This window comes from Rhodococcus sp. T2V (assembly GCF_029269925.1).
Classification (GTDB): domain Bacteria; phylum Actinomycetota; class Actinomycetes; order Mycobacteriales; family Mycobacteriaceae; genus Rhodococcus_F; species Rhodococcus_F koreensis.
Window position 1 is genome coordinate 1 of record NZ_JARJBD010000011.1, and the last position, 57,671, is coordinate 57,671.

51 protein-coding genes and 3 pseudogenes are annotated in these 57,671 nt (G+C 67.8%); 26 read left to right on the forward strand and 28 right to left on the reverse strand.

What is annotated here, in order from left to right:
• Nucleotides 1-300: 300 nt before the first annotated feature.
• Nucleotides 301-960 carry a TetR/AcrR family transcriptional regulator gene (locus P3H15_RS11975; RefSeq protein WP_276137426.1) on the forward strand — a complete coding sequence of 220 codons (660 nt, stop codon included), beginning with the start codon at nt 301-303 and terminating at the stop codon, nt 958-960.
• Nucleotides 953-1,921 carry a helix-turn-helix domain-containing protein gene (locus tag P3H15_RS11980; RefSeq protein WP_276137427.1) on the forward strand — a complete coding sequence of 323 codons (969 nt, stop codon included), beginning with the start codon at nt 953-955 and terminating at the stop codon, nt 1,919-1,921. Before P3H15_RS11975 ends, P3H15_RS11980 begins: the two co-directional genes overlap by 8 nt.
• A 33-nt stretch (nt 1,922-1,954) precedes the next feature.
• Here P3H15_RS11980 and P3H15_RS11985 read toward each other — a convergent pair whose 3' ends face one another.
• Genes P3H15_RS11985 through P3H15_RS12000 form a run of 4 tightly spaced genes read right to left on the reverse strand, consistent with a single transcriptional unit; the run spans nt 1,955 to nt 6,195 of the window.
• Complete coding sequence (locus P3H15_RS11985; protein WP_276137428.1) at nt 1,955-3,175, reverse strand: MFS transporter; 1,221 nt, start codon at nt 3,173-3,175, stop codon at nt 1,955-1,957.
• Between the two features lie 34 nt (nt 3,176-3,209).
• The gene (locus P3H15_RS11990; protein WP_276137429.1) at nt 3,210-3,632 is read right to left on the reverse strand and encodes an ester cyclase; all 423 of its coding nucleotides are present in this window, start codon (nt 3,630-3,632) and stop codon (nt 3,210-3,212) included.
• A 46-nt stretch (nt 3,633-3,678) separates the two neighbouring features.
• Nucleotides 3,679-5,277, reverse strand: coding sequence for an amidohydrolase (locus P3H15_RS11995; protein WP_276137430.1), 1,599 nt, complete (start codon nt 5,275-5,277; stop codon nt 3,679-3,681).
• A gap of 60 nt (nt 5,278-5,337) precedes the next feature.
• Nucleotides 5,338-6,195, reverse strand: coding sequence for an SDR family NAD(P)-dependent oxidoreductase (locus tag P3H15_RS12000; protein WP_276137431.1), 858 nt, complete (start codon nt 6,193-6,195; stop codon nt 5,338-5,340).
• A gap of 164 nt (nt 6,196-6,359) precedes the next feature.
• Between P3H15_RS12000 and P3H15_RS12005 the strand changes: the two genes are divergently transcribed.
• From P3H15_RS12005 to P3H15_RS12025, 5 genes are all read left to right on the forward strand, one after another.
• A complete protein-coding gene (locus P3H15_RS12005; RefSeq protein ID WP_276137432.1) occupies nt 6,360-6,941 on the forward strand; it encodes a TetR/AcrR family transcriptional regulator in 582 nt (193 codons plus the stop codon).
• Nucleotides 6,942-7,125: 184 nt separating this feature from the next.
• On the forward strand, nt 7,126-8,574 hold the full coding sequence (locus tag P3H15_RS12010) for an aldehyde dehydrogenase (RefSeq protein ID WP_276137433.1): 1,449 nt from the start codon (nt 7,126-7,128) through the stop codon (nt 8,572-8,574).
• Between the two features lie 56 nt (nt 8,575-8,630).
• The gene (locus tag P3H15_RS12015; RefSeq protein WP_276137434.1) at nt 8,631-9,458 is read left to right on the forward strand and encodes a MoaF C-terminal domain-containing protein; all 828 of its coding nucleotides are present in this window, start codon (nt 8,631-8,633) and stop codon (nt 9,456-9,458) included.
• 88 nt (nt 9,459-9,546) lie between these two features.
• Nucleotides 9,547-11,007, forward strand: coding sequence for an APC family permease (locus P3H15_RS12020; protein ID WP_276137435.1), 1,461 nt, complete (start codon nt 9,547-9,549; stop codon nt 11,005-11,007).
• Between the two features lie 78 nt (nt 11,008-11,085).
• Complete coding sequence (locus P3H15_RS12025; protein WP_276137436.1) at nt 11,086-11,775, forward strand: response regulator transcription factor; 690 nt, start codon at nt 11,086-11,088, stop codon at nt 11,773-11,775.
• Between the two features lie 85 nt (nt 11,776-11,860).
• On the opposite strand, the gene P3H15_RS12030 is transcribed toward P3H15_RS12025, so the two are convergent.
• Complete coding sequence (locus tag P3H15_RS12030; protein ID WP_276137437.1) at nt 11,861-12,622, reverse strand: alpha/beta hydrolase; 762 nt, start codon at nt 12,620-12,622, stop codon at nt 11,861-11,863.
• Nucleotides 12,623-12,994: 372 nt separating this feature from the next.
• On the opposite strand from P3H15_RS12030, the gene P3H15_RS12035 reads away from it, so the two are divergent.
• The 8 genes from P3H15_RS12035 to P3H15_RS12070 all read left to right on the forward strand — a co-directional run bounded on the left by P3H15_RS12035 (nt 12,995) and on the right by P3H15_RS12070 (nt 20,877).
• On the forward strand, nt 12,995-14,356 hold the full coding sequence (locus P3H15_RS12035) for an NAD(P)-binding domain-containing protein (RefSeq protein WP_276137438.1): 1,362 nt from the start codon (nt 12,995-12,997) through the stop codon (nt 14,354-14,356).
• Nucleotides 14,353-15,690 (forward strand): TRAP transporter large permease subunit, encoded by a 1,338-nt coding sequence (locus P3H15_RS12040; RefSeq protein ID WP_276137439.1) that lies wholly within the window; start codon nt 14,353-14,355, stop codon nt 15,688-15,690. Before P3H15_RS12035 ends, P3H15_RS12040 begins: the two co-directional genes overlap by 4 nt.
• Nucleotides 15,691-15,709: 19 nt before the next feature.
• Entirely contained in the window at nt 15,710-15,985 is a 276-nt protein-coding gene (locus P3H15_RS12045; protein WP_276137440.1) for a hypothetical protein, read from the forward strand.
• Nucleotides 15,986-15,993: 8 nt separating this feature from the next.
• Complete coding sequence (locus P3H15_RS12050) at nt 15,994-16,977, forward strand: cyclase family protein (protein ID WP_276137441.1); 984 nt, start codon at nt 15,994-15,996, stop codon at nt 16,975-16,977.
• A 121-nt stretch (nt 16,978-17,098) separates the two neighbouring features.
• On the forward strand, nt 17,099-17,863 hold the full coding sequence (locus tag P3H15_RS12055) for an IclR family transcriptional regulator (protein ID WP_276137442.1): 765 nt from the start codon (nt 17,099-17,101) through the stop codon (nt 17,861-17,863).
• An 84-nt stretch (nt 17,864-17,947) separates the two neighbouring features.
• Complete coding sequence (locus tag P3H15_RS12060; RefSeq protein ID WP_276137443.1) at nt 17,948-18,733, forward strand: alpha/beta fold hydrolase; 786 nt, start codon at nt 17,948-17,950, stop codon at nt 18,731-18,733.
• A 90-nt stretch (nt 18,734-18,823) separates the two neighbouring features.
• The gene (locus tag P3H15_RS12065; RefSeq protein ID WP_206016180.1) at nt 18,824-19,258 is read left to right on the forward strand and encodes a YciI family protein; all 435 of its coding nucleotides are present in this window, start codon (nt 18,824-18,826) and stop codon (nt 19,256-19,258) included.
• Nucleotides 19,259-19,356: 98 nt separating this feature from the next.
• Nucleotides 19,357-20,877, forward strand: a complete 1,521-nt coding sequence (locus tag P3H15_RS12070) for a carboxylesterase/lipase family protein (protein WP_276137444.1) — start codon at nt 19,357-19,359, stop codon at nt 20,875-20,877.
• Here the strand turns inward: P3H15_RS12070 and P3H15_RS12075 are convergent.
• The 6 genes and pseudogenes from P3H15_RS12075 to pruA all read right to left on the reverse strand — a co-directional run bounded on the left by P3H15_RS12075 (nt 20,810) and on the right by pruA (nt 27,493).
• Nucleotides 20,810-22,084 carry an MFS transporter gene (locus P3H15_RS12075; RefSeq protein WP_276137445.1) on the reverse strand — a complete coding sequence of 425 codons (1,275 nt, stop codon included), beginning with the start codon at nt 22,082-22,084 and terminating at the stop codon, nt 20,810-20,812. The genes P3H15_RS12070 and P3H15_RS12075 overlap by 68 nt on opposite strands.
• Before the next feature lie 13 nt (nt 22,085-22,097).
• Nucleotides 22,098-22,883, reverse strand: a complete 786-nt coding sequence (locus P3H15_RS12080) for an ABC transporter ATP-binding protein (protein WP_276137446.1) — start codon at nt 22,881-22,883, stop codon at nt 22,098-22,100.
• Nucleotides 22,880-23,887 (reverse strand): iron ABC transporter permease, encoded by a 1,008-nt coding sequence (locus P3H15_RS12085; RefSeq protein ID WP_276137447.1) that lies wholly within the window; start codon nt 23,885-23,887, stop codon nt 22,880-22,882. The genes P3H15_RS12080 and P3H15_RS12085 overlap by 4 nt, the downstream gene beginning before the upstream one ends.
• A gap of 56 nt (nt 23,888-23,943) precedes the next feature.
• Complete coding sequence (locus P3H15_RS12090; protein WP_276137448.1) at nt 23,944-24,993, reverse strand: ABC transporter substrate-binding protein; 1,050 nt, start codon at nt 24,991-24,993, stop codon at nt 23,944-23,946.
• A gap of 154 nt (nt 24,994-25,147) precedes the next feature.
• Nucleotides 25,148-25,838, reverse strand: a pseudogene (locus P3H15_RS12095) (proline dehydrogenase family protein).
• Nucleotides 25,838-27,493, reverse strand: coding sequence for an L-glutamate gamma-semialdehyde dehydrogenase (gene pruA / locus P3H15_RS12100; protein ID WP_276137449.1), 1,656 nt, complete (start codon nt 27,491-27,493; stop codon nt 25,838-25,840). The pseudogene P3H15_RS12095 and the gene pruA overlap by 1 nt, the downstream one beginning before the upstream one ends.
• A gap of 16 nt (nt 27,494-27,509) precedes the next feature.
• On the opposite strand from pruA, the pseudogene P3H15_RS12105 reads away from it, so the two are divergent.
• A pseudogene (locus P3H15_RS12105) lies at nt 27,510-29,125 on the forward strand (PucR family transcriptional regulator).
• 93 nt (nt 29,126-29,218) lie between these two features.
• On the opposite strand, the gene P3H15_RS12110 reads toward P3H15_RS12105, so the two are convergent.
• The 8 genes from P3H15_RS12110 to P3H15_RS12145 all read right to left on the reverse strand — a co-directional run bounded on the left by P3H15_RS12110 (nt 29,219) and on the right by P3H15_RS12145 (nt 37,669).
• The gene (locus P3H15_RS12110; RefSeq protein ID WP_072939043.1) at nt 29,219-29,710 is read right to left on the reverse strand and encodes a helicase associated domain-containing protein; all 492 of its coding nucleotides are present in this window, start codon (nt 29,708-29,710) and stop codon (nt 29,219-29,221) included.
• Nucleotides 29,711-29,850: 140 nt separating this feature from the next.
• Nucleotides 29,851-30,669 (reverse strand): amino acid-binding protein, encoded by an 819-nt coding sequence (locus P3H15_RS12115; RefSeq protein WP_276137450.1) that lies wholly within the window; start codon nt 30,667-30,669, stop codon nt 29,851-29,853.
• 213 nt (nt 30,670-30,882) lie between these two features.
• A complete protein-coding gene (locus tag P3H15_RS12120; protein WP_276137451.1) occupies nt 30,883-32,223 on the reverse strand; it encodes an MFS transporter in 1,341 nt (446 codons plus the stop codon).
• A gap of 125 nt (nt 32,224-32,348) precedes the next feature.
• On the reverse strand, nt 32,349-32,738 hold the full coding sequence (locus P3H15_RS12125; RefSeq protein WP_276137452.1) for a RidA family protein: 390 nt from the start codon (nt 32,736-32,738) through the stop codon (nt 32,349-32,351).
• Nucleotides 32,735-33,472 carry a hypothetical protein gene (locus P3H15_RS12130; protein ID WP_276137453.1) on the reverse strand — a complete coding sequence of 246 codons (738 nt, stop codon included), beginning with the start codon at nt 33,470-33,472 and terminating at the stop codon, nt 32,735-32,737. The genes P3H15_RS12125 and P3H15_RS12130 overlap by 4 nt, the downstream gene beginning before the upstream one ends.
• Nucleotides 33,469-34,473 carry a membrane dipeptidase gene (locus P3H15_RS12135; RefSeq protein ID WP_276137454.1) on the reverse strand — a complete coding sequence of 335 codons (1,005 nt, stop codon included), beginning with the start codon at nt 34,471-34,473 and terminating at the stop codon, nt 33,469-33,471. Before P3H15_RS12135 ends, P3H15_RS12130 begins: the two co-directional genes overlap by 4 nt.
• Nucleotides 34,473-36,191, reverse strand: coding sequence for a hypothetical protein (locus P3H15_RS12140; protein WP_276137455.1), 1,719 nt, complete (start codon nt 36,189-36,191; stop codon nt 34,473-34,475). Before P3H15_RS12140 ends, P3H15_RS12135 begins: the two co-directional genes overlap by 1 nt.
• Entirely contained in the window at nt 36,188-37,669 is a 1,482-nt protein-coding gene (locus P3H15_RS12145) for an aldehyde dehydrogenase family protein (protein WP_276137456.1), read from the reverse strand. The genes P3H15_RS12140 and P3H15_RS12145 overlap by 4 nt, the downstream gene beginning before the upstream one ends.
• 110 nt (nt 37,670-37,779) lie before the next feature.
• Between P3H15_RS12145 and P3H15_RS12150 the strand changes: the two genes are divergently transcribed.
• Complete coding sequence (locus tag P3H15_RS12150; RefSeq protein WP_276137457.1) at nt 37,780-38,667, forward strand: LysR family transcriptional regulator; 888 nt, start codon at nt 37,780-37,782, stop codon at nt 38,665-38,667.
• A gap of 27 nt (nt 38,668-38,694) precedes the next feature.
• On the opposite strand, the pseudogene P3H15_RS12155 reads toward P3H15_RS12150, so the two are convergent.
• The 3 genes and pseudogenes from P3H15_RS12155 to P3H15_RS12165 form a co-directional block, all read right to left on the reverse strand.
• Nucleotides 38,695-40,724: pseudogene (locus P3H15_RS12155) on the reverse strand (neutral/alkaline ceramidase).
• 115 nt (nt 40,725-40,839) lie between these two features.
• Nucleotides 40,840-41,568 (reverse strand): acetoacetate decarboxylase family protein, encoded by a 729-nt coding sequence (locus tag P3H15_RS12160; protein ID WP_276137458.1) that lies wholly within the window; start codon nt 41,566-41,568, stop codon nt 40,840-40,842.
• On the reverse strand, nt 41,565-42,416 hold the full coding sequence (locus tag P3H15_RS12165; protein ID WP_276137459.1) for an SDR family oxidoreductase: 852 nt from the start codon (nt 42,414-42,416) through the stop codon (nt 41,565-41,567). Before P3H15_RS12165 ends, P3H15_RS12160 begins: the two co-directional genes overlap by 4 nt.
• Nucleotides 42,417-42,557: 141 nt before the next feature.
• On the opposite strand from P3H15_RS12165, the gene P3H15_RS12170 reads away from it, so the two are divergent.
• Nucleotides 42,558-43,733: a cytochrome P450 gene (locus P3H15_RS12170; RefSeq protein ID WP_276137460.1), complete on the forward strand. Its 1,176-nt coding sequence runs from the start codon at nt 42,558-42,560 to the stop codon at nt 43,731-43,733.
• A gap of 68 nt (nt 43,734-43,801) precedes the next feature.
• Here P3H15_RS12170 and P3H15_RS12175 read toward each other — a convergent pair whose 3' ends face one another.
• The gene (locus tag P3H15_RS12175; RefSeq protein WP_276137461.1) at nt 43,802-44,683 is read right to left on the reverse strand and encodes an aldo/keto reductase; all 882 of its coding nucleotides are present in this window, start codon (nt 44,681-44,683) and stop codon (nt 43,802-43,804) included.
• Between the two features lie 66 nt (nt 44,684-44,749).
• On the opposite strand from P3H15_RS12175, the gene P3H15_RS12180 reads away from it, so the two are divergent.
• Nucleotides 44,750-45,562 (forward strand): HAD family hydrolase, encoded by an 813-nt coding sequence (locus P3H15_RS12180; RefSeq protein ID WP_276137462.1) that lies wholly within the window; start codon nt 44,750-44,752, stop codon nt 45,560-45,562.
• A gap of 51 nt (nt 45,563-45,613) precedes the next feature.
• Here the strand turns inward: P3H15_RS12180 and P3H15_RS12185 are convergent, their stop codons facing one another.
• The 5 genes from P3H15_RS12185 to fadD3 are packed head-to-tail and all read right to left on the reverse strand — an operon-like array spanning nt 45,614 to nt 51,202.
• The gene (locus P3H15_RS12185) at nt 45,614-46,663 is read right to left on the reverse strand and encodes an acyl-CoA dehydrogenase family protein (protein WP_276137463.1); all 1,050 of its coding nucleotides are present in this window, start codon (nt 46,661-46,663) and stop codon (nt 45,614-45,616) included.
• Nucleotides 46,660-47,628, reverse strand: a complete 969-nt coding sequence (locus P3H15_RS12190; protein WP_276137464.1) for an acyl-CoA dehydrogenase family protein — start codon at nt 47,626-47,628, stop codon at nt 46,660-46,662. Before P3H15_RS12190 ends, P3H15_RS12185 begins: the two co-directional genes overlap by 4 nt.
• Nucleotides 47,625-48,785, reverse strand: coding sequence for an acyl-CoA dehydrogenase family protein (locus P3H15_RS12195; protein WP_276137465.1), 1,161 nt, complete (start codon nt 48,783-48,785; stop codon nt 47,625-47,627). Before P3H15_RS12195 ends, P3H15_RS12190 begins: the two co-directional genes overlap by 4 nt.
• The gene (locus P3H15_RS12200) at nt 48,786-49,658 is read right to left on the reverse strand and encodes an enoyl-CoA hydratase (RefSeq protein WP_276137466.1); all 873 of its coding nucleotides are present in this window, start codon (nt 49,656-49,658) and stop codon (nt 48,786-48,788) included.
• Nucleotides 49,655-51,202 (reverse strand): 3-[(3aS,4S,7aS)-7a-methyl-1,5-dioxo-octahydro-1H-inden-4-yl]propanoyl:CoA ligase, encoded by a 1,548-nt coding sequence (gene fadD3 / locus P3H15_RS12205; protein ID WP_276137467.1) that lies wholly within the window; start codon nt 51,200-51,202, stop codon nt 49,655-49,657. Before fadD3 ends, P3H15_RS12200 begins: the two co-directional genes overlap by 4 nt.
• A 48-nt stretch (nt 51,203-51,250) precedes the next feature.
• Here fadD3 and P3H15_RS12210 point away from each other — a divergent pair, with 48 nt between their 5' ends.
• The 7 genes from P3H15_RS12210 (at nt 51,251) to P3H15_RS12240 (ending at nt 57,619) form a co-directional block, all read left to right on the forward strand.
• Nucleotides 51,251-52,471, forward strand: a complete 1,221-nt coding sequence (locus tag P3H15_RS12210) for an acyl-CoA dehydrogenase family protein (protein ID WP_276137468.1) — start codon at nt 51,251-51,253, stop codon at nt 52,469-52,471.
• A complete protein-coding gene (locus P3H15_RS12215) occupies nt 52,468-53,271 on the forward strand; it encodes an SDR family oxidoreductase (RefSeq protein ID WP_276137469.1) in 804 nt (267 codons plus the stop codon). Before P3H15_RS12210 ends, P3H15_RS12215 begins: the two co-directional genes overlap by 4 nt.
• A gap of 91 nt (nt 53,272-53,362) precedes the next feature.
• Nucleotides 53,363-53,968 (forward strand): TetR/AcrR family transcriptional regulator, encoded by a 606-nt coding sequence (locus P3H15_RS12220; protein ID WP_276137470.1) that lies wholly within the window; start codon nt 53,363-53,365, stop codon nt 53,966-53,968.
• 19 nt (nt 53,969-53,987) lie between these two features.
• Nucleotides 53,988-55,136: an acetyl-CoA C-acetyltransferase gene (locus tag P3H15_RS12225; protein WP_276137471.1), complete on the forward strand. Its 1,149-nt coding sequence runs from the start codon at nt 53,988-53,990 to the stop codon at nt 55,134-55,136.
• Nucleotides 55,137-55,228: 92 nt separating this feature from the next.
• Nucleotides 55,229-55,558, forward strand: coding sequence for a hydrogenase maturation nickel metallochaperone HypA (locus P3H15_RS12230; RefSeq protein ID WP_276137472.1), 330 nt, complete (start codon nt 55,229-55,231; stop codon nt 55,556-55,558).
• A gap of 5 nt (nt 55,559-55,563) precedes the next feature.
• Complete coding sequence (gene hypB / locus P3H15_RS12235; RefSeq protein ID WP_276137473.1) at nt 55,564-56,403, forward strand: hydrogenase nickel incorporation protein HypB; 840 nt, start codon at nt 55,564-55,566, stop codon at nt 56,401-56,403.
• Nucleotides 56,404-56,563: 160 nt separating this feature from the next.
• Nucleotides 56,564-57,619 carry a hydrogenase expression protein HypE gene (locus P3H15_RS12240; protein WP_072938985.1) on the forward strand — a complete coding sequence of 352 codons (1,056 nt, stop codon included), beginning with the start codon at nt 56,564-56,566 and terminating at the stop codon, nt 57,617-57,619.
• Nucleotides 57,620-57,671: the final 52 nt, after the last annotated feature.

Here is a 57,671-nt window from a genome sequence, read left to right on the forward strand (position 1 = left end):
GGGCGGCGGTGATTCCGGCGAATCCACCGCCGACGACGATCACGTCGGTGTCGTAATGCATGTCAGTACTCCTGAGAAGTGAAGGACGAATTCGTTGCCGCGGCAGCGGGTCGGGCGAGCGCGGGTGCCATGGGGGTTTCCGCCCGGGCCGAGAACTGTCCATCTGGACAGCAGTGATCTATGGCACATAGAATGCACCTCGTGGAGAAACTGGTCAAGTGGACAGGGAGAAATTTCTTCGCAGGGTCCGGAACGGCCCAGGTTGGCGACGACCGCGTACAGAATCGGAGAATGACCACGATGAGCAGCTCGCAGGAAGACCCCGCCCGTCAGGCGCCCCGCTACGGAGAGGGCCGCATCGCCCTCCTGTCGGCGGCCGTGCGTGTGGTCGCCGAGCAGGGACTCCGGAAATTGACGTACCGGGCGGTGGCGCGCGAGGCCGGCGTCGCTCACGGGTTGGTGGCCCATCACTTCGGCTCTCGCGACGCGCTCCTCGAAGCGGCGCTGCAGTTCTCCCTGGACAACAGCGTGACCTCCATCAGCACCCGTCCGGGAAGTGGTGATCTCGACGCCGTCTTCGCCGGGTTGGTGACGATGGTGGAGAACAACCCCGACGATCAAGCCTTCCAGTACGAGCTGATCCTCGAGTGCCGACGCCGGCCGGAACTGCGCCCGTACGTCGAGTCGATCTACCAGGCGTACATCGACGGGCTCCAGTTCGAGCTCGAATGCGCCGGGATGGACCCCGACCCCGCCTTGAGTCACCTGATCTATGCGGCCGCCGACGGCCTGGTTTTCCATCAGATCACGATCGGCTGCCCCGAGTTGACCGAACGATCCCTCACGCATCTGCGAGCCCTGCTCCGGCAGAGCAGATCCGGGCGAGAAGTATCGCCGTCCTCGTCGAAGCCGGCGGAGCACCTGCACTCCGGTTTCGAGGAGCGAGTCAACTATGGGTGAGATCGTCGAACGTCGGACTCGATCCGTCGATCTCGACACGTTCCGAGCGTCGGTGATCGACAGCTTCGTCCCCCTGGAGACGTCGATTGCCCCGGACACCGATTTCGAGGGCTACATCCACGGCACCTCCCTCGGTCAGGTCCAGGTTGCGGAGGTCGTCGCGTCGGCGCACACCGTGCGCCGCACCCCGAGGACGATCCGCGCGAGCGATCCGGGTTTCTACAAGGTGGGGTTGCAGGTCCGCGGCTACTGCGTGCTGACGCAGGACGACCGTGAGGCCGCGTTGACGCCGGGTGACTTCGCGATCTACGACACGACGAGGCCCTATCAACTCTCGTTCGACGATCGGTTCCGGATGCTGGTCATGATGTTCCCGCGTGAGCTGCTGCGGGTCCCGCCTACAGGAATAGCGGAGCTCACGGCGCGGAGGATCTCCGGCCGCCAGGGCATGGGCGCGCTGGTCGCCCCGTTCGTCAAGGATCTGGGGGAGCGGGTCTTCGATACCGCGCCCGCGGTGGCGGTGCATCTCAACGACGCGGTCCTCGATGTCCTCGCCGCGGCATTTGCCGAACAGCTGCAGATCACCGACAGTCTGTCGCTCGAATCGCGGCACACGGCGCTCCGCGTTCGGGTCGGTTCGTTCATCGAGGATCACCTGTCGGATCCGGGCCTCGATACGACGATGGTCGCTGCCGCGCATCATATTTCGGTGCGGCATCTGCAGAAGATCTTCGAGGCGGACGGCACCCCCGTGGGCGGGTGGATCCGGGAACGCCGACTCGAGCAGTGTCGGCGAGATCTCCTCGACCCGCGACTTTGCCACCTCCCGGTGGCCGCCGTGGGAGCGCGCTGGGGGTTCTCCGACCCGGCGCACTTCTCGAGGTTGTTCAAGACCCGTTTCGGAGTCACCGCCGGCCGCTATCGGTCTGCCGGCGGTGCCCTCGATCAGGCTCTCGACTGAAAGTGCTTGTTCAGCAGCATTGTTTGTTGTCCGCTACTCGGCCATCTGCGGAACCGGGGTGGTGACGACAGGCGCGGCGATCCGCCGGGGTTGCGCCGCCATGATCAGTGCCAGCGACAGGACCAGTCCCGCAGCACTGACTGCGATCAATGTTCCGTATCCGCCTGCGCTCTCGACGAGGCGGCCTCCCATGAACGGGCCGATCGCGAAGCCGCCGCCGATTGCGATGTTGGCGAGGTTCACCACGCGCCCCGACCGGTCCAGGCCAGACAGGGTGGACATGATGTAGGGGAGGATGAACGTCCAGGTGAACTTGAAAAGGAGTGCTGCAACGGTGAACCGGAGTAGTATGGGCATTCCGGCGAGCAGGCAGACCGACAGCGTCATCGCCACGTACCCGACGAGGAGGTTGGTTCTCGTGCTCGGCCGGGCGCCCAGGACAGTGGCCAGTGCAGAACCGGCGATACCCAGGATCGTGGCGATCGACAGGATCGAACTCGAGGTTTCGGTGCCGATGGTGGATGCAGCGGCAACGCCGCCGACGAACGTCCAGATTCCGCTGAGGCTCACGTAGAAGGCGAGCACGGCGACGAGTCCGAGTGCGGCGCGCAGTACATAGTTGCGCGGCGGTCCGGCCTCGTCGTCGCCCGCGTGGTCGGCCGTGACGTTGCGCTCCGGCAGGAATCGTGCGAGCGGCAGAGCGAGGATCATCAGCACGGCGAGGGTCCAGTACACGACGCCGATTCCGAAGGTGTCGAAGAAATGCGGAAGCACCGCCAATCCGACTGCTCCGAAGGACAATTGTCCCATCACCCACAGTCCGTACACGCGGTTGCGGTCGCGGGTCTGTGCGGCGAGCGACATGCACAGGACCATCAGCGACCCGCCCGCGAGGGAGGTGAGAAAGCGTACGGCGAGTAGGGTGCCGTAGTCGTCGATGTACGCGGAGCCGACGTTGCCGGCGATGAAGATCACGCCGAAGATCGTGGACATCGTCCGGATGTCGAATCTCTTCATCCACCACAGTGCGGGGATCGAGGCGAAGCTCATCGCACCGAGTTCGGCAGAGAACAAGTCACCCGTCTGCGAGGGATTCAGTCCCAGCTGAAGTTGGAGCTGACTGGCCACGGCAGGAGCCATGAGCAGGAGAGTGCCGACAACGGAGGAGAAGAGAACGATCAGTGCCACGCGTCCCCTGGAGTTGGGATCGGTGCTGTCGAAGGGGGTGCGTCGACCGTCGAGAGTGTGGGGCATCTGGTGGTCCTTCGTGATTGGGGGAAGTGCGGATTCACTGCAGTCCGAGCTGGGTGAGAACGGTGAGCTGATCCCAATACCGCCGGGTCGAAGTGATCCGGCCGTTCTCGACCCGGTGGATGTCGCAGAAGGGAACCGACAGTGTGCGACCGGTGGGGCGGATGTCGTCTCCGTCCGGGGTCGGGAGGGGGCCGGTGTGGGTGCCGACGGCGACGAACTCCGTGACGACCAGACCGTCGCCCCCGGCGAAGGTCAGCTTCTCGCACGTTCCGTCGCGGAACGGCCCGTCCCAATGCCGGTAGTTGTCCGCCATCCCGTCGTGGCCGGCATGGACCTCTCCGGTGGGCAGATTCGTCCAGGTCGCGTCCGGGGTGAACGAATCGACCCAGGCCGTGATGTCTCGGGTGTTCCACGCCTCGTACAAGGCTGCGACGGTGTCGAAATCAAGGTTGGACACGGTGAGTCCTCCAGTGTTGGTCCACAGTCGGAAGGGGGTAGTGCGCTCAGGGCCGATGCAGATCGGCGGCGGTCGATGCCTCGGCGTCGAAGACGGTGCGCCCCTCGAAAAGGGTCCGCAGCACCTGCGTCGATCCGACCTGCTCGGTCGGGACATCGAAGATGTTGCGGTCGAGCACGATCAGGTCGCCGGACTTCCCGGGGGTGATCGTGCCCTGCGCGTGGTCGCGACCGACGACCTGTGCGCCGCCGAGGGTCATCAGGTGCACGGCGGTGGTCAGATCGACGGCCTCGTCTCCGCGCTGCAGCATGCCCTGCAGGGCGGGGAACAGGTTCGGATTCGGCGTGATGATCCAGTCCGAGCCGATGGTCATCGTGGCGCCCGAGTCGAGGATGGTGCGGAACTTGAATGCATCGTCGTGCCCGGGAATGTCGAGATGCCAGATTGCGGGCGACATCTCGGCGATCACGTCGAGCTGGCTGAATCGCTTGTAGTCGTCGTCGTGGATGAACGGGCAATGCGCGATCTCGTGGGCCGGACCGTGCGTGCCGTTGGTCTGGCGGACGTTTGCGAAGGCGTCGAGTGCGGCGCGCACGGAACCCGCACCGGCGCAGTGGATTTTCACCGACAGCCCTGCCGCGTCGAATCCGCGGAGCACCTCGGTGAGTTGATCTTCGTCGACGAGAATGTTGGTGGGGTCGACGGTGCCGTGGGCGTCGAGGTCCGCCTGGGTCATGTGCGGTGGCAGGGGTGATCCGTCGAGCCAGATCTTGATGCGTCCGGTATCCAGATGTTCACTGGTGAACGTCGCCCGTTCGGCGATGGTGCGGTCGAGTTCGGCGGTATCGGCCATGCCGAAACCCTCCTCCTTCCAGACCAGGTGTGCGGCAACGTGCAAGTTCAGTGCGCCGTCCCGGTCGAGGTCCCGGTAGGCCGCAAGCGCCTGCGGAGACGCGGAGGCCTCCTGGACGGACGTGATGCCGTACCGATGGCACACCGACGCCGCCCAGGCGACCGCGTCACGATAGATGTCGGCACGGTAATCGGACATGGCGCGCATGACGGGCCAGCGGGCTTGCTCGACGAGTTCCCCGGTCAACTCGTTCGTCCCTTCCCGGCGGACCAGTCGGCCACCAGGTGGGTCCACCGAGTCGTCGGAGAGCCCCGCGAGGTCGAGTGCGGTGGAGTTGGCCAGGGCGTGGTGAATGGTGTAGTCGTACAGGAACACCGGCTGATCAGGAAACGCTTCGTCGAGGAATTTGCGGTCCAGTTCTCCCGCGGCGAAGTCGGCGGGAACGAACTCGCCGCCGACGATCCACGGCTGCACGTCCTCGTCGACGAGTTCGGCGCATCTGCAGTGACCGAGGTCGTGCACGATCTCCTTCGGGGAGCCACCCGGTGTCAGGCGGGCCTCGTAGCGAAACTTCAACCCGCTGAACAGCAGATGGGTGTGGGCATCGTGCAGTCCGGGCATCGCCATGCGGCCGTCGAGGTCGACGAATTCGGTACCGTCCGGGGCGGCGTCACGGACGTCGTCGTCGGACCCGACGACCGTGAAGACGCCGTTGTCGACCAGAACGGCCTGCACCCAGGGTGCGGCCGGGTCGACGGTGTAGATGCGGCCGTTGAGCAACGCGGTAGGCATCGGTTCTTCTTTCGATCGTGGGTAGGGGGCGTCGATTCGAGCAGTTCGCACTGTGGTCCGTCAGGGCGTGGGGACGGCGAGCGAGAATCGTGGGTCGAGGGCGACGGTGCCGACGTCGACCGCGCTGTGCCCGCCGTCCACCGGCAGCACGGCGGCGTTGACATAGGAGGCGGCGGGGGAGAGCAGCCACGCAATCGTGGCGGCAACTTCGGCGGCATACGCGGGCCGAGGCAACGGGACGAGTGCGGAGGCGAGGCGATAGGCCTGCTCCGCGTCGAGTCCGCGTTCACCGCCGAGTTCGGCCATTTCCTCGTCGGCCATCTCGGTGCGGGTCCAACCGGGGCAGACGACGTTGGCGCGCACTCCTCGCGGCCCGTAGTCGACGGCGACCGACTGCAGCAGCATGCTCAGTCCCGCCTTGGTGGCGTTGTAGCCGGGGGTTCCGCCCGAGGCGCGCAGCCCGCTGACCGAGGACACCCCGACTACTGCCCCGCTGCTCCTGACGAGGTGCGGCAGGGCGGTGTGCAGCAGGCGGTAGGGGGCGGTGAGGTTGGTCTCGACCATCGCCGCCCAATCGCTGTCGGACAATTCGCCGACCGGCCCGGGGCGGACGACTCCGGCGTTGAGGACCAGTCCGTCCAGGCGCCCGAAACGGGTGGCGGTGCTCTCGACGAGGCGGGCTACGGCGGCCTTGTCGGTGGTGTCGGTGACGATCGGATGTGCCCCGGTGGCGTCGGCCACCCGCGCGAGGGCGCCGGCCCGCCGCCCGCAGATCACCACCGACCAGCCCGCGGCAGTGAGCGACTGCGCGGTGGCGGCACCGATCCCGCTCCCGCCGCCGGTGACTATGGCGACTGCGCCGGACGCCTCCCGGTCAGCGAGCGTGGCCTGCGGTTCGTAGTCCGCTGTATTCGTCATGGTGGGGGTCCTTCTGCGTGCCGAGGGCATTGGTGCGGTCGAAGCGAACCGCTGGCGAAGAGGAGTCAAATATCCAGATGGATAGATGTGATCGGTGGCACAAATATGCCCCGTGCTGTACAACTAGTCAAGTGGATAGATGAAAAGAATCCTGGAGGACTCCGATGACCGCTGTTACGTCCACGCCGGGTCGGAGTTCGCCGATGTACGGCGAGGGCAGACAGGCACTGCTCGCCGCCGCCGTCCACGTCGTCGCCGCCCAGGGGCTGCGAAATCTGACCTACCGGGCCGTCGCCCGCGAGGCGAACGTCACGCACGGCCTGGTCGCCCACCACTTCGGCAGCCGGGACGCCCTGCTCGAGGCCGCCCTGCAGTATTCCGTCGAAAACAGTGTCACCTCGATCAGCACCCGGCCGGGCACCGGTGACGTCGATGCGATCTTCGCCGGATTGATCGAGATGGTCGTCGTCAACCCCGACGAGCAGGCGTTCCAGTACGAATTGATCCTCGAATCGCGTCGGCGTCCCGAACTACGTTCGCACGTCGAGTCTCTGTACGGCACATATCGGCAGGCCCTCCGTGAGGAGTTGGCGCACGGCGGAATCGACTGCGACGAGGCGATGGCTCAGCTGTTCATCGCGGCCGCCGACGGGCTGATATTTCAGCAGATCACCCTCGACCGCCCTGAACTCAACGAGGCCGCGCTCGAGCACCTGCGCCGGTTTCTGCGCACACTCGTCGAGTGAGGTGCGGGACCCGTGCTCCCCCAAATGGTTTCTGGTGAATCTCTCGATTGACTTGCCGCCGCCGAAAGTGTGCGGGATTAGTCAATGCTTGTACGGACTTCGGCAATGCATTCCCACGGATCCCGGAGCAGAGTGAGACTCACGTCACGTGACCTGGTCACGAGTATTTCGAGGAGTTCTCACAATGGATGTGCGCGAGCAGTTGCTGATCGACGGCCGGTGGATTCCGGCCCGGTCCGGTGCCGAGTTCAAGACCTACGATCCGGCGACGGGTGAGCCTCTGGGCACGGTCGCCGACGCCGGCGCAGCCGACGTGGACGCCGCGGTCGCGGCGGCGCGGCAGGCGCTGACCGACCCGGCGTGGAAGGCACTGGTGCCCGCCGCCCGCGCACGGCTGCTGTGGAAGGTCGCCGACCTGATCGAGCAGCACGCGGACGAACTCGCCGAACTCGAAACGCGCGACCAGGGCCAGCCGCTCGGGGTCGCGAAGACCGTCAGCCTCACCATGGCCGCCGAGGTCTTCCGCTACTACGCCGGCTGGTGCACCAAGATCGAGGGCAGGAACTCGGCGGTGTCGATCCCCAACACGATGCACTACACCCGCCGCGAACCGGTCGGCGTGTGCGCGCTGATCACCCCGTGGAACTTCCCGCTGATGATCGCCGCCTGGAAGCTGGCTCCGGCGCTGGCCTGCGGCAACACGGTGATCCTCAAGCCCGCCGAACAGACGCCGCTGAGCACCGTGTTCCTGGCGAAGCTGTGCGTGGACGCCGGGTTCCCGCCCGGAGTCGTGAACTGCCTGACCGGTGGCCCCGAGGCGGGCAAGGCCCTCACCGAGCACGCCGACGTCGACAAGGTGTCGTTCACCGGGTCGACCGCGGTCGGTAAGCAGATCGTCGTCGCGGCCTCGGGCAACCTCAAGCGCGTCACCCTCGAACTCGGCGGCAAGGCGCCGAGTGTCATTGCGCGAGATGCGGATATCGACGCAGCGGTCGCGGGGAACCTACAGGGCGCCCTGCTCAACAGCGGTCAGGTGTGTGCGGCCTACACGCGGTTCTTCGTCGACTCGAAGAGAGTGGACGAGTTCACCGAGAAGATCGCCGCCGCGGCGAGCGTGCTGCCGATCGGTCCCGGAATGTCGCCCGAGACGGTGATCGGCCCGCTGGCCTCGCCCGAGCACGCCGACCACGTCGAGCGGCTGGTCAACGCCGGTGTCGCCGAGGGCGCGCAGTTGGTGACCGGCGGCAGCCGCGTCGGCGGAGAGTTGTCCGGCGGGAACTTCTTCGCGCCCACCGTGTTCTCGGGTGTGCGGGACGACATGACCATCGCCCGGGAGGAGATCTTCGGGCCGGTGCTGTCGATCCTGTCCTACGACGACGCCGACGAGCTCGCCGCCCGCGCCAACGACACCGATTACGGTCTGGCCGCCTGCATCTGGACCAAGGACCTCGAGTTGGCGCACAACCTCGCCGCGTCGATCCACGCCGGCAGTGTCTTCGTCAACATGCTGCCGTTCCTCGATCCCGCCGCCCCGTGGGGCGGATTCGGTTCTAGCGGATGGGGCCGGGAGATGAGCTCCAACGCCATCGACGAATTCACCGAGACCAAGGGCGTCTGGGTCAACCTCGGCTGACCCGGCCCCGAACGCCCACCGGAAATCCCTCCACAGATTCAAGGACACCTGACACCATGAGCACCTCCACTACCTCGGCCTTCAGCTGGAACAAGGACGACTGGGCCTCGCTGAGCGAGATGGCCGACGGCTTCGACGAATACCGGCCCGCCTACAGCCGCGCCCTCGACGGCCGGGAACTCACCCTGAACGCCCGCTTCGTGGATTCGGGTGACGAGTTCACCCTCACCCACGCATTTTCCGAAGCAGCACTGAGCTGGCGCACCGGCGAGCAGGCCGGCACCGAGACCTACGAACTGTTCGAGATGCAACCCGGACTGTTCTACCTGCACTACCGGCGCAGCGGCGAGGACCACCCGGTCGTCGTCAGCGCGGCGCTCGATCTGACCACCGGTCAGGTCACCGGCGCGGTCGGCGAACTCGGACTCGGCCCCAACCCCCACCTCGCCCGCCAGCGGTGGTTCCAGGGCCAGATCGCCGGCAGCGCCGCCACCGCGGCCGACGCCCACGAGCCGACCGACGAGCTGATCGGGCGCCGGGTGCGCTACGCCTACAGCGGCGACGACGTCTACGACCACGTCTACCTCAACGAGAACCTCTTCACCTGGCTGTGCATCGGCGGCGCCGAGCTGGGTGTGGGTGACACCGACAGCTGCACCTACTGGAAGCTGCGCGAGAACACGTACCTGTTCTCCTGGCTGGAGAAGAACGTCGGCGTCGAGGGCATGGTCCTGGTCGACCTGAACGCCCTTCGCACCGTCGGCATCCAATTCGGCATCGACCAGCAGAGCGGTGACCTGGTCAACATCACCATGGGCTCGTACGCGCGCGAATTCGAACGCACCCCGTCCGTCGACGACGCTCGTCCCGGACCCACGGCCTGACGCGGATCCGTCCGCCAACTGTCAACCACGAACACGCCGCGACACCCACCCCGTACTACCCCGCGAATGTCTTTCTTCGGAGGCTCCAATGTCCACTCCTCCCCACCAGGCCGTCCCGCCACAGAACACCGGTCACAACGAGCCCCCCGGGGAGGGGCGGGCGGGGTTGCGGGCCGGCAGGCTCGGGGTTGCGGCGATCGTGTTCTTCGTCGTCGCCGCAGTCGCCCCGATGGCCGCGATCGTCGGCGCCTCTCCCGTCGTCTTCTCCGTCAACGGCGTCGCCGCCCCCGCGACGTATCTGCTGGCGGCCCTGTTGTTCGTCGTCTTCTCCGTGGGGTATGTGACGATGAGCCGGCACATCACCAATGCCGGCGGCTTCGTCGCGTACATCGCGCAGGGATTCGGGCCGCGGCTGGCCACTGCCGCCGCCGGGCTGGCCATCCTGGCCTACACGGCGCTGCAGGCGGCCCTGTGGTCCCAGTACTCAGTGTTCGCGCAACAGTTGATCACCGACAAACTCGGGGTCGACGTGCCGGCGTGGGTGCTGCTGTTCGCCACCTTGGCCGTGGTCACCGCACTCACCGTCCGCGGTGTCGACGTCAGCCTGAAGGTACTGGGGCTGCTCGTGTTGCTCGAGGTCGCCGCCTTCGTCGTCCTGGACGTCGCGATCATTTTCGGGGGCGGCGTCTCGGGGAACTCGCTGGCGGCCTTCGATCCGTCCGCGCTGGTCGGTCCCGGGCTCGGTGTGGCATTCCTGTTCTGCATCACCTGCTTCACCGGTTTCGAGGCCACCGTCGTCTTCTCCGAGGAGGCGAAGGACCCACACCGCACCATCCCCCGCGCCGTGTACACCTCGATCGCGTTCATCGGCGTCTTCTACGCCCTGACGACCTGGGCGCTGGGCAACTCGGTCGGCGCGGACGCCGTCCAGGCCGCCGCCACCGACGACCCGGCCGGATTCGTGTTCGCCATCGCCGAGTCCGAAGTCGGTGCCTGGTTGAGCACGGTGATGGAAATCCTGGTGGTGACCAGTTTCATCGCCATGCTCATCGGCTTCCAGAACATGTTCTCCCGCTACCTCTATGCGCTGGGACGAGCGAAGGTGCTGCCGCACCGCCTCGGTGAAGCCAACGCCAACACCGGCACCCCCGCTGCGGCCGCCTTGGTCGTCGGCATCGTGCTCGCGATCATCCTCGCCGCCTTCGAACTCGCCGGCGCGGACCCGATCACCGTCACCTTCAGCTGGTTGCTGTCCCTGGGCACCGTCTCGCTCATCGTGATCCTCGCCCTCACCTCGGCGTCGATCATCGCCTTCTTCGCCCGCACCCGCCTGGAGACGAGCATCTGGAAAACCACGGTGGCACCCGCCGGCGCACTCCTCGGATTCGCGGTGGTCGTGTGGCTCGCCGTGCAGAACTACGACGTCCTGCTCAGCGGACAGGGCGGCGTCGCACGATGGCTGCTGCTGCTGATCCCGCTCTGCGCGGCACTGGGATTCGGCTGGGCGGCACTACGCCCACACATCGACTACCAAGCCGAACTCGTCTGACACTCACCCCCACTCCGCCGCCCACACAGTCGCGGCCGTGCCCCAGCCGGCACCCACACACCATCTCGGACATCGCGAATGACCTCACCGCTCACTCCTGCCTCGACACCAGCGATCATCCTCGCCCTCCCGCCACACGGTGAGGCGTCACTCATCACCCGGCTCTCAGCCGACGCCGGCTTCCGCGTGATCCGCGGAGCAGCCGTGCAGTCCACGCCTGAGCGACCCGATGTCGTCATCATCGACTCCCGAGTCCCGTGTTTCGACGGCCTCGCGGCCGTAGGGGCGGTCAGAATTACAGAACCGGGCATCGGCATCGTGGCGATCGCCGGACCGCAACCGACCGACTCCGACAGCGTGTGCGAACTCCTCGAGGCCGGCGCCGACGACGTCTTGATTGCCCCGGTTGTCCACGATGAAGCCATCGCCCGGCTACGCGCGTTGCTCCGGCGCCTCGCACCCCCGGTACCGAATCCGTCACACCCCGCGTACATCACCCTGGACACTGCGCGCAGGGCAGCCGAAATACACGACGCCCGAATTCTCCTGACCAGAACCGAATTCGAACTGATGGGCATCCTCACCGAGAACGCGGGCCGTGTCGTCAGCCGCCCACACCTCCTCCGTACCGTCTGGGGCTATCCCGGCGAAGCCCGCACCAACGTACTCAACATGTGCGTCAGCTCGTTGCGCCGCAAGCTCGCATCGAGCGGCATCCCGCCCCTCATCCACACCGTCCGCGGGATCGGCTTCACACTGCACGCCTGATCCACGCCGGGCTTCGTGCGGATCCGGAAGCGCGACATCGGTATCGGCGGCCGAGCTGGGTGTCCGGCCGCCGATACCGGTCACGTCAGGCCGGTGCCGCGCCGGCCCGGCGGAGGTGGCGGGCGAAGAACCGGGCCGAGCTGTCACGCTCGTACTCGGGCACCTGGTTGTACCCGCCCGGGTGGGCGTGCAGTGTCTTTTCCCTCGAGGCGAGGGCGTCGAACAACGCGAGACCGGCTCGGCGGTCGATGTATTCGTCGTCCCACGGAATCCGGTACTCGACCGGGACGGTGATCTTTCGTGCCGTCTCGATCAGAGCGTCGTCCACGAAGACCGCACCGATACTCAGGGCAGCGATCCGGGGTTCGACCGACGCCAACATCAGCCCGGTCACGACACCCAATGTCATGCCGCCGTAGCCGATCGGCACTTCGGTGCCGATCTCGGGCAGCGCTTGCAGTGCATCGAGGGTTTCCTGCCATTCCGGCACCGCACGCTCCGCGAGCGACGCGTTGTAGTCGATGACGATCGGGGCGATCGGCTCGCCCGCCGCCCGGGCCTGATGGATCGCGTCGCCCCACCGTTGATCCTGAGGGTTCCGCGGCCGGTCACCGTGTCCGGGCGCGTCGATGGCGGCGACGGTGTACCCGTAGGTGGTCACGCAGTGGAGTGCGCCGGCCACCAGTCCCGGCGCCTTCTTGTGCATGCCGCCGCTGTGCCCCGACAGCAGCAGCGGTGCGCCGACTGTTCCGGATGCGGGCGACCAGAGCACGCCGGTGATCTCGCCCAGGGTGAAGGTTCGTTCGATGACACCGTTCGACGATGTCGTCTCAGAGGTGAAGTGCATGGTGTTGCCTTTCGGGATTGCCTTGTTGTCGAGGCGCTCCCGGCGACACCTACGTCGATCGCCCGGCCGTGAAGAGGGGGAGCACCCACCTGCGTACTGCGTTCATGGGTCTCACCTCCTCGCTCGAAGTCACGGTCCTCCGAACGTTAGCAGTGCGGGCGTCGCGCCCGCCAACCATTTTCCGGCCGCCCCGTCGGGTCTCACGACCGTGTCCCCGCAATCGCTGACATGCCGAAATGGCGCGTGGCCTGTGGTGCCCGCGCCTTGTTCCCTCCGACTTCTCGGGAGCTGTGGCGCCTTGACAACCACCGCCCTCTGTGACCACGATTACTACATCACGTGATAGACGTTATCACAGTATGAGAGGAAATCATGAAGGTCGCTGTTCTCGGGCTCGGTGAAGCCGGAAGTCTCTACTCGTCGGGATTCCTCGCGAAGGGCTGGGAGGTGACCGGCTTCGACCCGGCAGACACCGCCACCCCGGCGGGGGTGCTGCGCTTCGACGCCGTCGCCGACGCCGTCCGGGGCGCGGATCTCGTGCTCAGCCTGACCAGTGCGAAGGTGGCAGTGCGGGCCGCCACCGACGCAGCCCCCCATCTGGCGGACGACGTCTGCTACGCGGACATGAATGCGGCCGCGGCACACATCAAGGCGCAGGTTGCAGAGGTGGTCACCGCGGCCGGTGCCTCGTTCGCCGACGTCGCGGTGGTCGGGTCGGTTCCCGCACACGGCGCGCGTACCGCGCTGGTGATCAGTGGCAGCGGATCTGCCTCCGCTGCTGCGTATTTCGAGGAACTCGGTGCCTCGGTCGAGGACATCGGCGGTGCTCCCGGGGACGCCTCGAACCGCAAGCTGCTGCGCAGCACGTTCATGAAGGGCCTGGGCGCGTTGATCGTCGAATCGGTCGATGCGGGGACCGCCGCGGACGCCGAGCAGTGGGTGCGTGCGCAGATCGCCGGCGAGCTGTCCGGCAGTTTCTCCGCGCTCGACCGGTTGCGGGACGGCACTCGCAAGCACGCCGCGCGCCGGGCGGTGGAGGCGGCGGCCTCGGTGGAACTTCTCGACATCCTCCACGTGCGCCCGGTCCTCGCGTCCGCCACGGCACAGGTGCACCGCACCCTGGCCGATGCGAACGGCCGCGCCGCCGACGAACTGCTCGACTCCTACGCCGGGCTTCCGGTCGCCAACATCGGCGACGCCCGCCAGCGCATGGGAATGGTCGATTCGGGTATCCACGCAATGTGGAAGGGTGCACGTATCGTCGGTCGCGCCCGCACGGTGTGGACCCGCGCCGGTGACAACAAGGCGCTGCACGAGGCGCTGGCGAAGGTGCAGCCGGGTGAGGTGATCGTCATCAACGGACAGGGCGACCAGAATCGGGCCCTGATGGGTGAACTGATCGCCGAACGCGCCCGCTCTCGCGGCTGCGTCGGCATGATCATCGACGGCGCCGCCCGCGACATCGACGTCCTCCGGGAAATCGGGTTCGGCGTCTGGGCCCGCGCGGTCAACCCGGCAGGCCCCTACAAGGACGGCCCCGGCAAGATCGACGTCCCGGTCGCGGTCGGTGGTGTCGTCTGCGCGCCCGGTGACCTGGTCGTCGCCGACGACGACGGCGTCATCATCGTCCCGGCTGCCGAAGCCTTTACCAGCCTCGCCGGTGGCCGCGCGGTCGAAGCCGACGAGGCGCAGCGCCGCGCCGCGATCATCGCCGCCCGCAAGGTCGCGTCATGATCGCCATCTGGGCGTTGCTGGCGTTCATCGCCTCCATCGTCTTCTGGAATGCGGTCCTCAAACGCAACATCGGCGAGTCGATGATCGTCGGGTTCGTCGTCGTCGGCGCGTTCGCCGGTCGCGACGCTCCGAAATACATGTGGGACGGCTTCGTCGACTCGATGCAGGAGGAAGTGACGTTCGCCGGTTTGGCGTTCATCTTCATGAGTTTCATCCTCGCGAAGACGCCGGTGCTGGACCGGCTCATCGACATCCTCAACTCCTTCCTGGGACGGCTGCGCGGCGGCCCGATCTACACCTCCACCGTCGCCGGCGGCATGTTCGGTGCCATCGCCCACGTCGGGGCCTCCGTCACCGCCGCGGTCGGCTCGGTCACCGTGCCGTGGATGAAACGCTCCGGCGTCAGCGGTGAACTGTCCGCCACCGTCGTCGCCGGCTGCGCCGGTATGGGCGTGACGTTCCCGTTCAGTGCCACCATGTTCATCCTGGTCGGATCCAGCACCGTCACCGGCATGATGGCCGCCGACGACATCATCGTTCCGCTCGCGATCGCCGGCCTCTGGTGCCTCGGCTACCGGCTCGTGCTGAGCTACTACCTGGTGCGCAAGAACGGCCTGCAGCCGATCGCCCCCGAGGACCGGATCCCGGTGAAACGGAGTCTGCGCGTCGGCTGGACCTCGCTGTTGCTGTTCGTCCCGATCCTGATCCCGCTGCTGCTCACCCGCGGGCCGATCGCCGCCCCCATCGCGCACTACACCGACCTGGTGATGTCGAGCGCCTTGAGCCTGATCACCTGGATCCCGGTCCTGATGATCCTGCTGGTGCTCTTCCTCGGCCGCCGACACCTGCCCAAGACCACCACGGGCTGGTGGAAGGTCCTCGGCGACGCGGCACCCCAGTTCGGCGTCATCGGCATCACCATCGTCGCCGCGTTCTCCGCTTCGGCGGTGCTGGCCAAGCTGAAGCTGCCTCAGCAGCTGACCGCGATGCTCGAAAGCCTCAGCGCACCGTCCTGGTTGATGGCGATCCTCGTCGGCGTCATCATCGTCATCATCGCGATCCCGCTGACTGCCTCCGCCACCATGGCCTCGGTCGGCCCCGTCGCCGTCGCCGCACTGGTCGGCACCGGCATCGCCGCCCCCGTCGCCGCGGCCGCCGTCCTGGTGTTCGCGTCCACCGAAGGCGCCTCCCCGCCGTCGGGCGCCCCGATCTACGTCGCCTCCGGCATCGCCCGGATCGACCCGTCGAAGATCTTCATGCCACTGCTGAAGTACTACTGCGTTCCCATCCTCGGCATCGGAGTGCTCATCGCCCTCGGCCTCCTCCCCGTCTGATCCCGCGACAGGACACGTCATGTTCCAGAAAAGCTTCTCCATCCTCTTCCGCATCAGCGTCTTCGCGTTCCTGCTCGGCGGACTGGCGATCGTGCTCGGCCAGACCGTCGGCCTGATCCTCGGTGACGGCCACATCGTCACCCACGTCGAGGAACTCCTCGCCCCCTACGCCTACGGATCCGCCGGCATCGCGGGCCTCCTGGCCTTCGTGCTGTCGTACTTCCACCACGGCGGAGAGGAGGACGCCCTCGGAAACGAGGACTCTCCCGCCCGCGCCCCCGAGCACGTCGGATGACCAGGCCCGTGAGCACGATCGGTGCCGACTCCACCTACGCCGAGCTGTGTTCCCGCTCAGACGGGGCACCGGCGGGGTCCAGTTGGGGAATCTTCGAGAACCGGGACCGGGGGACGGCGAACTTTGCCGGCCCCGGGCAGGTCCGCGCCGCCGCGGAACTCGTCCGCCGCGGAGCCGTGTTCGCCCTCGACCATCCGCTCGGCGCGTTCGATCCGCCGATGGCGCGGTCGCGCACGGCGCCGAAGCACACCATCGTCTCCGCGCACGCCGAATCCCGCGACGACCTGCTCGACGGGTTCTACCTGCAGGCCAGCAGCCACCTCGACGGGCTGCGCCACCGACGGGTGTCCGGACACGGCTTCTACGACGGCACCCCCGACGACCAGGTCACCGAGAACGCTCCTGCTCTCGGGATCCAGGCCTGGTCACAAGATCCGATCGTCGGCCGCGGACTGCTCCTCGACCTCGAGGGGTTGTTCGCGGACCGGGGCGCCCCACTCGATCACGTTCGCGGACCGGCGGTCGAGGCCGCCGACCTCGACGCCGCCCTCGACCGCCAGAACAGCCGGATCCAGGACGGAGATCTGATCCTCGTCCACACCGGATGGGCGCACTGGTACCTGACCGCCACCGACGACCAGCGCAACGAGGTCCGCGCGGGTCGCCGCTCCACCGGCTTCGCGCAGAGTCGCGAACTCGCACGATGGTTGTGGGACAACAAGATCGCCCTGTTCGGCACCGACACCTTCGCCGTCGAAGTCCTGCCCGTCCTCCCCGGCAGTCCCTTCGCCGAGTCCGCTCCCGAGGACGCCGGCATGATGCACCAGGAACTGATCGGCAAACTCGGCGTCCCACTCGGCGAACTGTGGAACCTCACGGCCCTCGTCGAGGACAGCCGGCGCACCGGTACCTGGGACGCCCTCGTCACCGTGAAACCGCTCAACTTCGTCGGTGGCGTGGGTTCACCGTGCAACGCGACCGCCATCCGCTGACCGTTCTCGCACAATGATAAGTTCGATCGAAAGCGTGGTACTTCGCCTCAGGTGAGTGGCGATGTGCGTAGGCGCGCACATCGCCACTCACCTGAGATGGTCTCGACCCGGAGGGGGCGCAATGGCGGCACCGACAAACAACATGCGTTCCCTGGACCGCGCGTTCGACGTCCTCGGCGTCCTGCAGGACGCCAAGCAGCCGCTGCGATTGAGTGAGGTCGCCCGGCATGCCTCCCTGCACGTCGCCACCGTCCAGCGCATCCTCGGGGTGCTCCTCGACCGCGGCTACGCAGCGCGGATCGGCGACACCTACACCGCCGGGCCCGCCGCGCTGGCCGTCGCCCACGCGTTCATGGTCACCAACCCGCTCAGCGTCCTCGCCCAGCCCACGCTGCAACAACTCGCCGCCAACACCGGGTTCACCGCGTCGATGTACGTGCGGGTCGAAAACTCGCGGGTCCTGATCGCCCGAGTCGAAAGCGAACATCCGCTCAGCTACGTACTTCCCGTCGGCGAGCGCCTCCCGCTGTACCTCGGCGGCGCCGGCAAGACCATCCTCGCTCACCTCGACGCCGAGGAAGTCGAGACGATCCTCGCCGGCATCGGCGACGTCCCCCTCGCCGGCGGCGGCACACTGCGGAAGGACGAACTGCCCGCCCAGCTCGACAAGATCCGCAGCGACGGCTTCGCGGTCTCGGTCAGCGAACGCCTCTTCGGCATCGTCTCCGTCACCGCTCCCGTCCGGGCCGCCGACGGCACCCTCGTCGCCGTCCTCGGCGTCACCGGACCCACCGACGCCCTCGACGACGCCCAGATCGCCCACCTGATCCCCGAAGTCCGTCGCGCCGCCACCACCCTCGGCGCACGGGTACCGGTCACCGGCTAGCGGAACTCTCCACCCGCAGTTCCCGCGCGGCCCGTGTGGACGGCGCGGATCGGCGAGGACGCCGTGGATCGTTAGTGTGTTGCCATGGAGCGCCGGATCGACGAAGCCGTGGTCCATTGGGTCGAGCACGGTAGTGGTGTGCCGATTGTCGCCCTGCACGGCGCCGGCGTGGATCATCGTGAGATCGAGGCGGCGATCGAGGCCGTCGTCCCGGGCACGGGGTACCGGCGGATCTACCCGGACCTGCCGGGGATGGGCCTGTCGACAGCGGACGGGCTGACCTGCAACGACGATGTGGTGACGCTGCTCGGCGACTTCGTCGACGGCCTCGGGGCGGGCCCGGTGATGCTGGTGGGGCATTCGTACGGCGCCTATTTGGCTCGTGGTGTGGCCGCGCAGCGCCCTGAGGTCGTGCTCGGACTGGCGTTGGTGTGTCCGGTCGGCGAGCGGTCGCGAAACGTGTCCGACCACACCGTGGTTCGTCAGGCCGCCGATGCCTACGACGAACTCGACCGCGCGCAGTGGGCGGGGTTCGACGAGTATTTCGTCGTGCGTACTCGGGCCACCGCTCGCCGCTACCGCGACCATGTGGTGCCGGGTTCGACGCTCGTCGACGAGGAGGCGCTCGGACGTATCTTCGCCGGGTGGGCGGTCGACGTCGGGTCGGGTGTGTTCCCGGGGCCGACGGTGATCGTGGCCGGCAGGCGCGATTCGGTCGCCGGGTACGCCGACGCGTGCGAATTGCTCGAGCGCTATCCGCACGCCGCCCTGGCTGTCGTCGAGGACGCCGGTCATGCGCTCGTGCACGAGCGGCCCGCACTGCTCGCCGCGCTGCTCGGCGACTGGCTCGATCGCCTCGATCGAAAATAGTTCCGGAGGCGATGTCGAGAACCGGTGATCGGCTCCGTCCCTGGGGTGAATGCGGCCAGAATGGGTCGCACCCGTACCGAGGAGAACACGATGGCCAAGTACCTTCTGCTCAAGCACTACCGCGGCGCGCCGGCGGCGGTCAACGACGTGCCGATGGCCGAGTGGACGCCGGAGGAGATCTCGGCGCACGTGCAGTACATGCAGGATTTCGCGACCAAGCTGGAGGGGACCGGGGAGTTCGTCGACGGTCAGGCGCTTGCTCCCGAGGGGACGTTCGTCCGCTACGACGGTGAGGGACGGCCGCCGGTCACCGACGGCCCGTTCGCGGAGACGAAGGACCTGATCGCGGGCTGGATGGTGATCGACGTCGAATCCCACGAGCGGGCGCTCGAACTGGCCGGCGAGCTGTCGGCGGCGCCGGGTGCGGGCGGGAAGCCGATCCACGAATGGCTCGAGCTGCGACCGTTCCTGTCCGCGCCCCCGACCATCTCCGACTGCCACGGTGGATCGGGCCTCGAGGCCTGACAGTTCCGGCCGGCATCGAAGCCCCGTGGCAGGCTGGGTCGAGGGGAACCGATTCGGACGACCCCCTCGGCCTGGCCACACGAAAGGGGACGTCGCTGATGACCGTCCGTACCGTGCACGTAGAGGCGGGGCGACTCTCCGGTGACCACACCGACGGGGTCGCCCGCTTCCTGGGAATCCCGTACGCGGCAGCTCCGGCGGGCGAACGCCGATTCGCACCGCCGGCCCCCGCCGAACGCTGGTCGGGGACCAGGCACGCCACCGGTTACGGCGCGACCGCACCACAGCCGCAATTGCATCCCACTCAGGCGTGTCTGGCGCCGCTGGTCGGACCCGGATGGGTAACCGGAGACGGCAACTACCTCAATCTCAACGTCTGGACACCCGACCCCGGCACGAACGGGCTCCCGGTGATGGTCTACCTCCACGGCGGCGGGTTCATGATCGGCTCGGGTGCCGCCCCGGCGTTCGACGGCACCGCGTTCGCGCACGACGGCGTCGTCCTGGTCACCGTCAACTACCGACTCGGCGCGGAGGGCTTCCTCGCGCTGCCCGGCGAGACCACGAACATCGGATTGCGCGACCAGATCGCGGCACTGCACTGGGTTCGCGACAACATCGCCGGGTTCGGTGGGGACCCGGACAACGTCACCGTCTTCGGTGAATCGGCGGGCGGCACCTCGATCGCGTTCCTGCTGCACTCCCCGCCGGCCGCCGGACTGTTCCGGCGTGCGATCGTCCAGAGCGGACACGACGAGATGGCCCGCCCGCTCGCGCTCACCGAAGAACTCACGAAAGCAGTCGCCGCCCGGCTCGGAACCTCCCCGACCGCGGACGCATTCCGGGCATGCTCTGCCCTCGACCTGCTGCGCGCGCAGGGTGCCCTGCTCAGAACCGCACCTCGCCCAGACCTGCGCGACGACAACGGTTTCGACCCGGGCCACGGACGCGCACTGTTCCTCCCCACCACGGGAGACGACGTCCTCCCCGACCCGGTCGGGGTCCCGAGCACCCACGCGCGCGGCGTCGAGCTGTTGATCGGCACGACACTCGAGGAAGCCAACCTCGGTTTCGGTGCCGACGCGTTCGCCGCCTTCGACGCGGCTGACGCCGTCGCCGAACTGGCCGCCACCTACCCCGATGCCGAAGCGCTCCTGGAACGACACCGTCTCCACGACCCGGCCGTCACCCCCGCGCAGGCACTCACCGCCGCCTACACGGACCTGATGTTCCGGTCGCCGAGCCGCCGCACCGCGCGCCGTCACCCCGGCCCCGCTTACGTCTACGAATTCGCATGGCGATCACCACTGCACGGCGCCGCACACGGCCTCGACGTTCCCTTCGTCTTCGGCACCACACAGGCATGCCGCGGCCTCATCGGCGACGACGCACCCGGCGCCCTCACCCGCGCGATGCACCGAACCTGGCTCGACTTCGCAGCGCACGGGGATCCCGGCTGGCCCACCTACGACATCGCCGGACAAGCGATGACATTCGACGCCGACCCCCGACTCGGCGACGACACCGCTCCCGACGACATCGGCGCCGGATTCAGTCGGTGGTCTCTTCCCGTCGGCGAGCGGGAAACACGACACGAACGGTCAGTGCGCTTCCGGTGAGGAGTGCTCCGACAGCGCACCACGGTGCGGCGAGGGGCCACCCGGTGGACGGCACGGAGTCGATCAGGGCGCCGAGGACGACGGATCCCAGCAGGACGGCGGCTCCGCCGATGGACGCGAACACGCCGTAGTACGTTCCGAGCCGGCGGCCGGAGGCCATGCGGGCAATCGCATCTCGTGCGACGGGCATGGCGATCATCTGGCCGAGTGCGAGCAGGAGCACGAAGGCGGCGGGTGGAATCAGTCCGGGTATCCCGCGGGGTTGGGCGGGGACGGCGACGGCCATGACGGCGAAACCGGCGGCTATGACGGCGAGGCCGAGAGGTAGTGCGCCGTGGGTGTGCGCCCGTTTCGTGATGGGCAGTTGGGCGGCGACGACGAATACCGAGGACAGGGCGAAGAACCAGCCGAGCGGCGACTGCGAGCCCCAGGCCCGCTCCACCTCCAGCGGCAGCAGCAGGTACAGCTGGTTGTACGCGACCAACTGCGTGCTCATCGCCGCGGCGAAGAGGAGGAATGGCCTGTTTCCGAGAACTTCCCGCCAGCCGTCGCGCCAGCTGTCGGTGGCGTGGGCGCCGGGCCCGGACGGCAGCCACCGCAGGTGCGCGAGCAGGATCGCGGCGAATACCCCGGCTGCGGCGAGGCACGCGGCCGCGAAGTCGGCGATCAGCAGCAGTATCGATCCGACGAGCGGCCCGGTGAACGACCCGATCTGCCCGCACACGGTGAACAGCGCAAACGCGTCCACCCGGGACCGTCCCCCGTCGTCGGTGCGGCCGGCGGCGGTGGCGAGCGCCGATTCGACAGCGGGCGAGAACAGGGCGCCCGCGAACCCGGTCAGGACGGTCGCGACCACGATCCCGGGCACCGACGTGCACAGGGCCAACCCGGCGAAACCGAGGATGCGGCAGGCGCAACCCGTGAGGACCACCGGTTTGACGCCCCAGCGGTCGGCGAGCGAACCGCCGACGAAGAACAGCCCCTGCTGCGAGAAGGTGCGGAGACCGAGCACGGCGCCGACGAACGCCGCCCGCAGACCGAGATCCTCGAACAGGTACACCGACAGGTAGGGCAGCACCATGAAGAAGCCGACGTTGAACGCGAGTTGGGTGAGGACGAGCAGCCGGACCTCCGGGGTCGCCGCGGCCAGACTGCTCAGCAGCGACCATCGACCCACGAAGCGCCTGCGGGTGTCCGTCTCCGTCACGAGTCGTCGTTCCTCAGTGGACGGGAACGGGAACCGGACCCGGCTCGAACAGGATGGACAACCGCCCCTTGGCCTCGTCGACGAGTACCTCGGCCCGGACGTTGTACACCTGGGCGATCAGGTCCGACGTCAGCACGTCGGCGGGGGTTCCGCCGGCGACGACGCGACCCTCCTTCAGCACGATGACGGTGTCGCAGAACATGGCGGCGAGATTGAGGTCGTGCAGGGCGATCACGCTCGTGACCGGCAGCCGCGTGACGAGCGAGAGCAACTCCAGCTGGTGATGGATGTCGAGGTGATTGGTCGGCTCGTCGAGGAGCAGCTCGCGCGGTTGTTGCGCCAGGGCACGGGCGATCTGCACTCGTTGCTTCTCGCCGCCGGACAGTCTGTGCCAGAGACGATCCGCCTTCGCCGCGAGGCCGGTGTGCTCGAGAGCGTCGGCGACGGAGGCCTCGTCGGCGGCCGGGTTGCCGCCGAACGTTCCGCGGTGCGGGATGCGTCCGAGTCGCACCACGTCGCGCACGCTGATGTCGACATCGGTGTCGGCGTGCTGGCTCACGACGGCGACGGCGCGCGCAATGTCCTTGCGACGCACGGTGGTGAGGTCGTCGCCGTCGAGGGTCACGACACCCGAGGTAGGGCGGACGACGCCGTTCAGCAGGCGCAGGAGCGAGGACTTGCCGGATCCGTTGGGTCCGAGCAGACCCACCGTCGCACCCTGTTCCGGTGTGACGGTGACACCGTCGACGACCAGTGCGCCCCCACGATTCCAGGTGACGCCGTCTGCGTGGAGTGTCACTGGGTTCTCCTTCGCCGGGACAGGATGACGATGAACGCGGGAACGCCGACGAGGGCGGTGCCGACACCCACCGGCAGCGGTGTGGGTGCGAACGCGACCCGGGAGACGGCGTCCACCCACACCATGAAGACGGCGCCCATCACCGCGGTCGCCGGGATCAGCCGACTGTGTGTGGGGCCCACGAGGAATCGTGCGGCGTGGGGGAGTACCAGTCCGACGAAGCCGATCGCCCCGGCGACGCTGACGAGGGTCGCGGTGATGATCGCCGTGACCACCAGCAGCAGGAGGCGGACCTTGCCGACCGCGACGCCGAGCGACGCTGCCACCTCGTCGCCGAAGGAGAAGGCGTCGAGGACGTACGCGTAGCGCAGACACAGGGCGGTGCCGGCGAACACGACGATCGCGCACAGGGTCACGTCGTCCCAGCGGACCCCCTCGAGGGAGCCGAGTAGCCAGAACATCACGCCGCGGGTCTCGTCGGAATCGGCGAACGCGAAGATGACGAACGACGTGAGCGCCGAGAACAATTGGGTGCTCGCGACGCCCGCGAGGATGACGCGGTCGTTGTTGCCGCCGGAGATGTGGGCGAGCAGCAACACCAGTCCGAACGCGACCAGTGCGCCGATGAATGCGCCTCCGGACAGTCCGAGCGCGGCGCCGCCGACCCCGAGCACACCCACCACCACCGCGCCGGTCGACGCACCCGACGAGATCCCCAGGACGAACGGGTCGGCGAGGGGATTGCGCAGCAGCGACTGCGTGATGACGCCGCAGAGTCCGAGTCCGGCGCCGCACGCGGCGGCGACCAGTGCCCGGGGCAGGCGCTCCTCCCACACGATCGCGTTCTTCGACAGCCGCACCGGAATATCCGCGAGCCCCAGGTGATTGAGCAGCACGTCGCGGACGTTGACCAGTGAGACGTCCGCCGGTCCGAGCGTGACCGCGACGAGAATCGACAGTCCGAGCGCGACGATCCCGCCGGCCGCGATCAGGGTCCCGAACACCCACCGCCGCCGAACCGGTGCGGGGACACCGGTGTCGGGGTGGTCGAGGGTGGCGGTCAGGACGGGACCTTCTGATCGCGCAGGCCGGCAGCGACCTTCTCGAGGCCGTCGACCGCGCGGATGGACGGGTTCATCTCGGCGCCGTGCAGGGCGATGTACCGCTTGTTGCGCACCGCGTCGAGGTTCTGCGTCACCGGATCGGATTCGAGGAAGGCGATCTTGTCCGCCAGCAGGTCGCCGGGGAAGCGGTTGCGGAGCAGGTCGCCGAGGATCAGGACGTCCGGGTTCCGTTCCACCACGATCTCCCAGCCCACGGGCGACCAGTCGTCGGTGAGGTCGGAGAAGACGTTGGTGGCACCGACGGAGCGGGCGAGGAGGCTCGCGGACCCCAGACCGCCGGCCACGTACGGACTCTTGGTGTCGGCGAACCAGAATGCCGTCGACGCAGTCGACTTCTCGATGGACGCCAGTGCGGCGGCTTCTCGTTCTTTCAATTCGTCGATCAGCTGTGTGCCGCGCTCGGTCACGTCGAACACCGCCGCGAGCTCACCGATTTCCTGGTACAGCGCGTCCATCGTCAGCGGGTTCGTGCGTGTGCCGCCGCCGTTGATGCTGACCCCGTTGTCGCAGTCGGTGGGAGAGAGGTACGACTCGACTCCGGTCTCGGCGAACCGGGTGCGCTCCGCCACGCCGCCCTGCTTGAAATGCCGGCCGAACGACGCCGTCACGAAGTCGGGATCGGCGTCGAGGACCACCTCGTAGGTCGGGGCGTTGTCCGCGAGCCGCGGCACCGACGCGTTGGCCTCCGCGAGATTCTCGCGGATCGGGTCCGTCCACGACGCCGTGCCCACCAGCCGGTCGGCGAGGCCGAGCGACAGCAGGATTTCGGTCGAACCCTGGTCCAGTGACACCACCCGCTGCGGTGCGGCGTCGACGGTGACCTGCTGTCCGCAGTTGTCGAGGACGAGGGGGTAGCTCGTGCTGCCCTCGCCGGCCCCGGCGGTGCCGGCGTCGTCGACGGTTTCGGATTGCCCACAGGCGGCCAGGGTGCTCGCCAGTACTGCAGTGATGGCCACGAGGCCGATTCGGCCCACGGATGTTCTCACGCTCGTCATGCTTTCTGTTCGTCCAGGATCAGCGCCTCACTCGGGCGTCGATCCCGGCCGTCGAACGAAATGAGCGATCAGCACGTGCACGCGAGGAAGCGCGTGAACGTTATCACGAAGTAAACCTAACCTAATTTATTGGTGTGGTCTCGGCCTACTTCGTCGATGCCAGCGAGCGGAGAAAGAACGCCAGGTTGGCGGGGCGTTCGGCGAGGCGGCGCATGAAGTAGCCGTACCACTGCTCGCCGTAGGGGAGGTAGACCCGCAGGTGCTGCTGCTCGTCGATGAGCCGCAGTTGTTCGGTGTCCCGGATGCCGTAGAGCATCTGGAGTTCGAAGTCGTCGACGGTGCGGCCCTTGGACTCGGCGTATTGCAGCGCTGCATTGACCATGGCGGGGTCGTGGGAGGCGACCATCGGATACCCCTGGCCGCTCGGCGGCGGTGCAGATCTTGTGGGCGTTCTCGAGCGCGACCTTGTGCCCGTCCCGGGGCAGGAACTGACCGAGCGCGGAGAGCTTGAGTGAGACCTCGATGTAGCGCGGCTCACCGGTGTGCGCACCGGCGGGTGCGAATTGCGCCAGCGAGGACAGCAGGGTGAGGTAGTGCGACACGGTGGCGTCGGCCTGCGCCGCATCGGTGGTGTCCTCGCCGAGGTAGTCGATGGTGATGTAGCGGCCGGAGCCGAGGATGCCCGTGGACGCGGTGACGGCCTGGTCTTCGGTTTCGCCGGCGACGAACCGGTCGACGAGGTTGCGGGTCACCGGGATCTTGGTGACGGTGCGTTCCATCCGAGGCGAGCGGGCGGCGGCGAGCAGGACCGGCCGCAACAGGTTTGCGAATGCCATCAGATGTCCTTCGAGGTGTCGGCGCCCTGGTGCGGGTAGCGGTGGTCGGTGGCGGGGACGAATGTTTCCTTGATGGTGCGGGCGGAGGCCCAGCGGAGGAGGTTTTGTGGGGAGCCGGCCTTGTCGTTGGTGCCCGAGGCGCGGGCACCGCCGAAGGGTTGCTGTCCGACGACGGCGCCGGTGGGCTTGTCGTTGATGTAGAAGTTGCCGGCGGCGAACCGCAGGTCGTCGGTGGCCTGGGCGATCGCGGTGCGGTCGTCGGCGATGATCGACCCGGTCAGCGCATACTTCGAGCCCTTGTCGACGAGGTCGAGGACCTTCTCGAACGATCCGGCGGCGGAGTCGTCGTAGACGTGGACGGCCAGGATCGGTCCGAAGTATTCGGTGCGGAACGCGTCGTCGGTGGGGTCGTCGCCGAGCAGGACGGTGGGGTCGACGAAGTAGCCGACGCTGTCGTCGACGTGGCCGCCGGCGGCGATGGTCAGGCTGGGGGTGGCCTTGGCGCGGGCGAGGGCGTCGGCGTTGCGGTCGAAGGCCCGCTTGTCGATGACGGCGCCACCGAAGTTCGAGAAGTCGGTGACGTCGCCGTATTTCAGGTCGGACACTTTGTCGATGAGGGCGTTGCCCATTTTCGCCCACACCGATTTCGGGACGAACGCGCGGGAGGCGGCGGAGCACTTCTGGCCCTGGTAGTCGAAGGCGCCGCGGATCAGGGCGGTGGTGAGGGTGTCGGGGTTGGCGGAGCTGTGGGCGAGGACGAAGTCCTTGCCGCCGGTTTCGCCGACCAGCCGCGGGTAGGAGTGGTAGTTCGAGATGTTGTTGCCGACCTGGCGCCACAGGTGCTGGAACGTGGCGGTGGAACCGGTGAAGTGGATTCCCGCGAGCCGGGGGTCGGCGAGAACGACGTCGGAGACGGCGGCGCCGGGGCCGTTGACGAGGTTGATCACACCGGGCGGCAGGCCGGCGGCCTCGAGCAGCTTCATCGTCCAGTACGCGGCGACGGCCTGTGTCTGCGACGGCTTCCACACCACCGTGTTGCCCATCAGGGCGGGCGCGGTGGGCAGGTTGCCGGCGATGGCGGTGAAGTTGAACGGGGTGATGGCGTAGACGAAGCCCTCGAGGGGGCGGTATTCGAGTTTGTTCCAGACGCCGGGGGAGGAGATCGGCTGGTCGGCGAGGATCTGGCGGGCGAAGTGGACGTTGAACCGCCAGAAGTCGATGAGTTCGCACGGGGTGTCGATCTCGGCCTGGTATGCGGTCTTGGACTGGCCGAGCATGGTTGCGGCGGCGAGTGTTTCGCGCCAGGGTCCGGACAGTAGGTCGGCGGCGCGGAGGAACACCGCGGCGCGGTCCTCGAACGACAGCGCCCGCCAGGCCGGGGCCGCGGCGGTGGCCGCGGCGACGGCGTCCTGGATGTCCTGTGTGCCGGCGTTGGTGAAGGTGCCCAGTACCGCCGAATGCCGGTGCGGCTGGACGACGTCGATGGCCGGTCCGGCGCCGCGGCGGTGCGCTCCGCCGATCACGTGGTGGATCTCCGTCGGATTCGACCCGAGTTCGGCCAGCTTCGCCTGCAGTCGCGCCCGCTCCGCGCTGCCCGGCGTGAACGACCCCACCGGCTCGTTGACGGGCTGCGGGGTGGTGGTGACGGCGTCCATGAAAACCTCCTACGGGATGTGGCGGCGAGGACGGCCGACCAAGGCATCGGATGATGTCGAGATCATCACTCTGCGTGAGCTTCTCAGTGCTCTCGATACCGCCGTCGTCGAATTGGTTGAGGCTCCCGCCGGTGACGACGTCGTCCTCGAATCAGCCGCGCTCGTCGACGGCACCGATCTGGCCGCCGAGATCGAATCGCAATCTCCGCTGCCGGACCTGCTGATGCACGTCGGGGTCGGCAAGGCCGAGGCGGTGCGCTGGTTCGATCGCGTTGCGCAGCGGCCACCGGGACAGCGACCGCGCGCAGTGATGTCGAAAACGGCAGTCGACGCGCGCGCCCTTCAGGCCGCGGCTCGCCGCGCCGGTGTCGCGCTGGTGGCCGTGCACCCGAGGGCTCGGTGGGACCATGTGTTTCCCTTGGTGCAGCGCATGCTGGACCGTTCCCGTCGGCGGCAGGCCGGTCTGGGAGACCAGGAACTGCTGGCCACCGACACCGACTTGTTCGGACTCGCCCAGATCGTCGCCCAGAATTCGGGCGGGATGGTGTCGATCGAGGACGCGCAGTCGCGCGTGCTGGCGTATTCGTCGTCCGACGAGTCGGCAGACGAGTTGCGGATGCTGTCGATCCTCGGCCGCGAGGGACCGCGGGACTATCTGCGCGTGCTGCAGAAATGGGGCGTGTTCGACCGGCTTCGCAAGAGCGACGAGGTCATCGACGTCCCGGCACACCCGAAGCTCGGTACCAAGCGGCGGCTGGTGGTCAGCATCCGGGAAACCACCGAGGGGGCGAGCGTGTCCCGGCTGCTCGGGTCGATCTGGGTGCAGCAGGGCGATACACCCCTGGTGCCCGATTCGGCCGACGTGCTGCGGGGCGCGTCGGCCATTGCCGCGCGGATCATCTCACGCACCCTCAACGCCCCGTCCACGGAGGCGTTGCTGATCCAACGGCTGTTCGGTGCGCGCGGGGGAGGGGTGGACGTCCCGTCGGTGGCCAGTGCCCTGAATCTGCCGGTGACCGGTCCGGCCGCTGTCGTCGGGTTCGCTCCGACCGCCACGGACACGGCAGCGCCGATCGGCGACTTCGCGGAATCGGGCAGCATGCTGCGCCTGCACGCCAGTTCCTTCAGCCGCGATTCGGTGGCCACCATCATCGGCGACCGCGCGTATGTGCTGTTGCCGCGCTACACATCGGCGAACACCGTCGCCGCCTGGACCCGGCAACTCGTCGACCAGTTCGAAACGAAACGGTCGATCGTCCTCCGGGCGGCGATCGCCGTCCCGGTCACGGATCTCGGGCACGTCGCCGGCGCGCGGACCGAGGTCGACCGGGTCCTCGACGGCAGCGCCGCCACCTTCCCGAACTTCACGATCCACGATTGGATGCCCTGTTCGAGTACGACACCACACACGCGTCGAACCTAAGCGAGAGCGCCGAGAGTTACCTCGCGTATTACGGCGACGTCCGCAGCGCCGCGGCGGCCGTGCAGGTGCATCCGAACACCCTGCGATACCGGATCCGCCGCGTCGAGGAAATCGTCGGGGTGGATCTCCAGTACGCCTCCGATCGCCTGCTCCTCGAGCTGCAACTCATCCTGCGTCGACGCCGCCGGCGGGAGAAGCCCGCCACCTGAACGGGTTCGAAACCGTGAGGCAGGTAGTGCAAGTACCCGCTCTTCGACGGAAACAGCATGACCGGTCCGTGACTGTCTCGAACGGCGGAATGCCTATCCGACGTGCGAAGCCGAGGTCCGCGGCCCTCGTGGGCGTGGACCGGGGGAGACACCGAGCACGACGAGTGGGCGACGCTCTTCGTCCGGCAGCGCGTCGGCCCGCCACTTCTTCACCGCTCGATAGAGCCACTGGCCCACCTGTTCTCCGTCGGCGGTGACGTAGTTCGCGGGAACGAGTGCGTTGCCGTGCTCTTCGCGGTAGGCGGCGATGGCGGTGAGCATTCGTCGCCGCTTGCTGTCGGCCGGTGACACGGCCGGAAGCGGGACGGCGTCATCGCTCCACAGGAAGCCGATCGCGTCGAGTTGCTGGATGCGTTGGGGCGGCAGGGTGCCCAGCATGCGGGCCACGCGCTGACGATCCTGCCAACGTCCGAGTCGGAAACCGCAGTCGGTGACGTAGTCGGAGGGCATCACGCTGCGCGGATGCTGGTGTCGAAAGGCGCAGTAGAGTTGCAAGGCGGAGGCTGCGGACTGGTTATCTCGCATCGAGATCGCATCCTTGTGAGAGCCGTGAAACATTGTCCGGGTAGTCATTAGTTCAAGTATGTCAAACACATTGACGATCTGTCACGGAAGTCGGCTCGTGTTGGGGTGCAATTGTGTGCGAATGACCGTCCTTGCGGGCGTTACACCGCCATCTCCCGGGCCTTCTGCGCCAGTTCGCCGAGGCGGCGGGCCCGGGCGATCTCGGCCGGCGTGAACGGCTCGTCCGCCGACCGCACGAAGACGAGCAGCTCATCACCCGACGGGATCTCGACACTCGCCGCCGTGGCGGGAACGTCGCTCACACGCACATCGATGTACTGGGCCCCGAGGAGTTCCGCGATCGACAGGGGAAGTTCGGACGGATCGGCCACCACCCGCGACGCCAACGTCAACGCCTTGGTCTGGCCGTCGATCAGGGAGAGGGCCGACGCCGGCCAGATGCCGACATCGTGACCGCCGCCTGCGCGAACGGCATTGGACAGTGCCTCGGGCGACGTGTCCCGGCACGCCCCGACGATCAATTCGTCGAGTGAACCGCCGTCCAGGTGATGGACGTGCACGGTCAGGATGTTGGCGTCCAGCTCCGCGAGGTTGCGGGCCAGCGATTCCAGCTGTCCCGGGCGATCGCTCACCCGGACGCGGATGCGCCAGAGCCACTGTCCGGTCGCGAGGTGGCCGTGCTTACCGTCCGCGGGACCGTGCAGCCACCCGCCCAGGAGCCGCATCGCCGACGGCTCGACCACCCAGATCACCAACACGGTCGTGGTGACGGTGAGAACCGCGACGGTGATCAGATAGGAGACGTGGAAATGAATGACCAAGGCATGGAGCAACAGCTCGACGGGAAACACGGCGCACAGCTTCGCCAGCGCCAGCCGAACGCGGCGGGGATGCGGAAGCCGGCCGCACGCCTCGCACGCGTTGACGTGAACTCCGGGTTCTCTCACGGGATCGTTCATGCACCCACTGTCATCCCGCCGTATTGCGAAGCGGTTTCCTCGCACGGTCGGTGATGTGACGGTCGATCGTGAAATGCGTTGGCGTGCAGAGAATATGTGGCGCGAAAGACATGTGGTGCGGAAGACACCGCGCGGCCGGTGTGAGCGGGGACATGGAAGCGCCGCTGCCGCCGGGGACTGGCGCCCGGCAGCAGCGGCGTGTTCGGGGAGAACTCAGCGCAGTGACGCCGCGTCGCTCAGGTCCGTTCCCCGAGTCTCCGGGGCCATGAGGAAGCTGACGAGTGCGCCCACTCCGGCGATGCCCGCGGCGATGTACATCGTCGCGGAGAGTCCGAGGTTCGACAGCGCCCACGGGGTGGCGAACGTGCCGATCGCCGCACCGATCCGGCTGATTCCCGTGCACAGGCCGACAGCGGTCGCCCGTACCTCGGTGGGGAACAGTTCGTTGGGGTAGATCCATTCGAGGATGGAGGGTCCGCCGTTGAAGAGCGCATAGATCGCGAACGCGAATGCGATCACCCACAGGCCCGCGTCCGGTTCGATCGCGAGGAACAGCAGTCCGAGGCCGGAGAGCACGAAACCCCAGATCAGGATCGGCCGTCGTCCCAGCCGATCGACGAGGAGCAGTGCGACGACATTGCCGATCAGGAAGAACAGGTTGATGAGGCCGTATCCGATGTGGGCGAGATTTCCGGAACCGAGGTTGAAGAGTTCGAGGATCTGCGGGCCGAAAGCGTAGATGGCGAACAGTGTCACGATCGTGCACGTCCAGAAGATCGAGATGAACACGACGCGCTTCAGGTATCCGCCGCGCATCAATCCGCGGATGGACGTGCTTCCCTCTTCGTCGGGCAGGTCGTCCAGCGTGGCATCCGCCCCGATCGTCTTTTGCAGCACGGTCAGTGCCTCGTCGGACCGCCCCTTGCTCAGCAGCCATCGGGGAGACTCGGGGATGCTCGTGCGTGCGACGACGATCAGGGTGGCGGGAACCGCGGAGGAGAGCAGCATCCACTTCCATCCGTCGGGGTTGCTGAGCAGCAGGTATCCGACGAACGCGGCCGCCGTTGCACCGACGAACCACATGGCGTTGAGGCCGCCGACGAGTTTGGCGCGCCACGCCTTCGGCGCGAATTCCGTCACCAGCGCGGTGGCGATCGGATAGTCGGCGCCGACCGCGATGCCGATGATCAAGCGCAGTATGAACAATTGCATCTCGTCCGCGGCGAAGAACTGCAGCACCGAGCAGACGATGATCACGATCAGGTCGATGGTGTACATCAACTTCCGGCCGATCCGATCGGTCACCGCACCGAACACGGCCCCACCGAGGAACACCCCGATGAGCGCGGAGGATCCGATGAGGCCGGCCCACAGTGCGCTCATGTCCCACTGTGCCTGGATCTGCACCATCGCGATGCCGATGATGCTGAGGATGTAGCCGTCGAGGAAGGGGCCGCCCGAGGAGAAGAGGGCGAGTTTGGCATGAAAGCCGTTGAGCGTGGCGCTGTCCAGTGTGACGCCCGATCGGGCGGTGACGGTGGTGTCGAGGTTCATCTGAGGAATCCCATCGGGGTGCGGGCTTGAGGGTGTGTCCCCACGTGATGTGGTTGCTGCCACAGTAGGAAGAGAATTGGCGGCGCGGAATTACCAATCGCCTACCAATTCATGCTCTGTGCTTATCAATTCGCGGGGTCGACGGCCGCGATTCCGTCGATCTCGATTCGCTTGTCGCCGCGGAACCGAGCAACCTCGACAGTCGTCCGCGGCGGCAGGGGAATGCCGTTCAGCCGGGCCAGATACGCGGTGTTGTATTCGTCGAACTCCGACAGGTCGGCCAGGTACACCGTGGCCTTCAGGAGGGTGTGCAGGCCACCGCCCGCAGCGTGGAGGGTGGCCTCCAGATTGTCGAGCGCAACCCGGACCTGGTCGCCGATCGCGGTCGGGGTCCGTCCGTCCGCGGTGGTGGGGATCTGCCCGCAGGCCCAGATGGTGCCGGCGAACACCGCCGCCCGCGCGTACGGTCGCTCGGTGCCGGCAGGATGTGGGACGAGTTCACGCTGATCAGTCACGAATGTGCCTCCGGGACGAGGAATCGCCTGCCGAGTTCGTAGGCGCGCGACCACGTCGCGGCGTCGACGAACACGCCGTAGGACACGGCGTGGCGGTAACGCGTCTCGCGTTCGGCGGCGGTGTGGACGGGACGGGACAGGTGTGCAGCGGGCGGTGCGGTCCGGAGGAGCGTTCCCGCGCCGGTGGCCGGTACGCCGGTGGTGAGCGCCGCGACGGCGACGTCGCGGTACATGTCGCCCGCCCCCGTCACGACGGTCGCGTCGGCCGGGTGCCCACCGTCGTCGAGCGCGACGAGGCACAGCGTGGCACCGGACCGGGAGACGGCGTGCAGGGCGTACCAGGCGGCGGCGTCGTGATCGACGATCCGGGGCAGAAGAACCGGACGAGACTGCGACAGGGCCAGATCGACCGCCAGGGGACCCGTGAGCAGGGCGCTCCGCGGTGACCGGTCGACGATGTCGACTTCCGGGCTTCTCGTCAGCGTGACATCGGCGGCCCCGGCCGGTGACTCGAGTTCGGCGATCGTCGCCAGGAGCGTGTCGATGCCGTTGCGGGCGTGGAGTTGCATCGCCGTCACGACGTCGGCCGCGCCACCGGCTTCGCCCGCGCTGACGCCCGCGGCGTAGAGGGCGCGGAACGCCGTCTCGCGAACCTCCCGTACCGCCAGCCTGATTCGGTTTCCCGGCGGGAGAGCGGTGTCGTCTTCGAGAGTGTGGGTGAGCATGTCGGTCATCGGCGTTCCTGTGATTCGGGCAGTCCGGGGAAGACGTCGTCGAAGATCCGCAACCAGTTCTCGCCGAGGATCTTCGCGATGGTCGCGTCGTCGAGGCCGACCTTCTGGAGGCATTCGGTGAGAACCGGGAAGTCCGCCGGTCCCGAGAACCAGTTCGGCCACATCGGCCACTCGGGTTCGACGGGATTCTGGCTGGGCGGTCGCCAGCGACCGTTCCGCAACCACGCGACATAGTCCTCCGACCAGTTGCGGGTGCAGTCACTGCCGATCGCGACGTGGTCGGGACCGATCTGGTCGACGAGCCGCGCGACCATGACCGCGAAATCCGCGCTGGACGTCGCTTCCCCTCCCAGGACGTTCGGGTAGAGGCAGCAGCCGATCACACCGCCGCGTGCGGCCAGCGCATCGATGACCTCGTCCGGTTTGTTGCGGGGACTGTCGACGAACCAGGTCGGGTTCGAATGGGTGATCGCGACGGGCGTGCGCGATGCGTCGATCGCGTCCAGGCAGGTGCGGTTCCCGACGTGGGAGAGATCGACGAGCATGCCGACCCGATTCATCTCCGCAATCATGATGCGCCCGAACGCGGTGAGTCCAGAGTCGTGTTCGTCGTAGCAGGCGCCGCCCGCCAGGTTCTGAATGTTGTACGTGAGCTGCGCGACGCGCACCCCCAGTCGGTGGAAGATCTCCACCATGCGATAGTCGTCCCCGAACGGGGACGAATTCTGGAACCCGAGCAACACGGCGATCCGGTTGTCCCGCTTCGCGTTGCGAATGTCGTCGGAGGTTTCCGCGAGGGTGACGATGTCGTCGTTGTCGGCGGCGAGCTGATACCACTGTGCGACGGCGCCGAGCGTGTCGGCCGGACCGTCCCACACCGCGCAGGTGGCGTTCACCCCGGTGACACCACCGGCGCGCAGTTCCTCGAGGACCTTCCGGTCCCAGTTATTGATTTGAAGGCCGTCCACCACCAGCAGGTCGGAGTGTGTGAGCGTGTGCACTAGGCGTCCTTTCGCGGCTTGCGGGTGAAGATCCAGTCGTCGTCCACCCCGGCGGCGACGTCCTCGGCCCGTGGGGCTCCCGAATAGAGGGTCACCCGGAGCCAGTCGGTCGATTGCGGCATGTAGTTGTCCATCCCGTACATCGCCAGTTGGAAGCGCTGCAGATTCAGGGGCAAAAAGTTCCGGGCGAGCAGGTTGTCGCGGGCCTCCGCGTACGGGATGTCGGTGAGCGTCTGGACGCGGGCGACGATGCCGCGGTGCCGCGGATGTTCGACGAGAAACGCGGCGACAGCGTCCTCGTCACGGGCGGATTGCAGAGCGCGTTCCAGGGCGGCCACGGACCGGGCGACATCGATCGGATGCTCGACGTGCTCGCCCGGATCGACACCGCGGCGTCCCCGGCGCGGCTCCTCGTTGTTCTCCGACGAGAACCAGAAATGGGCCTGCTCGTCGGGGTCGTCGAAGTCGAACCGCTGCACCCACGCGTAGTGGTCCCGGAGGACGGCCCGGAGCTGGGCGCAGGTCTGCGCAGGCTCGACGGCCAGCCGCTGATCGCAGCACAGCAATTCCTCGACCTCGGTGTCGAGTTCGGGATGGACCTCGACGATCACGGAGTCCATCACTCCGCGGGCCTCCGTGCCGATCGACGCGGCGCGGTCGTGCAGCGCCTGCCAGGCATGGTCGGTCGGCGCCCCGTCGACGGTCCCGGAGACGATGTACACGGACAGCACACCGCGAAGCACGTCGACTTGGGAGGCGAGTTCGCCGCAGGTGACGAACGGCGCGGTCGGCATGTCAGCTCGCTCGGCGAAATAGAGCGCGGCCCGGTCGAGCAGGTCGCGGGCGAGGTGGATCCGCGGATCGCCGGGCGTGGTCGTCTGCGCCAGCGCATGGGCGAGGGGCAGTTCGCGGGTGGCGCACCAGGCGTCGAGTACCTGCGGATGATTGACGACGTAGGGCACCATGCCGAGACCGGTCGCGTTGCCGAGCCCGAGATAGCGTCGCCAATCTCCGGAGAGCCTCGCCGCTCGCGGGTTTCGTGCCCGGGCACAGTGCTCGACCAGGTCGTAGCTGAATTCACGCAGCAACCAGGCGGTCAGCATGTGCGCCCGGTAGGGCAGTCGCAGGGGATGGTCGGCACCGAGCCGATCGAAATCTGCGAGGCCGAACTTTCCGTTGCTGTAGAACGCGGTGCTCCGCAGGATGTAGGCGGCGTCGCCCATCGTCGCGATGTCCGGTTGACCGCCCACGGACAGCCGGTCGGCGACGTAGTCGAAGAACCGTGCACTGCGGTTCGCGCGGGTCCAGATGAGGGTGCTGTCGTCCGCCCGGCCTTCTTCCTGCCGCGGTACCTGCACTCGCAGTGCGCTCGAACGACTCTCGGTGAGCGGCCCTTCGATCAGGGCCGCGGTGACGTCCCAGGCCTTTGCGATGACGCGGTCGGTGCGGTCGCTCTCGGCGAGGGTCGTCGAGAACACGACGAATCTCACCTCCCGCCCGCCGATCACGACGCGGTACACGACCTCGCCGCGGCCGTCGGCGTCGAGGTCCCACCGCTCGCGGTCGACCCGCCAGTTCTCGGCGGCCGCGGTTCTGAGGAATGATCGGGCGAAGCTGTGCCGGGTGTAGCGGGCGGCCCCCATGTCGGCCGGGTCCAGAACCTGTTCGGGCGACCGGGCGGACGTCTGCGTCCGCCGCAGCAATTCGGTCGGTCTCATGCCTCGCTCCTCGGTGTTCCGGTGCGGGAGTAGGCGATCTTGCTCCACGTGAAGAACTCGGCGCTCGTCGCCGCATTCTGCTCACGGGGAGCGGGGAACGACGAATCCTTGAGTCCGCCGAAGGGAGCGTGCAGTTCGGACCCGGTGTTGGGTGCGTTGACCTTGACCAGGCCGGCGTCGAGGTCCCGGATGCAGCGGCGGGCAGCCCGCTCGTCGCACGTGAAGACCGCGGCGGTGAGACCGAACGACGTCGCGTTCGCGAGGTCGATGGCCTCGTCGAGGTCGCGCGCGCGCAGGACGAGGGTGACCGGTCCGAACACCTCTTCGCGGCTGATGGTCAGCGCGGTCGTGCCGGCGAGCAGCGTCGGGGCCACGAACGCCGCACCCGAGGTGGGGAGTGGTGCGGACCCCAGCAGTTCGGCGCCCTCGGACAGCGCCTGGTCGATCGCGGCCCTCACTTCCTTTGCGGCGCGGGCGGAGACGAGCGGGCCGATCTGCGACGCGGGGGCCTTCCCGTCGCCGACGACCAATTCCTCGACCCGTGCGACGAGTTCGGGCACGAGGTCGTCGTAGGCGTCGCCGACGGCGATGATCCTCCTTGTCGCCGTGCATTTCTGGCCGCTGCTTCCCATCGCCCCGGCGATCAGGACCGCCGCTGCTTCGCGCGGATCGACGTCGGGGAGCACGATCGCCGCGTTGTGCCCGCCGAGTTCCATCTGCACCTTCGCGCCGCGCGGAACCGCGGCGGCCTGGATCGACCTGCCCACCGGAACCGAGCCGGTGAAGGTGACTCCCGAGATCTCCTCCCGCGCCACCAGTTCGGCGCCGATCGACCCGGGGCCCAGGATCATGTTGAGGACACCGGCCGGAACACCGGCCGCGGCAAGGACTTCGGCGAAGGCGGCGGCCACCGCCACCGTGTCGCTGGCTGGTTTCCAGACGACTGTGTTGCCCCACAACAGTGCCGGCGCCAGTTTCCACGCCGGAATCTGCAGCGGGAAGTTCCACGGGGTGATCGCGGCGACCACACCGAGCGGGCTGCGGACCGTGCGGATCACCTCGTCGGGATGAGACGAGGGGAAGGTGGCGCCGTCGGCATTGCGTGCCTGCGCCGCGTGGTAGTGCAGGGTCTCGACGGTGGCTCCCACCTCGGCCCGCGATTCGGGAAGCGTCTTGCCCTGCTCCCGGGTCATGAGTTCGGCGACCGCGTCGGCACGCTCGGCGAGGATCTCGGCCGCCCGGCGGAGGATGAGTCCGCGCGCGATGATTCCGCGGTCGTCCCACTCGCGGCGTGCCGTCACCGCGGCGGCCACCGCCGCGTCGAGGAGCCGGCTGTCGGCCGGATGGTATTCCGCGACGACCGTCTCGTCGGCCGGGTTCGTCGTCGCTGCGACCGGACCGTCGCCGTCCACCCACTCGCCGCCGATCAGGTGGCGGAGACGGGTGTCCGTGTCTGGTGCGGTGAGATGGTGCTCCACTGCTGACTCCTCGAAGGGCTGGTAATTCGGTGCCCTCAACGCTAGGCCCGGCGCCCACGGTGCAGAAGTACCTATTGTCAACCGACTGATAAGTTGCAAGTATCAATCGGGTGGAACTGCGGCAGCTTCGATACTTCGTCACGGTGGCCGAGGAGATGAACTTCAGGCGCGCCGCCGAACGCCTGCACATCGCGCAGCCCGCGCTCAGTCAACAGATCAGCAAGTTCGAGAAAGAACTGGGCACCACCCTGTTCGAGCGCACGACGCGACGCGTCGAGCTCACCGACGCGGGCCGGGTCCTCCTGGACGAGGGCAGGCGCGTCCTGGCGGAAGCCGATCACGCGCTCGCCGCGGTGGAACAGGTCGCGCACGGGGAGGTGGGACTGCTCCGCATCGGATTCGTCAGTTCCGCGGCGCTGCGGATCGTCCCCGCGACCGTGCTGGCCCTGCAGAAGCAGTGGCCCGGAGTTCAGGTGGAACTGTCCGAGTCGACGACCGACCGCCAGCTGTCGGCGATCGCGGACGGCATCCTCGACATCGGGCTGGTCCGCGAAGTCGACAGGGCGGAGGGCATCGTGGTCCGGCCGCTGACCCGCGAGCCTCTGCTGGTGGCGATGCACTCGTCCCATCCGTTCGCCGACCGGGAGTCGGTGCGGCTCGTGGAATTGCGCGACGAACGGTTCCTCACGTTTCCGCGCGGTCAGGTGTCGCGACTGTACGACCACATCGCCGCCCTGTGTCATCACGCGGGCTTCCGGCTGGAGGCCGCGCAGGAGGCCGTCCAGTTTCCCACCCTCCTCGGGTTGGTGGCGGCGAACACCGGAGTCACCATCGTTCCGGCCAGCCTCCGGGCCCTGCACCTCCCGGACCTGCGGTACGTCGCACTCTCCGACGCCCAGGCGGTGTCGACGGTGTCGGTCGCGTATCGCGCCGACCGGCAACAGATCCCGGCGATCCGGCATTTCCTCGACGTGGCGACCGCGCTCGACCTGTCCTAGCGTCCAGGACAATCGGGGTCCGGGCGGCTACTCGACGTCGAAGTCGTTCGACGTCCCGGTGAAGGAGGTGATCACTCCCGCCGCGTTCCGGCTGTCGCCGTAGTGCTGCACCCGGTATCGGCCTGCGGGCGTTCCGGGTGGAACGTCCCACGTGATGCGCGCGACCGACCGGTGGGGCTCGGTGCGCGTCCAGTGGTACTTGGTCGACCAGTCGCCGTCGTCGGCGTGCCGGAGCCAGCCGTCTCCGCTCAGACGCTGAATCTCGAAGAACGTTCCCCCACGGCGCGGGTTGTTGCGCGGGTGTCCGGTGACGAACTCGACGGTGACCTGTTGGCCCGGAGCTGTTTTCGTGGCCGGCTGGGTGAGTGTGTCGCCGAAGGCGCTGCCGGCGGGTGGCTCGTCGTGGTCGACGCCGGGGCCGAAATACGGCTGGAACCGCGACAGGTCGCGGGGCGCCGGACCGCGCGGGACATCGCTGCCGGTGCGCAGCGCGTCGGCGAGCGTCGCGAATCCCTGCTGGTACGCGGGCAGCGTGTACCGGCCGAACAGGGTCGACCCGCCTTCGTACTGCTGCGCGTCGTACTCCTGCGGGGTGGTGCAGTAACTCGCATACGAATTCGCGTAACCCTGGAAGATCACGTTCTCCAGAGGGACACCGAGTCTTTCGGCGACGGTGCGGCGGATCCGCAACCCGGCCACGATCGTGAACTCCGCGGGACCGCCCACGACATACACCCCGCCGAGGCGCAGGATCTGGATCTTCAGCACGTGCGAAACCCAGCCGTCCGGTGGCAGCGGGCCCACAGCCACCAGCACGAGTTTCGGGGCCTGCGCGTCCTGCAGCCACTGCGGGATCGGGGCGTCCATCCCGCCGAGCGCGTCGACGAGCGGGTTGGTGGTGCCCTCGGGGAAGATCGGGATGGCCGGACCGTCCTCGGTGCTGCCGGCGCTCATGGCGGCCCCGATGCAGGCGGGCGACGTCCGGTACGTGCGGCCGTCGGGCGTGAACTCGCCGCCGACCTCCTGATTCGCCATGTCGAGGTACATGATTCGACTGTCGACACCGCCGGTGACGTTTGCCGACGCCGATGACCACGCGGTGCGCGCGGCCTCGACCTGCCGCTGTCCGATGATGCGGGTGTTCTCGAACTCGTCATCGGTGGGCCCGTGGCCGGGCCGGAGGTCGAGGTTGGGGGACATGTCGCCGGTGTTCGTCTGCGGGAACGCGGCGACGAACTGCGGTGTGCCGTCGAGGTAACGGACGCCCTCGTGGTCGTGTTCCCAGAAGTAGGCGGCCGCACCCTTGTTGTCGCCCGAAATCAGATGGTTCGTGTTGGTGAGCGAAGCGCCGTGAGTCGGGAACCAGTTGATGGCGCCGACGTCCCTGCCGCCCTGCGTGATTCGCAGCACCCGCATCGAAGTGTCGATGCCGAGTGGATAGTAGTCCGTGTCTTCGGCGGGGTTGCGGTCGAATGCGACTCGTGAACGGTTGACGCTGGCGTCGGTCAGTTCGTGCGACCGTAGGACAGCGAACCGGGCGCGAGGGAATCGTGCGCGGCGGTGATCGCCTCGACGATGCCGCCGACCTCGGCGTCGAACACCTGAGCGTTGTGGCCGAGCACGGCGAGGTTGTACGCGTAGTCGTGCGATGCGCCGCCACACGCGGCGTGGGAGTGGACGGCCGTGAGCATCACGTTGCGTTCGGTGTAGAGGTCGCCGTAGACCTGTGCGAGCCGGGCGAGCACGGCGTCGTGGACGGACTGGAAGATCATGCAGACGTCGGCGCACACGTACACCACGCGCTGCGCACCGCCGGATTCGGCGAACACGAACGCCCGGGCACGGGTTCGCTGGTGCAAGCCCTCCGCGCGTTGCTCGAAGCTGGAGTACCCCATCATCCCGACGTCGGCGACCGGTCCGGTGGCGTCGGAAATGCCGACGCCGACGAGGAATTCGCCGGTGTCGTCGGGATCTCCGGCGGCCCGGCCGGAACCGAGCGCCGCGACCGCCGGAGTCAGGGCCGCGCCCACGAGCACGCTGCGTCGTTTGATCTGCACTACCGATGTCCTTTCGGCGGCAGCCCCCCCGGGGCACCACGAATTGGTCAAGCGTCCAGTACCGTACCCCATGTGAGCGGCAAAGCGTGTCGGGGCACACTTCGCCACTCACCTGTCAGACGGGCTGCGCGTCCCCGAACGTCATCCTCAGGTCGGGAATCGACGACGTCAGCAGCGCGCGCTTCGGAAGTCCCAGCGACCGCAGTTCGTCGGCGATCGGGTGGCTGCCCAGTTTCAGTTCCGCGCCACCGGGCCGGGAGCGGACGCCGGTCGGGCTCATGTCCCAGGTGGTGAACCGGGTGAGTCCGTCGAGGTGCGAATAGGCGGCGAGCGACGCGCTCGCGCCCGACCTCGGCACCGGCACGCCCTGTTTGACGCTCAGCTGGGCGATCAGTCGACCGCCCTGACTCACCGATCCGCGTTTGACGGACCCGGAGTGGTCGACGTCGAAATGGGCGAGGACCTTCGGGAAGCCCCAGATGCCGCGGCCGGCGGCCAGGGTGAAGTCGCCGTCGACCGGCAGGTGGTGGATCAGCGCACCGGCCCGGCCCTGGGCCAGCGCCTTCAGATCCTGCGGGACCGAGGTCCCGGCGGCCCGGTGGTCGCGGACGAGGAACGACACCCCGAATTCGTTGTACGGGCCGAGGTCGCCGTCCACGTAGTCGACGAACACCAGCACGCACACACCGCGCCCGGGCCGGAACTGCAGGATCTCCAGTCCGGTGGAGTCGATCAGCGACTGGGCCGCGGCGGTCGGCACCGAATACATCGCCGTGAACGCCGACGCGGCCCGGATCTCCACGGGCATGTCGACCTGCTTGCCCAGAACCTGGTGCGACGTCACGGCGCGACCACCCCGCGCAGGCCGTCGGCGCCGAACATGGGCTCGAACATCGACCCGAAGTCGGGGCCGCGCCGCAGCATCTGCCCGCCGTCGACGTTGATGATCTGACCCGTGATCCAGGTGGAGTCGGGGCCGAGGAGGAACTTGGCGAGCGCGGCGATGTCGGTGACCTCGCCGACCCGTGAGATCGGGGTGTTGGCCAGGTAGTCGTCCAGGACGGGTCCGCCGTCGGTGATGAGCGCGACGAGGTCGGTGCGGGTGAGTCCGGGGCGGATGCAGTTGACGCGGACGTTGCTGGCCCCGAGTTCGTCGGCGGCGAGTCGCGTCAGGTTGTCGACACCCGCCTTCGACGGGCCGTACGCGCCGAACCAGCGGTGCGTGTTGCTGCTCGCGATCGAGGAGATGGTGACGATGGAACCGCCGCCCCCGGCGACCAGAGCCCGGGCGGCGTGCTTGATCGTCAGCATCGTGCCGGTGACGTTGAGGTCGACGGTTCTGCGCCAGGCGTCGACGTCGAGTTGGGTCACGGGCCCGACCGTTTCGTTGCCGCCCGCGCAGGTGACGACGCCGTCGAGCCGACCGGTGCGTTCGCTCGCCTTCGCGACCGCGCGGACGACGTCGTCCTCGTTCGTGACGTCGGCCGTCACCGCGTCGACCGTCCCCGCGGGGTTGTCGGCGCTGATCTGCCGCGCCGCGCGTGCCAGCTTCTCCTCGTTCCGACCGCAGATTGTGACGTGGACGCCCTCGGCGGCCAGCGCGGTGGCGATGCCCAGCCCGATGCCACTGCCGCCGCCGGTGACGAGCACGGACGTCTTCGCGAGCCCGCTGCTGCCGTCGTTGGTAACCACGCACACCTCCAGGTAATAGAACTCGTGTCAATTTTCGAGCCGAGGATCTGTGAAAACTGCCGCTATACCACTGCGTCATAGTAGGAACACGTTCTATTGTCGGGGCACGAACGGCGGGATTCAATGCGGAGGAGCGTCTCGATGACGGACAGGCCGGAATTCGATCTCATCGACGGACGGTTCTACTCGGGCGAACTCGGCGACCCCCGGCAGGCATACGCCTGGATGCGCGCCCACGAACCGGTGTACCGGGCAGACGGCATCCTCGGCGCCGCGTCGTACGAGGCCGTCCTGGCCGCCGAACGCGATCCGGAGTTGTTCTCGAACGCGGGCGGAATCCGGCCCGGGGTGGGCCCGCTGCCCCAGATGATCGACATGGACGACCCCCAGCACCTGCAGCATCGCCGCCTCGTCAACGCCGGCTTCACCCGCAAAAAGGTCGAGGCGAAGGTCGGCCGGATCCGCGAGATCTGCGACCACCTCATCGACGCCGCGTGCGACAAGGAGGACGTGGACTTCGTGCGCGATCTGGCGGCGCCGCTGCCCATGGCCGTCGTCGGCGACATGCTCGGCGTGCGCCCTCAGGAACGCGACCTGTTCCTGCAGTGGTCCGACGACCTGATGAACGCGCTCGGCAGCAACGCCACCCCGGAAGGACTGCAGGCACAGGCCAACGCCTACCTGGCATTCAACGAATTCACGCTCCGCGCCATCGAGGAACGGCGGCAGAACCCGACGGACGACCTCACCAGCATCCTCGTGCACAGCGAGATCGACGGGCACCGGCTGAGCGACGCGGACGTCGTCGGCGAAACCCTGCTGATCCTCATCGGCGGCGACGAGACCACCCGGCACGTCCTCAGCGGCGGCATGGAACAACTGCTGCGCCACCCCGAACAGCAGGCGCGCCTGGTGAACGACCCCGGCGGCATCCCCACTGCGGTCGAGGAGATGCTGCGCTGGTCGTCGCCGATCAAGAACATGTGCCGCACCGTCACCCGCGACGTCGACTTCTTCGGAACCGCCCTGCACGAGGGCGAGAAGATGATGCTGCTCTTCGAATCCGCCAACTTCGACGAGGCGGAATTCCACAACCCCGACGTGTTCGACATCGGACGGTCCCCGAACCCGCACGTCGCATTCGGCTTCGGCACCCACTTCTGCCTCGGCAACCAACTCGCCCGGCTCGAAGCGAAGATCATGTTCGAGCAACTACTGTCGCGGCTGCCCGACATGATGCTCGTCGACGACACCCCGCTGCGGCGTCGTCCCGCCAACTTCGTGTCCGGGCTCGAGGGGATGCCGGTGAAGCTGTAGGCGCTCCGCGCCCGTGAGTGGTTAAGGAGTCTCTGGACTCGCTGACCGCGCACGGGCGGCGAAGCCGCCTATTCCGGGGCGCCGATGTTCAACTCGTCCGGGTGTGCGCCGACGCGGGCGCCGTCGTCCATCGTCTCGATCTCGCTGAGGTCCTGCTCGCTGAGTTCGAAATCGAACACGTCGATGTTCTCGCGGATCCGCGACTCGTGGACCGACTTGGGGATGACGATCAGCCCGCTCTGCAGGTGCCAGCGGATCAGCACCTGGGCTGCGGACTTGCTGTGCCGGTCGCCGATGCGGGTGATGATCGGATCGGTGAGCAGGACGTTCGGCTTCGAGTCGTCGCCCCACCCCGAGTTGCTGGTGCCGCCGAGCGGGCTCCACGATTCGACGGCGATGCCATGGTCGACGGCGTAATTCCGAATCTCCTGCTGCGCCAGGTGCGGGTGCAACTCCACCTGATCGACCGCCGGGACGACGCCGCCCCGGTCGATCAGCAACTGCAGGTGGCGCGGTTCGAAATTGCACACACCGATCGCCTTCGCGCGACCGGACTCGGCGATCTTCTCCAGCGCATCCCACGTGCGGAGGATGCGGTCGTCGTCCTGCAGCGGCCAATGGATCAGGTACAGGTCGACGTACTCGACGCCGAGACGTCCGAGGCTGGCGTCGAACGCTTTCAACGCCGGCTCGTAGCCCTGATCGGAGTTCCACAACTTGGTGGTGAGAAAGATGTCTTCGCGGGCGACGCCCGAGTTCGCGATCCCGCGGCCCACACCTTCCTCGTTGCCGTATGCGGCGGCCGTGTCGATGTGCCGGTAGCCCGCCTCGTCCAGGGCGAATCCGACGGCGTGTTCGGTCTCGTCGTTGTCGGCCTGCCAGACCCCCAAGCCGAGTTGGGGGACGATGGTTCCGGAATTCAGCACGATGCTGGGTACTCGAGGACTCATGCTGTCCAGGCTATCGACTGCGATGGGGTCGTGAGGGGTACATGCGCCGCCTGGCATCATGCGGAGGTGACCCGAATTCGGCTACTGGCGACGGACCTCGACGGCACCCTGCTGAGATCGGACCGCACGATCTCCCCGCGCACCGCGCAGGCGATGGAGGATGCGCGACGGTCGGGGGTCGAGGTGGTGTGGGCCACGGCCCGTGCCCGGCATTCGGTGCACGAACTCGCGCAGTCGTGCGGATTCCGCGGCAAGGCGATCTGCGCGAACGGGGCGGTGGTCCTCGACCTGGCCGACGGCACCCCGGTGATCACGGCGACGACGACCATCGCGATGGCGTCGGCCGCGGCGGCGATGGACCGGGTGCGGACGCTGATGCCCGGTGTCGTGTTCGCGAACATCGGCGCGACGCGCTTCGTCGCCGAACCGGCGTACGCGGCACTGTGCGAGTTCGCCGACCACCACCGGCATCCGCACGAGATGATGCTGTCGGAACTGCTGCCCGATATCGACGAGCCGATGGTGAAGATCGTCGCCCGGCACCCCGAGGTTCCCAGCGCGGACCTGTACCGGGCGGCGGTGGCCGCCGGCGTCGAGGGCGTCGAACTGACGCATTCCGGTGCGCCGTACGTCGAGATGGCGGCGTCCGGCGTGTCCAAGGCGAGCGCCCTCGCCGAGCTCTGCGCGGTCGACGGGATCTCGACGGACGAGGTCGCCGTCGCCGGGGACGCCATCAACGACGTCCCGATGCTGACGTGGGCGGGCACGGCGCTGTGCCCGTCCAACGCACTACCGGAAGTCCTGGCCCTCGCCGACCACGTCCTGCCCAGCAACGACGAGGACGGGGTCGCCAGCTACCTGGAGGGGCTGCGCCCGTGAGTGGTTGACGAGTGCAGAGACTCGTTAACCACGCACGGGCGGCGGAGCCGCCTACAGTCCGGCGGCGGTAGCGAGCTCGGCGAGGTAGTCCCGCGGCTGCCCGAAGAGCTGTGCGCTCCCGTGCGCGCGTTTGAAGTACAGCTGCGCGTCGTGTTCCCAGGTGATGGCGATGCCGCCGTGCAGTTGGATGGCCTCGGCCGCGACCTGTTGCAGCGTCTCCGAGCAGTACACCTTCGCGACGACGGCATCGTCGTGCGTCCCCGACAGCGCCGCGGCGTATGACATCGACCGAGCCGTCGCGACGAGGGCGTACATGTCGGCCATGCGGTGTTTCAGTGCCTGGAACGATCCGATGGCACGCCCGAACTGCTTGCGCGACTTCGCATATTCGACCGTCTGTTCCAGCGCCGCAGCCGCCGCGCCGACCTGTTCCGCCGACAGCGCGACCAGCGCGACGGTACGCACCTGCTCGACGAGGTCGGTGGGGGAGACGAGCCTGCGTGCCACGACGCCGTCGAACACGACCTCCGATAGCGTGCGCGTCGGGTCCATCGCCGGCACCCGACGCCGGGTGACGCCGTCGGCGGCCGGGTCGATCTCGAACAGGCCTTCGGACGTGAGGACCAGCAGCACGTCCGCGACGTCACCGCCGAGGACGTACGACGCCGTCCCCGACAGCGTCTCGCCCGACGCCGTCACGCCGAAACCGGACCAGCCGTCCGCACCCGCCCAGCACAGTGCCGCCACCGAGCCCGCCGCGATGCCGGGAAGCAGCCGGGCGCACGCGTCGTCGTCCCCCGACAACACGAGCGCCTGCGCGGCCAGCACCGCGCTGCCGAGCATCGGCGACGGTGTCAGCGTGCGGCCCAGCTCTTCCTGCACCACATGAACTTCCAGCAGCGACGCCCCGACGCCGTCGTACTTCTCCGGAATGGCCAGCGCGGCGACGCCGATCTGCTCGCACAATCTGGACCACAGCGCATTGTCGTAGCCGTGCTCAGTGGTGATCGCCCGGCGGACGGCGGCGGAGTCGGAGTGCTTACCCAGCAGATCCCGGACCGACGACCGGAGCGCGGCCCGTTCCTCGTTGTCGAAACTCACGACGCCTCCACCAGTGAATCGACGACGCGTCCGCGGTGGAAGGCCGGTGTGCCCCAAGCGGACACGAGCGCGCGGACCTTCGTCAGCCACAGCGACAAATCGTGCTCCTGCGTGTACCCGATGGCGCCGTGCACCTGCAGCGCCACCCGCGCCGCCCGGTACGCGGCATCTCCGCACGCCACCTTCGCGGCCGACACGTCTCGGAAACTGTCGGCCGACACGTCCCGCACGGCCAGCGCCGCACCGTGCAGCAGCGGCCGCGACATCTCCAGCCCGACAGCCACTTCCGCCAGGTGATGCTTGATCGCCTGGAACTGTCCGATCGGTTTGCCGAACTGCTTGCGCTGCTTGGCGTAGTCGGTGGTGACGTCGAGCAGGGTCTGCCCGAGCCCCTGCAGTTGCGCCGCGGTCGCGAGGGCGCCGAGGTCGAACGCAGGCGCGAAGTCCACGTCACCGAGGGTCTTGCCGGCGGTCAGCGGGAACAACCGCCGCGACTGATCCACCGAGTTCTGCACCGCCCCGGCCCGTCCGAGGTTCAGCGTCGTGCCGTCGACGAGCAGGACCAGATCGGCCGAGTCCGCGTCCACCGCGAACGGCACGTGCGGGCCGGCGGCGACCGTGGCGAGCAAACCAGAAGCCAACGCCGACAACCGGTCCGGGGCCGCCTGCGCAAGCAGGGCCGGTGCGACGGCGACGGTTTCGGCCACCGGGCCGGGAACGGCGTGGCGTCCGAGTTGTTCGACGGCCACCACGAGGTCGACGGTGTCGGCGCCGAGTCCGTCGTGTTCCTCGGACACCAGCAGTCCGTTCACGCCCGTCTCGGCGAGGCGCTGCCACACCTTCAGGCCGGGGCCGGTGTCGCCGGTGTTCCACGACCGGATCACCGCCGGCATGTCGGCCTTCGACAGCAGCGCGTCGATGCTGGACGCGAAGTCCTGATGGGAGGAGTCGAGTGTGAATCTCATCGATCTGCCTTCGGTAGGCCGAGCAGCCGCTCGGCGATCACGTTCTTCTGAATCTCGTTGGTGCCGGCGTAGATCGGGCCGGACAGGGAGAACAGGTAGCCGTCCGTCCAGTTGTCCGCGAGCTCCGCCGAGGCGCCCTGCAACTCGAGCGCGGTCTCGTGCGTCGTGATGTCCCACTCCGACCAGAACACCTTGTTGATCGACGACTCGGCTCCCAGTTGCCCGCCGTCGGCGAGCCGGGTGACGGTGCCGAACGTGTTCAGCTGGTAGGCGCGGGCGCCGATCCAGGCGTCGGCGACCCGGTCGCGCAGCGCGGTGTCGTCGGTGCGGCCGCTGTCCCGGAACAGCGCGACCAGTCGGTCCACCGTGGCGAGGAACCGTCCGGGGCTGCGCAGCGACAGCCCGCGCTCGTTGGACGCGGTGCTCATCGCGACCCGCCAGCCCTCGTTCACGCCGCCGATCACGCCCGACTCGCCGGGGTTCGCCGGGTCGTCCGGCACGAAGACGTCCTCGAGGAAGATTTCCGCGAAACCGGGTTCGCCGTCCAGCTGATCGATCGGCCGGACGGTGACACCCTGCGACCGCAGGTCGAACATGAAATACGTGATGCCCTTGTGGCGCTGCGCGTCCGGGTCGGACCGGAACAGCCCGAAGCCCCAGTCCGCGAAACTCGCCCGGGAACTCCACGTCTTCTGCCCGTTCAGCACCCAGCCACCGTTGACGCGGCGGGCGGTGGAGCGGAGCGACGCGAGGTCGCTGCCCGCCTCGGGCTCCGACCAGGCCTGCGCCCAGATGTCGTCGGCGCGGGCCATGCGCGGCATGATGCGGGCCAGCTGCTCGGCGTTCGCGTGCTCGAACAGCGTCGGCGCGAGCAGGAAGATGCCGTTCTGGCTGACGCGTCCGGGCGCACCCGAGCGGTAGTACTCCTCCTCGAACACCACCCATTCCAGCAGCGACGCGTCGCGTCCGCCCAGTTTCTCCGGCCACGACACGACCGACAGCCGGGCGTCGGCGAGGGTGCGTTCCCACGCGCGGTGCGCCTCGAAACCCTCCGCGGTGTCCATCGACGGCAGCGGCTCGGCGGGAACGTTGTCGCGCAGAAAGGTTCGCACCTCCTCGCGGAAGGCGACGGTGGCGTCGTCGAACTCGAGATCCACTTACTTGGCTCCTTCGTTCGAGTTGCGGGCGCTGGCGGCCATCGACTTGGCGTCCATGCCGCCGAGCGGATCGGTGTCGATCTCCGCGTTGTGCGCGTGTGCGAAGTGGTGGAGGCCGAAGACGGAGTCCATGCCGTTCCGCATGCCCATCTGGTCTTCGCACTGGTTGACGGCCTTCTTGGTGAGCGCGAGTCCGAACCGGGGCATCGCGGCGATGCGGCCGGCGATCGCCAGGGTCTCCGTCTCGAGGTCCTCGCGCGGCACGACGCGGTTGACCATCCCCACCTCGTACGCGCGCTGCGCGGTGAACCGGTCGCCGGTGTACAGGATTTCCTTCGCGAACCGCGGTCCCAGCATCCACGGATGGGCGAAGTACTCGACCCCCGGAATGCCCATACGTACGACCGGATCGGAGAAGAATGCGTCGTCCGACGCGACGATCAGATCGCACACCCACGCCAGCATCAGACCGCCGGCGATGCAGGCGCCCTGGATCATCGCGATGGTCGGCTTCGGGATCTCCCGCCAGCGACGGCACATCCCGAGATAGACCTCCATCTCGCGGGCGTAGCGCTGGTCGCCGCCGGGCTTGTCGACGTGGTCCCACCACATCACGGCCTTGTTGTCGTAACGGACGTGATGGTCGCGGCCCGGGGTCCCGATGTCGTGCCCGGCACTGAAGTGCTTTCCGTTGCCGGCGAGGACGATCACCTTCACGTCGTCGTCCTCGACGGCCCGCTCGAACGCGGCGTCGAGGGCGTACGTCATCACCGAGTTCTGGGCGTTGCGGTAATCGGGGCGGTTGAGCGTCACGAATGCGACACCGTCGCGCACGTCGTAGGTGACGACGTCACCCTCGTCCGGAACCGTCATTTCTTCTCCTCACGCAGAACGTTTTTCATGACCTTCCCGGAGGGGTTCCGGGGGAGGGAGTCGACGAAGCGCACCGACCGGGGCACCTTGAAGTTGGCGAGGCGCTCCTTGCAGAACGCGATCACGTCGTCCTCGGCGAGCGCGGTACCCGCCTTCGCCACGACGAACGCGCGCCCGACCTCGCCCATCCGCTGGTCGGCAACACCGATGACGGCAGACTCCGCGACACCGTCGAGCCTGGCAAGGGCGTTCTCCACCTCAGCGGGATACACATTGAACCCGCCGGAGATGTACATGTCCTTGAGGCGGTCGGTGATGTCGACGTACCCGCGGTCGTCGAGCGTGCCGACGTCGCCGGTGTGCAGCCAGCCGTCGGCGTCGATGGTCTTGGCCGTCGCTTCGGGGTCGTCGAGATAGCCGAGCATCACGTTCTCGCCGCGCACCAGGATCTCGCCGTGGTCGCCGATCCGGACCTCCATCCCGGGAATCGCGCGACCGGACGTGGTCGAGACGGTCACCGGGTCGTCGTCGGTCCGGCACATGGTGACCACCACGGCCTCGGTCTGGCCGTAGGCGGTGAGGACGGCGTCGAAGCTGAGTTCCGACTGCATGCGTTCCACCAGGGCGACGGGCACCGCGGCCGCGCCGGTGATCGCGACCCGCAGGCTGGACAGGTCGTACTTCGGGCGGTCGGGGTGGTCGAGGATCGACTGGAAGATCGTGGGGGCGCCGGGCAGGACGGTGATCTGCTCGTCGTGCACGGTTGCCATCACCTTCGGCACGTCGAACACGGCCATCGGCACGACGGTGACCCCGTTCAGCAGGCACACCAGGAACCCGGCCTTGTAGCCGAAGGTATGGAAGAACGGGTTGATGATGAGGTAGTTGTCGTCCGACGTCACCTCCGCGCACTCACCCCACGCCCGGGCGATGCCCACCGACTGCCGGTGCGCGCTCATCACCCCCTTGCTGCGGCCCGTGGTGCCCGAGGTGAACATGACGTCGGAGACGTCGTCGGGGGAGACGGCGGCCGCGCGGGCGTCGGCCTCGGCGCGGGTGTCCTCGTCGGCGAGGGCGAGGAAGTCGTCGAAGTCGACGACACCCGGGGTCGGGGCGTCGCCGCCGTCGACGGGCACGCGGACGACCGTCGGCAGGTCGAGGGTGCTCGACTCGGCGCGCAGCGACGCGTACCGGTCGGTGCCGAGGAAGTTGCCCGCGACGACGAGCGCTGTCGTCTTGGTGCGCTCGAGGATGTCGAGGGTCTCCGGTGCGGTGTACCGGGTGTTGATCGGGACGAGCGTCGCGCCGGCGTAGTGGATGCCGAGCGCGGCGACCACCCAGTGATACGTGTTGGGCGACCACACCGCGACGTGGTCGCCGGGCCGCACGCCTTGCGAGCAGAGTGCGGCGGCGAAATCGCGGACACGGTCGTGCAGTTGTGTGAAGGTCAGACGGACGTCGCCGTCGGACACCGCCGGAAGCTCGCCGTATGCACGCGCGGCGTGGATGACGGCGGACGGGATGGTTCTCGGATGTTCGGTCACTGGGCTCCCTACCTACCTAGCAAGTGCTTGGTAGGTTATCTTACAGACGTGGACCAGAGCGAGAGCCCGGACGGGCTGATCACCGACGACGACTTCGCCGAGAGCGTCAGAACGTGGCTGAACAACAATCTGACCGGCGACTTCGCCCGGCTGAAGGGCAAGGGCGGCCCCGGGAGCGAGCACGAGTTCTTCGAGGAACGGCTCGCCTGGGACCGGCACCTGGCGGCCGCCGGATGGACGTGCCTCGGCTGGCCGAAGGAATACGGCGGGCGCGGAGCGACCCTGGCGCAGCAGGTGGTGTTCCACGAGGAATACGCGAAGGCGGGGGCACCGGCACGCGTCAGTCACGTCGGCGAGGAACTGCTCGGACCGACGCTCATCGCGTTCGGCACCGAGGACCAGAAACGACGCTTCCTGCCGGGGATCAACACCGTCACCGAACTGTGGGCGCAGGGCTACTCCGAGCCCGGTGCCGGCTCCGACCTCGCCAACGTCGCGACCACCGCACGACTCGACGGCGACAAGTGGGTGATCAACGGCCAGAAGGTGTGGACGTCGCTCGCGCACGTTGCGCAGTGGGCGTTCGTGCTGTGTCGCACCGAACCCGGGTCGAAGCGGCACCAGGGGCTGAGCTTCCTGCTCGTGCCTCTGGACCAACCCGGCGTCACGGTCCGGCCCATCCAGCAACTCACCGGCACGTCCGAGTTCAACGAGGTGTTCTTCGACGACGCCGTCACCGATGCCGATCTGGTGGTCGCGGAACCCGGTGACGGCTGGCGGGTCGCGATGGGGCTGCTCACCTTCGAACGCGGCGTGTCCACACTCGGGCAGCAGATCGGATTCGCCCGCGAACTGCAGGGCGTCGTCGACCTCGCGAAAACCACCGGCGCAGCATCCGACCCGAACATTCGCGAGAAGATCGCCCGCGCCTGGGTGGGACTGCGCGTCATGCGCGCCCACGCCCTGCGGACCCTCGAGGCCGTCGACGCCGGAACGTCCGGACCCGAGGCGTCCGTCGCGAAACTGCTGTGGGCCAACTGGCACCGCGACCTCGGTCAGCTGGCGATGGAGGTGCAGGGTGCGTCGTCGCTCCTCGCCCCCGTCGACCCGACGTCCGACATCACCGACCCCGAACATCTCGAACTCGGCGAATGGCAGCGGCTGTTCCTGTTCACCCGCGCCGACACCATCTACGGCGGATCCAACGAGATCCAGCGCAACATCATCTCCGAGCGCGTGCTCGGACTCCCCCGAGAGGCACGACCGTGACAAAACCCGCACCGCTCGCCACCGCACCCGTCGAGACGCCGGGCCACGACCTGCTGAAAGGAAAGAAGGTCGTCGTCACCGCCGCGGCGGGCACCGGCATCGGCTACGCGTCCGCGCGTCGTGCCCTGCTCGAAGGCGCCGACGTCCTGGTGTCGGACTGGCACGAACGCCGCCTCACCGAGGCGAAGGAGAAACTGGCCGCGGAATTTCCCGGGCAGGTCGTCGAGGCGCTGACGTGCGACGTGTCGAGCACCGAACAGGTGGACGCGCTGATTTCCGGGGCGGCCGACGCCCTCGGCCGGATCGACGTCCTCGTCAACAACGCCGGACTCGGCGGCGAGACGCCGCTCGTCGACATGACCGACGAGGAATGGGATCGCGTTCTCGACATCACCCTGAACGGGACATTCCGCGCCACCCGCGCGGCGCTGCGCTACTTCAAGGGCGTCGAGCACACCGGCGTCCTCGTCAACAACGCGTCCGTCCTCGGCTGGCGGGCGCAGCACTCGCAGGCGCACTACGCGGCGGCGAAGGCCGGCGTCATGGCCCTCACCCGGTGCAGCGCGATCGAGGCCGCCGAATACGGGGTCCGGATCAACGCCGTCGCACCGTCCATCGCCCGGCACGCCTTCCTCGCCAAGGTCACCAGCGAGGAACTCCTCGACAAACTGGCATCCGACGAGGCCTTCGGCCGCGCCGCCGAGGTGTGGGAAATCGCCGCCACCATCGCCATGCTCGCCAGCGACTACACCACCTACCTCACCGGCGAGGTCGTGTCGATCTCGTCGCAGAGGGCGTAGCCGCCCCGTGCGTGGTTAACGAGTGTCTGGACTCCTTAACCACTCACGGGGCCGGAGGCCCTAGCAAGCGCTTGGTTGATAGGATGTGACGATGACTCCACCCCCCGACGACACCACCGGCAAGACCGGACGCAGGACCGAACTCCTCGACATCGCGGCCACCCTCTTCGCCGAACGCGGCCTGAGGGCCACCACCGTGCGCGACATCGCCGACGCCGCGGGCATCCTGTCGGGCAGCCTGTACCACCACTTCGACTCCAAGGAGTCGATGGTCGACGAAATCCTACGGGGCTTCCTCGACGACCTGTTCGGCAAGTACCGCGAGATCGTCGCATCCGGACTCGACAGCCGCGCGACCCTCGAAGCGCTGGTCACCACGTCCTACGAGGCGATCGACGCGTCGCATGCGGCGGTCGCGATCTACCAGGACGAGGTGAAGCATCTCGTCGCCAACGAGCGCTTCACGTACCTGTCCGAACTGAACACCGAATTCCGCGACCTGTGGATGGGTGTGCTCGAGGCGGGGGTGAAGGACGGCAGCTTCCGGGCCGACATCGACGTCGAACTCGCCTTCCGCTTCCTCCGCGACACCGCCTGGGTCGCCGTCCGCTGGTACCGGCCCGGCGGTTCCGTCACGGTCGACACCGTGGCCAAGCAGTATCTCTCGATCGTCCTCGACGGACTTGCGAGTCCTTAACACTGACTAGGAGTTTCACATGACCGAGGCCTACATCGTCGACGCCGTTCGCACCCCGATCGGCAAGAAGAACGGTGGCCTGTCCGGCGTGCATCCCGCAGACCTGGGTGCGCACGTCATCAAGGCCGTCGTCGAGCGCACGGGCATCGACCCGGCCGGTGTCGACGACGTCGTCTTCGGTTGTGTCGACGCGATCGGCGGACAGGCAGGCAACATCGCCCGCACCGCGTGGCTCGCCGCCGGCTACCCGGAAGAGGTCCCAGGGGTCACGGTCGACCGGCAGTGCGGGTCGAGCCAGCAGGCCGTCCACTTCGGTGCGCAGGCGATCCTCAGCGGCACCGCCGACCTGATCGTCGCGGGCGGTGTGCAGAACATGAGCCAGATCCCGATCGCGTCGGCGATGGTGGTCGGGCAGCAGTACGGATTCGACACCCCGTTCGGCGGATCGACGGGCTGGGCCGAACGCTACGGCGACCAGGAGGTATCGCAATTCCACGGCGCCGAACTGATCGCGGACAAGTGGGACATCAGCCGCGAGGCCCTCGAACGCTGGGCGCTGCAGAGCCACGAGCGGGCGCGGACCGCCATCGCCGAGGGTCGCTTCGACCGCGAGATCGTGCCGGTGGGCGACTTCACCACCGACGAGGGTCCGCGCGAGACCAGCCTCGAGAAGATGGCGGCGCTGAATACCCTCACCGACGGTGGACGACTCACGGCCGCGGTCGCGAGCCAGATCTCCGACGGTGCGAGCGCGGTGCTGCTGGCCTCACCGGAAGCGGTCGAGCGGTACGGCCTGACGCCCCGCGCCCGCATCCACCACCTCAGTGCTCGCGGCGCCGACCCGATCTTCATGCTCAGCGCGCCGATCCCCGCGACCCGCTACGCGCTGGAGAAGACCGGCCTGAGCATCGACGACATCGACCTGGTCGAGATCAACGAGGCCTTCGCGCCGGTGGTCCTCGCGTGGCTCGCGGAGATCGGCGCCGACCCGGCGAAGGTCAACGTCAACGGCGGCGCGATCGCCCTCGGCCACCCCCTCGGTGCGACCGGCACCAAGCTGATGGCGACGCTCCTCAACGAACTCGAACGCACCGGCGGCCGCTACGGACTGCAGACCATCTGCGAAGGCGGCGGCACCGCGAACGTCACCATCATCGAACGCCTGTGAGTACTTCTTAACCGCCGGCGGTTAACAAGTACTCACGGGTGCGAAGCGCTACGCTCGAACAGGATAGTGACGAGTCCGTAAGCGGGGCCGTGATGCACGAATTGGCAATCACCCAGAGCGTCGTCGACGCCGTCTGCGAGACCGCCGCGGGACGGACGGTCCACAGCGTGCGGGTGCAGGTGGGGGCGCTGACTGCGGTGGTCGCCGATTCGATGCAGTTCTGTTTCGAACTGGTCACCGAAGGGACCGTCGCGCACGGTGCCCGTCTCGACATCGACCACACGCCGGGCGGTGCGCACTGCCGTGAATGCGGCGGCGACTTCGTGCTCACGGACCTGGTGTTGCTGTGCCCGTGCGGAAGTGCGGACGTGGAGGTCACGTCGGGTCGGGAACTACGAATCCTCTCGATGGAAGTGAGCTGACGCAAATGTGTGCCACCTGTGGATGCGGAGACGAGACGGGGACCAGGATCACGGTGCCCCACGAGCACCCGCACGACCACGAGCACCCCCACGACCACGAGCACCCCCACGAGCACGAGCACCCCCACGACCACGAGCACCCCCACGAGCACACTCACGAACACCCGCACGACCACGAGCACCCACACACGCACGAGCACAGAACCGAGACGGTCACCCTCGAACAGAAGGTGCTGGCGAAGAACGACCTCACGGCCGAGCGCAACCGGGGCTGGCTGGCGGGGCGCGGGGTGCTCGCCCTCAACGTGATGAGTTCGCCCGGGTCCGGGAAGACGACGCTGCTCGAACGCACCATCGCCGACATCGGTGGGCAGCGTCGGGTCTCGGTGGTGGAGGGCGACCAGGAGACGATGCTCGACGCCAACCGCATCAAGGCGACGGGATGTGCTGTGGTGCAGGTGAACACGGGCGCCGGGTGTCATCTCGACGCCGAGATGATGCGGGATGCGCTGACCGCCCTGGACCCCGAGCCGAATTCGCTGCTGTTCATCGAGAACGTGGGGAATCTCGTCTGTCCGGCACTGTTCGATCTCGGAGAGAAAAGCCGGGTGGTGGTGATCTCGGTGACCGAGGGGACGGACAAGCCGCTCAAGTATCCGCACATGTTCGCGGCGGCGAACCTGGTGATCGTGAACAAGGCGGACCTGTTGCCGTACGTGGACTTCGACGTCGACCTCTGCGCGAAGTACGCCCGGTCGGTGAACCCGGACCTGCAGATGATCACATTGTCGGCGACGACCGGTCAGGGCATCCAGCAGTGGTACGACTGGATCGCGAAGCAATGAAGCCATTACACGACGGGGCCGGACGACGCGGCGCGACGCGCCGGGGACCGTTGACATCCGCTCGGCGGCGGAGCTAAATAAATATCAGCGCCACGCAGGTGGGCCGACGGTCGACTCCGGTGGCGACAGGAGTTGTGTTCACTCCGGAAAGCGACCTGATATGCCGACACAGGAAGCAATCAACGCCGAGGACACCCTGATTCACGTGCTGTGGATCAATGCGGGACTCAGTTGCGACGGCGATTCGGTGGCCTTGACGGCTGCGACGCAGCCCAGTGTCGAGGAGATTGCCCTGGGAGCCCTGCCGGGCCTGCCCAAAGTGGCCGTGCACTGGCCGCTGATCGACTTCGACAACGGTCCGGAGGGCGGCGCCAACGACTTCCTGGAATGGTTCTGGAAGGCGGATCGCGGCGAACTCGAACCTTTCGTGCTGGTGGTGGAGGGTTCCATCCCGAACGAGCAACTTCACGACGAGGGTTACTGGTGCGGCTTCGGCAACAATCCCGAGACCGGTCAGCCGGTGACGACGAGTGAGTGGCTCGATCGTCTGGCTCCGAAGGCGACGGCGATCGTCGCGGCGGGCACGTGCGCGACGTACGGCGGCATCCACGCGATGGCGGGCAACCCGACCGGGGCGATGGGTGTTCCCGATTATCTCGGCTGGGACTGGAAGTCGAAGGCGGGCATTCCGATCGTCTGCGTTCCCGGTTGCCCGATCCAGCCGGACAATCTGTCGGAGACGTTGACATATCTCCTCTACATGGCCACCGAGCAGGCGCCCATGATTCCGCTCGACGACGCGCTGCGTCCGCAGTGGCTGTTCGGCGCCACGGTGCACGAGGGCTGCGACCGCGCCGGCTACTACGAGCAGGGTGATTTCGCCACCGAGTACGGCTCACCGAAGTGCATCGTGAAACTGGGGTGCTGGGGTCCGGTCGTCAAGTGCAACGTCCCGAAGCGGGGCTGGATCAACGGTGTGGGTGGGTGCCCGAATGTGGGCGGTATCTGCATCGGGTGCACGATGCCAGGCTTCCCGGACAAGTTCATGCCGTTCATGGACGAACCGCCGGGCGGCAAACTCTCCACCACGGCGTCAGGGCTGTACGGATCCGCCATTCGCAGTCTCCGCAAGATCACCAAGAACACGTTGGACAAAGAGCCGCACTGGCGCAGTCGCGGTACGAAACTGACCACGGGCGCGACACGCACCTGGTAGTCCCGCTCGGGGTCTCGGGCGGTGGTCCGCCGGCCTCGAACACTGAGAGGTA

Bases quoted from the DNA above. Each gene is read 5' to 3' on its own strand.
- P3H15_RS12200 (WP_276137466.1), bottom strand. From the start codon at position 49,658: ATGACGGTTCCGGACGAGGGTGACGTCGTCACCTACGACGTGCGCGAC.
- P3H15_RS12000 (WP_276137431.1), bottom strand. From the start codon at position 6,195: ATGACGAATACAGCGGACTACGAACCGCAGGCCACGCTCGCTGACCGG.
- P3H15_RS12065 (WP_206016180.1), top strand. From the start codon at position 18,824: ATGGCCAAGTACCTTCTGCTCAAGCACTACCGCGGCGCGCCGGCGGCG.
- pruA (WP_276137449.1), bottom strand. From the start codon at position 27,493: ATGGACGCCGTCACCACCACCCCGCAGCCCGTCAACGAGCCGGTGGGG.
- P3H15_RS11995 (WP_276137430.1), bottom strand. From the start codon at position 5,277: ATGCCTACCGCGTTGCTCAACGGCCGCATCTACACCGTCGACCCGGCC.
- P3H15_RS12030 (WP_276137437.1), bottom strand. From the start codon at position 12,622: ATGCACTTCACCTCTGAGACGACATCGTCGAACGGTGTCATCGAACGA.
- P3H15_RS11975 (WP_276137426.1), top strand. From the start codon at position 301: ATGAGCAGCTCGCAGGAAGACCCCGCCCGTCAGGCGCCCCGCTACGGA.
- P3H15_RS12115 (WP_276137450.1), bottom strand. From the start codon at position 30,669: ATGAACGATCCCGTGAGAGAACCCGGAGTTCACGTCAACGCGTGCGAG.
- P3H15_RS12170 (WP_276137460.1), top strand. From the start codon at position 42,558: ATGACGGACAGGCCGGAATTCGATCTCATCGACGGACGGTTCTACTCG.
- P3H15_RS12060 (WP_276137443.1), top strand. From the start codon at position 17,948: ATGGAGCGCCGGATCGACGAAGCCGTGGTCCATTGGGTCGAGCACGGT.
- P3H15_RS12220 (WP_276137470.1), top strand. From the start codon at position 53,363: ATGACTCCACCCCCCGACGACACCACCGGCAAGACCGGACGCAGGACC.
- P3H15_RS12010 (WP_276137433.1), top strand. From the start codon at position 7,126: ATGGATGTGCGCGAGCAGTTGCTGATCGACGGCCGGTGGATTCCGGCC.
- P3H15_RS12025 (WP_276137436.1), top strand. From the start codon at position 11,086: ATGACCTCACCGCTCACTCCTGCCTCGACACCAGCGATCATCCTCGCC.
- P3H15_RS12120 (WP_276137451.1), bottom strand. From the start codon at position 32,223: ATGAACCTCGACACCACCGTCACCGCCCGATCGGGCGTCACACTGGAC.
- P3H15_RS12005 (WP_276137432.1), top strand. From the start codon at position 6,360: ATGACCGCTGTTACGTCCACGCCGGGTCGGAGTTCGCCGATGTACGGC.
- P3H15_RS11980 (WP_276137427.1), top strand. From the start codon at position 953: ATGGGTGAGATCGTCGAACGTCGGACTCGATCCGTCGATCTCGACACG.
- P3H15_RS12110 (WP_072939043.1), bottom strand. From the start codon at position 29,710: ATGCGAGATAACCAGTCCGCAGCCTCCGCCTTGCAACTCTACTGCGCC.
- P3H15_RS12055 (WP_276137442.1), top strand. From the start codon at position 17,099: ATGGCGGCACCGACAAACAACATGCGTTCCCTGGACCGCGCGTTCGAC.
- P3H15_RS12230 (WP_276137472.1), top strand. From the start codon at position 55,229: ATGCACGAATTGGCAATCACCCAGAGCGTCGTCGACGCCGTCTGCGAG.
- P3H15_RS12045 (WP_276137440.1), top strand. From the start codon at position 15,710: ATGTTCCAGAAAAGCTTCTCCATCCTCTTCCGCATCAGCGTCTTCGCG.
- P3H15_RS12240 (WP_072938985.1), top strand. From the start codon at position 56,564: ATGCCGACACAGGAAGCAATCAACGCCGAGGACACCCTGATTCACGTG.
- P3H15_RS12225 (WP_276137471.1), top strand. From the start codon at position 53,988: ATGACCGAGGCCTACATCGTCGACGCCGTTCGCACCCCGATCGGCAAG.
- P3H15_RS12175 (WP_276137461.1), bottom strand. From the start codon at position 44,683: ATGAGTCCTCGAGTACCCAGCATCGTGCTGAATTCCGGAACCATCGTC.
- P3H15_RS12140 (WP_276137455.1), bottom strand. From the start codon at position 36,191: ATGAGACCGACCGAATTGCTGCGGCGGACGCAGACGTCCGCCCGGTCG.
- P3H15_RS12035 (WP_276137438.1), top strand. From the start codon at position 12,995: ATGAAGGTCGCTGTTCTCGGGCTCGGTGAAGCCGGAAGTCTCTACTCG.
- P3H15_RS12020 (WP_276137435.1), top strand. From the start codon at position 9,547: ATGTCCACTCCTCCCCACCAGGCCGTCCCGCCACAGAACACCGGTCAC.
- hypB (WP_276137473.1), top strand. From the start codon at position 55,564: ATGTGTGCCACCTGTGGATGCGGAGACGAGACGGGGACCAGGATCACG.
- P3H15_RS12040 (WP_276137439.1), top strand. From the start codon at position 14,353: ATGATCGCCATCTGGGCGTTGCTGGCGTTCATCGCCTCCATCGTCTTC.
- P3H15_RS12130 (WP_276137453.1), bottom strand. From the start codon at position 33,472: ATGACCGACATGCTCACCCACACTCTCGAAGACGACACCGCTCTCCCG.
- P3H15_RS11985 (WP_276137428.1), bottom strand. From the start codon at position 3,175: ATGCCCCACACTCTCGACGGTCGACGCACCCCCTTCGACAGCACCGAT.
- P3H15_RS12190 (WP_276137464.1), bottom strand. From the start codon at position 47,628: ATGAGATTCACACTCGACTCCTCCCATCAGGACTTCGCGTCCAGCATC.
- P3H15_RS12015 (WP_276137434.1), top strand. From the start codon at position 8,631: ATGAGCACCTCCACTACCTCGGCCTTCAGCTGGAACAAGGACGACTGG.
- P3H15_RS12070 (WP_276137444.1), top strand. From the start codon at position 19,357: ATGACCGTCCGTACCGTGCACGTAGAGGCGGGGCGACTCTCCGGTGAC.